Consider the following 56,631-nt stretch of genomic DNA (forward strand, 5'->3'; position numbering starts at 1 on the left):
TCCATGTGCCAGCCGTCCTCGGGGATGCCCACGGGCACCAGGCGCGCTCCGCGCATCCGCGCGACGTCGAGGATGTGCGGGTAGGTGGGCGACTCAACCAGCACCGGGTCCCCCGCCCCGGACAGCAGCGTCATGAGCAGGTGGATGGCCTGCTGCGCGCCCGTGGTGACGATGATCTGGTCGGGCCGCGTGGCGAGCCCCCGCCGGCAGTATCTGTCGGCGATGGCCTCCCTCAATGTGGCGAGGCCGACCGGGTCGTAGCCGATCCCGAGGGCGTAGCGATGGTAGGCCTGTCCCGCCTCGGCGACCGCCTCACCGAGGAAACCGGTCGCCGACGGCGCCGCGCTGTGCAGCGGGAGCAGGCCGTCGTCGTCCGGCGCGATCCACGGGTTGTCGAGCCCGAGCGCGCCCGGTCCCGGAAGGGTGGTCCAGGTGCCCGATCCCTGGCGGCTGTCCAGATAGCCGTCCTCGCGCAGCCGGTCGTACGCGGTCGTCACGGTGGTCCGGCTGACTCCGAGGGCCTCGGCGAGGTGCCGCTCGGCGGGGACGCGCACCTTCACCGGCAGCCGCCCGTCCAGGATCAGGCCGCGTACGGCTCCCGCCAGAGCCTTGTAGTACGGGCGGGCGTCGGCCGGGACCTCCACGAGTCTCGCCAGCTGGGACGCACTAAGATACCGGTCCATAAGGCCACTTTTCCTGATTGGCTCTTTATTTGCAACCAATTGGCCCGAAAGATGGAAACCACTATGACTGAGATCTCGCTACCCCGGTTTGGTTCCCTCTCGTCCAGGCTCGTCCGCCTGTACGGCGGGCTCGTCGTCTACGGCGCCGGCATCGGACTGCTCGTTCAGTCCGGGCTCGGCCTCGACCCCTGGGAGGTCTTCCACCAGGGCCTGTCGTTCAGGACCGGCTGGTCGATGGGGTTCTGCATCAACCTGGTCGGCGCCCTCGTGCTGCTCCTGTGGATCCCGCTGCGGCAGCGGCCCGGCCTGGGCACGATCAGCAACGTCCTGATCGTGGGAAGCTGCGCCGACCTCGTGATGTGGCGGGTGGCCCCGCCCTCCCACCTCGTCGCCGAATGGGCCTTCCTGCTGGGCGGCATCGTCCTGGTCGCCGCGGCGGGCGGCCTCTACATCAACGCGGGCTTCGGCCCGGGGCCGCGCGACGGCCTGATGACGGGGCTCGCCCGGCTCGGCCTGTCGGTCCGGGTGGGCCGCACCCTGGTCGAGCTCACGGTGCTCGCGGCGGGCTGGATCCTCGGCGGGACGGTCGGCATCGGGACGATCGTCTTCGCCGTCACCATCGGGCCTCTCACCCAGGTGTTCATGAAGATGTGGCGGCCCGCCGGGTAGCCTGGCCCGCATGCTGATCGAGGACTACGCCCTCATCGGGGACATGCAGTCGGCCGCCCTCATCGGCCGCGACGGCTCGATCGACTGGCTCTGCCTCCCCCGGTTCGACTCCCCCGCCTGTTTCGCGAAACTCGTCGGCGACGAGTCCAACGGCTTCTGGCGGCTGGCCCCCACCGGGCAGGAGACGGCGACCCGGCGGGGGTACGTCAAGGACACGCTGATCCTCGAGACCGTGTGGGAGACCCCCACGGGGACCGTCAAGGTCATCGACTTCATGCCGCCCCGCCACGACAACCCCGATCTGGTCCGGATCGTGGAGGGCGTCTCGGGGACGGTGGAGATGACCGCCGAGATCCGCATCCGGTTCGACTACGGGCGGATCATCCCGTGGGTCCGCCGCTCCGACGGCGCCCTCCACGCCATCGGCGGGCCCGACTCGGTCTGGATCCACGCCCCCGTCCAGCTGAAGGGCAGCGGCTACCGGCACACCGGGACCTTCACGGTCTCCGCCGGAGAGCGCCAGGCCTTCGTGTTCACCTGGCATCCGTCCCACCAGCCGCAGCCCGACCGCATCGACGCCGTCGAGGAGCTCGCGGAGACCAAGCTGATCTGGGCGGAATGGGTCTCCCAGTGCGGCTACACCGGCCCCTGGCGCGACGAGGTCGTGCGTTCGCTCATCACCCTCAAGGCGCTCACCTACCGCCCGACGGGCGGCATCGTCGCCGCGCCCACCACCTCGCTGCCCGAGCACATCGGCGGGGTCCGCAACTGGGACTACCGCTTCTGCTGGCTTCGCGACGCCGCGATGACGCTCGACGCGCTGACCGACTCCGGCTACATCGACGAGGCCGGCGCCTGGCGTGACTGGCTGCTGCGCGCCGTCGCGGGCCGCCCGGAGGACCTCCAGGTCATGTACGGCGTGGCCGGCGAGAGGCGGCTTCCCGAGCTCACGCTCGACTGGCTTTCCGGATACGAGGACTCCGCGCCCGTGCGGATCGGCAACGGCGCGGCCGACCAGCTCCAGCTCGACGTCTACGGCGAGGTCGTCAACTGCCTCTACCAGGCCCGCAAGAAGGGGCTGCCCCCGGACGACCACGCCTGGTCCATCGTCCGCAGGCTCATGGACTTCCTGGAGCGCAGCTGGGACCAGCCCGATGAGGGGCTGTGGGAGGTCCGCGGCCCGCGGCGGCACTTCGTCCACTCCAAGGTCATGGCGTGGGTGGCGGCCGACCGCATGGTGCGCATCGTCGAGGAGCTCGGCCGTACGGGTCCGGTCGAGCGCTGGCGGGCCATGCGCGACCGGATCCACGCCGAGGTCTGCGACAAGGGCTTCGACGCCGAGCGCGGCACCTTCACCCAGTCGTACGGCTCACGCGAGCTGGACGCGGCACTCCTCCTGATCCCGATCGTCGGCTTCCTCCCGCCGGAGGACCCGCGGGTCGTCGGCACGATCGACGCGATCGAGCGCGAGCTGATGACGGACGGCTTCGTGTTGCGCTACCCGATCGCCGAAAGCAACGACGTCGACGGCCTCCCCGGAGCCGAGGGCGCCTTCCTCGCCTGCAGCTTCTGGCTGGCCGAGGCCCTCGCCCTGGTCGGCCGCAAAGACGAGGCCCTGGAGCTGTTCGAGCGGCTGCTGGCCCTGTGCAACGACGTGGGCCTGCTCGCCGAGGAGTACGACCCGGTCGAGGGACGCCAGCTCGGCAACTTCCCGCAGGCCTTCACCCACATCCACCTGATCCGCACGGCCTATGCGCTCAGCTAGCCGATCCCAAGAAGAGAAAACGGCGTCCTGATACTTCTTTTGCGTTTGATCGATCCGCGACGGCGACCGCCAAGTGTGCGTCACGACATGTGAATGAACGCGTAATCCCGGTCGGCCTTCGTCGAATCATCCGGCCGGATTCACCACCGCTCCGTCAGAGTCTCAGCGTCATCTTTACCATTGCCGCGCGGCCGGCCGGAAAGGCCGGCACCTGTCCGGCCACAGCGTTTTCCGGGAACCTCTTCCCCGGACGATCTCCCAACCTCACCAGCCACTCCGTCCGGGGACATCGGCAATCGTAAACAGAGATGTACCTCGTACGGGAGGTGCTTCGCACCCAGGCAGAAGGCTTTCCGGTGAACGAATTCGCTCACTAATCTGCTCTCTCAGGGCCCACGTAGCCCGCGTGGCCGCAGCACGACGTCGCCTGGATCCGAAAGGAGAGGGCACCCATGAACGTGGCCGAGCTTGAACATTGGAAGACGCTGTTGGTCGCCCTGTGCGGAGTCCTTCTCTGGATCGCGGTGTCCGCGGCGGCACTCCTGAGGTACTGGCTGGCCGGTTCACATCACAGATCTCGGGACTCCGACGATCCGCTCAGGACGTCGGGCAGCGGGAAGCGCCGGTGACGCCGGAGCTGAGCCGGCGGCCGGTCGACGCACCTGAGGGCGCCGGCCACGACAGGATCGCGAAGCGCCTGCCCGATGTGGCCGGAGTCGCCACCCGGCGAGCCTCCCGCACCGGCGTCCTTCGCCGGAGACCACGATCGATCCGCAGGCACTACACCATCATGTTCGCCACCGTCTCCTTCCTGTTCCTGACCACCCTCGGCGCGACTCTCGACATGCTCATAGAGAAGAACATGGAAGTCGAGGCCATCGGTACGACCGAGCAGGTCGCCACCGAGTGGAGCGCCCGGGTCCGAGCCGGGCACATTCCACGGATCATCCCGTCCACAGATCACGTCAGTCTCATCCAGGTGCTCGATCCTCGCGGCCGTGTCGTCGACGCGAGCCGAGCGGCCATCACACGGCCGCTCAGCGGATTCCATCCCTCTTCCAGTGATCGGGTCCAGAGCTTCACGCAACAGTCGCAAGGCGGTGAACCACTCGTTCTCACCGCCGTCCGCGTCACACCGGCCCGGAACTCCTCGTACGTGTATGCCGGGTTGCTCGAGTCCTATCTGCTGGCCGACCACCGGCTGGAAATCGACACCGCGGCGTGCGGCGCCTTCCTGCTGCTCCTCGAGACATGGCTGGCATGGAGTCTGGGAGGTCAGATCCTGCGCCCGGTGGACTCCATGCGCGCGTCGCTGTCGAAGATCACCTCTCCCCGCCCCGGCCTTCGGGTTCCCGTGCCTCCCGGTCAGGACGAGATAGCCCTGCTCGCCCGCACCGTGAACGAGACGCTGGCGCGGTTGGGGACGGCGGCCGAACGGCAACGCCGCTTCGCGTCGGACGTCTCCCACGAACTGCGGACACCCCTCACCGGCCTGCGGGCGCGTCTGGAGGAGGCGGTGCTCTATCCGGGAGACACCGATCCGCACAAGGCCATCAGGGGGGCGCTGTCCACCGCGGACCATCTCCAAGAGGTCATGGAGGACCTGCTGGTCCTCGGCCGCCTGCACGCGGCCGGTCCATCACCAGGCGCGCCGATCGATCTCGGGGCCCTCGTGGCGGAGATGGCGGCGATCCGTACCGGGACGATCCCGGTACGGGTCCAGATCGTGCCCGGCGTCCGCGTCCGGAGCTCGCGTGTCCAGCTGGTCAGAATCATGGAGAACCTGCTGGCCAACGCGCGAAGGCATGCCGATTCCCGCATCGACGTCACGGTCGCCGCCACGGGGAGGTGGGCGGTGATGACCCTGGCCGACGACGGGGCCGGCATCGCGCCGCACGACCGCGAGCGCGTATTCGAGCGCTTCACCCGTCTGGACGAGGCCCGTTCCCGCGATCCGGAAGGCAGCGGCCTCGGCCTCGCCATCTCACGGGAGATCGCCGAAGCGCACGGCGGAACGCTGCGCCTGGAGGACTCCCCCGGAGGGGCCCGTTTCGTGCTCAGACTGCCTCTGCTGCAGGACCGCGATCCCGACTGACCCTGGTCCCCGGGCGGAGAACGGGGCTCAGCGGGACGTTCCGGCGATGCGGGCGAGCAGACGGGCGAACTCCGGCGGCGGCGCCACGACCAGGCGGGTCTGCCCGTCATGGGTGATCAGATCGGCCTGGATTCGGGTCAGCCTGCCGCGGTGCCACCAGTAGACGTGGGGGCTGATCCCGTCGTCCCTGGTGTCGAACTCCCGCTGGGCGAACAGCCGGAGCCGCTCGATGGCCCGCACCACGCCGATGCCGGCGACGGGGTGGACGGCCACCGCCCCCCGGTGCGGGAGCACGGTGAGCGCACCGTCGGACGGCACGAGCACGTGGTCGGCCAGGCGGCGCAGGTGCGCGGCGGCGCTCGGCGCGGTCAGGAGCGACACGCGCGTGCCACCGAGGTCGAGCCACTCGGTCATCGGCCGCTCGTCCGCCAGCGCGTTGTCCAGCGCGAGGTCGAGGGCCTCGCCCGGGGGGATCGGCCAGCAGAACGCCTCCTCGGGGCGGACCGGCCGCGCACCGATGGTGAGCACCTCGATCAGGTCGGCGCTCAGGTGGCGGCCGATGATCCGGGAGGGGTCGGGAATGGCCGGGTCGTCCGCGGCGTGAACCCTCGTGCGCAGCAACGGCCGGATGGGCGCGAGGTTGCAGGCGTCGAACGGCTCACCCGACACGGCGTGGGCGAGGTGCTCGGAGACCAGCATCGGCCAGTCCTCGCGGGCACGTCGCGCGGCCTCCCTGCGCAGTCCCACGAGGTTGACCACGCGCCCGCTCTCCGGGGTCTCGTCGGCCGAACCGAGCGTGAGCGAGGTCCCGTCCTCAGCGAAGCCGCAGGTGAACCCCATCGTCTCGGCGACCAGCGCGAGCAGGGAGTCGAGGTCGGCATCCTCCGCCGATCTCGATGGAGGGAGATCAGGTTGCGTCCGGCCGAGCAGTCGCCGCAAGAGTCGCAATGCACCATCCCTCCACCGCTGCCCGGATAATTCCAGGCGGCTTTCAGGGTGCCCTGTCCGGATAGCGGAACATGCCAGTCAGAGAGCACGATTTGGTATCAATAACCCCATCTGTCTCCAGCCACACACCGAACTGTGGTGATCCATGTCCGATGGGAAGGCCCGCGATGATGGGCACACCAAGGGATGCGAGCCGTTCGGTCAGCACCGGCAGCGGATCTCCGCAGTCCACCCACGACCCGAGCACGAAGCCCAGCGCACCGTCGAGGCAACCCGCCTGGAGCAACTGCGTCAGCATGCGGTCGATCCGGTACGGCTCCTCGCTCACGTCCTCGAGCAGGACGATGCGGCCCTGCGCGCGCATGGCGTACGGCGTGCCCGCCAGAGCGGCGAGCAAGGTGAGGTTGCCCCCGGTGACGGGGGCCGTCACCGAGCCCTCGGCACCGATCGACGCGGTACCGGTCACCGGCCCGGCCGTCCCTCCTTCGAACAGGGTGCCCTTGAGGTGGGCGAGGGTCATCGGCTCGGGGCCCGCCTCGTCCGCCATGGTCGCGGAGGCCGGCATCGGGCCGAAGAGCGTCGAGACGCCGAGTCTGCGGGCGAAGGCCCGATGCAACGCGGTGATGTCACTGGAGCCGAGGAGGATCTTGGGTTCCGCCTCCCCCATCGCGTCCCAGTCGAGCAGGTCGAGCAGCCGGGTCGCGCCGTAGCCGCCTCGTGCGCAGATCACCGCCGCCACCCGCGGGTCGCACCACGCCTCCTGGAGTTCGGCCGCCCGCGCGGAGTCTGATCCGGCCAGGTACCCCTGCCTGTCCAGCAGGCGGTGCGACGTCCCCACCTCGAGGCCGAGATCCAGGAGGACCTGCTCGCCCCGGGCCAGCCGTACGGGGTCGACGGGGCCGGAGGGCGCCACCAGGGCGACGCGGTCCCCCCGCCGCAGCCGCCGGGGCGGGCTAACCACGGGCACGCCCGTCACCCGAAGGGGGGACGACCGAAGATCGGTACGTTCGCGCAGGCGGGGGCGGGTGCCGGACCGTTATCGAGGCGTCATCGTCCGCCCTGGCCGGGATGCGTCCTTTCACCCCCCAAAGGGTGTCAGACTTAGCCGTACCTATGCGACCTCCGACGCACATTCTCGTGGTCAACGGCGTGAAGGTCCGCCAGCCGGTGTTCGTGGTCGCCGCCCCGCACTCCGGAGCGGGCCTCTTGGGCCGTGCCCTGAAACGATCACCTGGCTTCCACCTGACGATGGGCCGCGGACCTGTCGCGCGGGTGGTCTACGCCTTCGCGCGGAGGCCGTCGATCGCGCGCAGCGGCGGGGCGCCGACCGTGATCCGCGACGTGCTGGCCGAGGCCTGGCAGGTCGTGCCCGGAGCCTGCACGGAGTGCACCGCGACCTGCCGGGAGGCGGGCGGCGTCATCGGCGCCGGGCCCTGCGTGGGAACGGCGAACATCACCAGGTTCGGGGACGCCAGCCCCGATCTCCTCTACAGCTCGCCCGTGCTGCTCCAGGCCTTCACCGACGCCCGGATCATCCAGATCATCAGGGACGGCCGCGACGTCGTCACCGACATGCTCGACGACCCCGCCTCCATGACCTGGTTCAAACCCCACATGCTCAGCGAGGACGCGGAGTTCCCCAACCCGTTCCTGGGCGTCAAGTCCGCCGAACACCGCGACCGGTGGAACGCCATGCCCCCCGCGGGCAAGTGCGCCCTGCGCTGGCGCAGCGCCGTACGGCTCAGCGCGACCCTGCGCAGGGAGGTGCCCAGGGAACAGCTGCTCACCCTGCGCTATGAGGAGATGCTCGACTCCCCCGCCGAGACGAGCAAGGCCGTGTCGGAGTTCCTGGAGACCAGGGTCTCCACCATCGCCCTGTACGGCACGGCCGCCCCCAAGCCGGGCAGATGGCGCAAGGCCCTGGCGCCCTCGGACGCCGAACTCGTCGAGAAGGTGGCCCGCGAGGAGCTCACCCGCCTGGGCTACCTGTGAGGTCCGGGCTGCCGGTGAACTGGGTTCGGTACAGCTCCGCGTAGACGCCGTCGCGCTCGAGCAGCGAGTCGTGGTCTCCGCGCTCCACGACCGTCCCGTCCTCGATCACCAGGATGGTGTCGGCCTCGCGGATCGTGGACAGCCGGTGGGCGATCACCAGGGAGGTCCGCCCGTGGAGGGCCGACTTCAGCGCCTTCTGCACCGCGGCCTCGGACTCGGAGTCGAGATGGGCGGTGGCCTCGTCGAGGACCACGACCCTGGGCGCCTTCAGCAGGAGCCGGGCCAGGGCGATCCGCTGCTTCTCCCCGCCCGACAACCGGTAGCCCCGGTCGCCCACGACCGTGTCGAGCCCCTCGGGCAGGCCGCCGACCAGGTCGGAGATCTGCGCCGCGCGCAGCGCCTCCCAGATCTCCTCGTCGGTCGCCTCCGGCCGGGCATAGCGGAGGTTGCTGCCGATCGTGTCGTGGAACAGGTGGGCGTCCTGCATGACGACGCCCACGGTGTCCCGGATGCTCGCCAGCGTGGCGTCGCGGACGTCCGTGCCGTTGATCCGGACGGCGCCCTCGTCGACGTCGTAGAGCCGGGACACGAGCGAGGTGAGCGTGGTCTTGCCCGCCCCCGAGTGCCCCACGAGGGCCACGAGCTCACCTGGCCGCGCCGTGAACGTCACGCCCTTGAGCACTTCCTGCGACGGCCCCGTGTCAGGCCGGGCCACCGACTCCAGGGACGCCAGCGACACCTCCGAGGCCGCCGGATAGCGGAACCGGACGTCGTCGAACTCGATCGTCACCGGACCGTCCGGGATCGGCGCGGCGCCGGGACGCTCGGCGACCATCGGCTTGAGGTCGAGGACCTCGAAGACCCGGTCGAAGCTCACCAGCGCGGTCATCACGTCCACGTGGACGTTGGACAGGCTCGTCAGCGGGCCGTAGAGCCGCATGAGCAGGGACGACATGGCGACCAGCGTGCCGAGCGCGAAGAAGCCCGAGACGGCCAGCTGGCCGCCGAGACCGTAGACGAGCGCGGTGGCGAGCGCGGCGACCAGGCCGAGCGCGATCCGGAACACCGCGCCGTACATCGCGACGATGATGCCCACGTCACGGACCCGTCCGGCCCGCTGGCCGAAGTGGAGCGCCTCGTCCTCCGGCCTGCCGTACAGCTTGGCGACCATGGCGCCGGCGACGTTGAAGCGCTCGGTCATCACCGAGCTCATCTCCGCGTCGAGCTGCATCTGCTCACGGGTGAGCTTCGACATCCGGCGGCCGACCCACTTCGCGGGGAAGATGAAGATCGGCAGCAGGATCAGCGCGACCACCGTGATCTGCCACGAGAGCACGAGCATGGCGCCGAGCACCATGACCAGGCTCACCACGTTGGAGACCACGGACGACAGCGTCGTGGTGAGCGCCCGCTGGGCGCCGATGACGTCGCTGTTCAGCCGGGAGACCAGAGCGCCGGTCTGGGCGCGCATGAAGAACGCCACCGGCATGCGCTGCACGTGGTCGAAGACCTCGGTGCGCAGGTTGTAGATCAGGCCCTCGCCGATCCGCGCGGAGAACCACCGCTGGACCAGGCCGAGCCCGGCGTCGAGGACGGCGAGCACGCCGATCGCGCCGGCCAGCCAGAGCACCACGTCGGCCCGCTTGGGGACGATGCCGTCGTCGATGATCGCCTTCATCAGGAGCGGGTTGGCGATCACGATCACGGCGTCGACCACGACGAGCGCCAGGAAGCCGACGATCTGCCTCTTGAACGGGCTGGCGTAGCGCGCGATCCGGCGAACCGTCCCAGGCGCGATCCGCTCCTTGACGACCGAACTGTCACGCCGGAGAGATCGCATCACCTGTGGGCCGTAGCCACCACTCATCGCCATATATGTTGTTCCTCCCGCTGCTGAAGCACGCGGAGGATACCCCCGATTCCCGCGTCAGCTGGAGGCGAACAGTGCCCTGATGCGCGCCGCCTGTTCGGTGCGCTCGGCCGCCGACTGCTCCTCCAGCGTGCGCCCGGGCGCCCCCTGCAGGAGCCGCTTGGTCGCCGTCGCGGCCGCCCGGTCGGTGGCCAGCAACGCCGTCGCCAGATCCTGTACGGCCTGTGCCAGTTCGTCCGGCGGGACGGCCATCTCCGCCAGGCCGAGCTGCAGGGCCTCGGCCGCGCCGACGGTGCGCGCGGTCAGGCAGATCTCGATCGCCCGCGGAACGCCGACGAGCTCCACGAGCGGCTTGGTGCCCGTCAGGTCGGGAACCAGCCCGAGAGCGGGTTCCTTCATGCAGAACTTCACGTCGTCGGCGACGATCCGGAGATCGCACGACAGGGCCAGCTGGAACCCCGCACCGATGGCGTGGCCCTGAACCGCGGCGATGGACACGATGTCGGGACGGCGCAACCAGAGAAAGCCGCGCTGATATTCCGCGACCTGCCGCTGGAACGCGTCGTCGTCGAGTGTGGCGACGGTCGCGAGCGAGTCCTGCCCGGGAGTTCCCCCGGGCGTGAACATGCTCAGGTCGAGCCCCGCCGAGAAGGACGGCCCCTCACCTCGGACCACGACGACTCTCACCTGTCCCGGCAGGTTCTCCCCGATCCGGGCCAGTGCCGACCATGTCGCGGACGTCTGAGCGTTCCGCTTGCCAGGCCGGTCCAGAATGATCGTCGCGATCTCGCCGTCCACCTCGAAGCGCAGCCCGATCTCAGCCAGCTCAGCCGCCGAGATCGCCTCCGTGCCAGGCGAGTCGCTCCCCCCGACGATGTCACCGGCATCGAGGACCGTGTCCCTGTCGCCGTCCACCGTCTGGGCAGACTCCCTGTTCCCCCCAAGATCCGCTTCCGCCATCGCCTGCCCCTGCTCCCCTCGAGTGGGCCTCGCCTCGCACGGTCGGTCCGGTGCGGCGTCCCGTCCGTGCGTGGCTCGCCCTCTTCTCCCACGGTCGCGTCGAGCCTACCGAACATCATTCGGTCAGCGGACGCGACCGCTTCGGCTGCGGGAACGAGCGGCTGCGGTCGCGCGTTGTGAGGCGGATCTCTAGCGCTTGGACTTGCCTCGGGTGGCCCCGCCGCGTCCGCGCAGAGTCACGCCGGACTCGCTGAGGATGCGGTGGATGAACCCGTACGACCGGCCGGTCGAAGCGGCCAGGGCGCGGATGCTCTCACCCGCGGAATAGCGCTTCTTGAGATCACCGGCCAGCTTTTCGCGGTCGGCTCCGGTCACCCGGGTGCCTTTCTTCAGAGTCTCAGCCACGAGTACCTCCTGTAGTGCCAGACTTCCGCAGCGTTACTTAGGCCATGATCAGTCATTTCGGCGCGATCGGCTACCTACTCCATGGGAAAAGATCCCTACCCGCTCAAATTAAGATCAGGCAAGTGCCACAAGATCGGAAAATTCGTCGCTCCACGCGTCTTCCACGCCGTCGGGGAGCAGGATCACCCGATCCGGGCGCAACGCCTCCACCGCACCCTCGTCGTGCGTGACCAGCACGATCGCGCCCACGAAGGAGCTGAGCGCCGACAGCACCTGCTCCCGGGAGGCCGGGTCGAGGTTGTTGGTGGGCTCGTCGAGGAGCAGCACGTTGGCGCTCGACAACACCAGCGTCGCCAGCGCCAGACGGGTCTTCTCGCCTCCGGACAGGACTCCGGCGGGCTTGTCCACGTCGTCACCGGTGAACAGGAACGAGCCGAGCACCTTGCGCAGGTCGACGTCGGCCAGATCCGGGCCCGCCGACCGCATGTTCTCCAGGACCGTCCGTTCCCCGTCGAGCGTCTCGTGCTCCTGGGCGTAGTAGCCGACTCTGAGGCCGTGGCCAGGCCGCACCTCGCCCGTGTCCGGCTTCTCAATGCCCCCCAGGATGCGCAGCAGCGTGGTCTTCCCGGCTCCGTTGAGGCCCAGGATGACGACCCGCGATCCCCGGTCCACCGCGGCGTCGACGTCGGTGAACACCTCGAGCGAGCCGTACGACTTGGACAGGCCCAGCGCGGTCAGCGGGGTCTTGCCGCAGGGAGCGGGCTCGGGGAAGCGCAGCTTGGCCACCCGATCGGTGCGCCGCACGGTCTCGACGCCCGCCAGCATGCGCCTGGCCCTGCGCTCCATGTCCTGCGCCGCCTTGGCCTTGGTGGCCTTGGCCCGCATGCGGTCGGCCTGCGAGAGCAGCACGGACGCCTGCTTCTCCGCGTTGGCGCGCTCCCGCTTGCGGCGCTTCTCGTCGGTCTCCCGCTGGGCCAGGTAGGCCTTCCAGCCGACGTTGTAGGTGTCGATGACGCAGCGGTTGGCGTCGAGGTGCAGGACGCGGTTTACCGTCGCTTCAAGAAGGTTGACATCGTGGCTGATGACGACCAAGCCGCCCTGGTGCGAACGCAAAAAATCACGAAGCCACGTGATCGAGTCCGCATCGAGGTGGTTTGTGGGCTCGTCCAGAAGGAGAGTCTCCGCCCCGCTGAAAAGAATGCGGGCCAGCTCGACCCGCCTGCGCTGCCCTCCGGACAGGGTCGCCAGGGGCTGTCCGAGCACCCGGTCGGGCAGGCCGAGACTCGACGCGATCGACGCCGCCTCCGCCTCCGCCGCGTAGCCGCCGAGGACGTGCAGGCGGTCCTCAAGACGCCCGTAGGCGCGCACCGCCTTGTCCCGGACGCGGGTGTCGTCGGCCGCCATCCCCTTCTCGGCCTCGCGGAGCTCGCGGAGCACCTCGTCGAGCCCCCGGGCGGACAGGATGCGGTCGCGGGCGAGCACCTGGATGTCACCGGCGCGGGGATCCTGCGGCAGGTAACCGACGTTGCCGGTGATCGTCACCGTGCCCTCGGCGGGCATGCCCTCGCCGGCGAGGACCTTGGTGAGGGTGGTCTTTCCCGCGCCGTTGCGCCCGACGAGGCCGATCTTGTCTCCGGGGTTCACCCGGAACGAGGCACTCTCGATGAGCAGCCGGGATCCGGCGCGCAGTTCAACATCAGTCGCGATAATCATGATTTGGGGAACACTCCCGGGAAGATGGGGTCAGGATCGGCGGGATGTCGATCAGTCGGGAGCGCGCATACACGTCATTGTAGGGGCAGCCGCACGCGAGGCACCTGTCCCGCCGTCCGCCTGCCCTCCCGCCCGGGTCGTGGAGATCTCAGCCCTCGGGGTCGAGCACCCGGATCCGCACGGCGCGGAACAACGCGGGAGTGCCCTCCAGGACGGCCAGTTTCGGGTCGGGAACCGGCAGGAAGGCGCCCGACTCGAGCGCGAAGACCGGTGCGAGGCGCCTGTCCCCGCGCAACTCGTCGATCGCCCGCCGGTCGCCGCCGAGCACGACGGCGTCGAGTCCCTGCGCGCGGGGGGCGAGCACCCGGGCCGCCACGTCGGCGGCCGCCGCCAGCGCCTCGGACGACTGCTTCTCCCTGCGCCTGGCGAAACGCTGCTGCGACCAGCCCCCGGCGGCGCTGCGCCCGTGGACGAGCCGCGATCCCACCTTCGAGGTCACCAGCCGCTCCCCCTCGAACACCCCGGCCGCGTGTCCCCCGAGGCGGACGAGCAGGACGCCGACCGTGCGCCTCCTCTGGGCGTGCGCGACGAGCGCGGCGGCCGGCCCCTCCCCCACGCCGGGGGAATCGTCGCGGCCGAGAGGCGGGAAGGGGACGTGGCACTCGGCCGCCGAGCCGTCGGCGGCGGCGAGCCGTACGAGGCCGGGACCGGCGGTCGCCTCGACGGCGCCGTGCCGCTCCGCGAAACCCCGGATCCACCCCGCGAGCCGCTCAGGCGCGACCGTCACCCATCGTCCGCCGCCCGCGGCCGGCCGTGCCGTCATGACAGCAGAGATTACCCGTCATCCGTGGGGTCTGTAGGCCCTGACCAGGCATGACGGCCGTCGGTCAAGCCCTTCAGGGACCATCTCAACATATGGGGAAATATGGGTGAATTCTACTTCCCGTGGCCGATGTGACCGATCAGTAAGGTTGACAATTCAATACGTGTCGGTCCCCTCACCTTCGGCGGCTCTGCCTGCCATGTCACAGGCCCAGACCGCCCCGGACGCCGCAACGTCCGGAAGTCACCGCGGCGCGCCCGGTCTGGACGCGTCGGCGCCCGGCCGTCCGTACGGCGCGACCACTCCCGCATCGGACCCGTCGGCGTCCCGCCCGTACGGCGCGGCCGTGCCGGGTAGGGACGTACCCCCGGCCGGTCGTCACTCCGGAGCGGTCCAGCCCGGGTTCGAGATGCCGGGATTCGACATTCCCGGCACCCCCGGCCGGCCGCAGTTCATACCGATCATCGACCTCGACACCGGGGGCGTCATCGCGGTCGAGGTGATCGCGTCCACCATCGGCGGTCCGGTCGCCGGCGTCTCCGGGACCGTCAACGGCGTGATGGCGGCCGCGCAGGAGGAGGCGCTTCTGCCCCTTCTGCTGCCCATCCCCGTCTCCGCCGTGCTCGGCGGGTCCGCGGGACTCGCCCCGCTCCACGAGGCACTGCGCGCGACCAACCGGCGGCCCCGCGAGGTGATCCTGGTCATCGAGGGAGACGTCTCCCCCGGCGATCGGCGGTATCTCCTGGCCGGGATCGAAGGCCTGCGGGCCGTCGGCTACCTGATCGCGTTCGGGGGCCTCGGTTCCTCCCACGTCCCGCTCGAACTGGTCGCCGACGCCTCGCCGTACGTGATCCTCATCTCCCAGGACGTGGTCGAGCGCGGGCCGCGCGACCCCCGCAGGAGCGGGCTGGCCGAGTCGCTGGTGACGCTCGCGAAGGGCATCGGGGCGCACGTCCTGGCACCCGGCGTCCGTGACGAGACCCAGCTGGGCGCGGTCCGGGGCTGGGGCATCAGGCTCGCGCAGGGCCCGCTGCTCGCCCCCGCCGACTGGCGGCCGTCCCTCGGCCACAGCCACGTCCACGTGCCGCTGCCACTCGCTGAGACGACTCCGGCCAACGCGATGCTGGGCCCGCGGGTCCAGGAGTTCCTGCTTCCGGCCGTGACCCTTCCCATCGAGGCCTCGGCCGAGGACGTGATGTCCGCGCTCAGCTCGGAACCGTCGATCACGAGCATCATCCTCGTGGACGAATACCAGCGGCCGCAGGGCAGCATCGACCGCAGCCGCTTCCTGCTGTTCATGGCCGGCGCGTACGGCCACGCCCTGCACGCCAGGAAGCCGGCCCACCGCCTCGCCGACACCGCCAAGGTGGTGCCGAAGACCACTCCCGCGATAGCCGCGATGCAGGTGGCCGGTCGTGACAACGCCCGGGTCTACGACGACCTCGTGGTCGTGGACGAGGTCGGCAGGTGCATGGGGATCGTCAGGGTCGGCGACCTGATCCGCCACGTCGCGGACATGCAGGGGAGCCACTGAGGTCTCTCGCCGAGGCGGGAGCGGAGGATCAGAGCCAGCCCTGGGCCTGAGCCTTCTGCACCGCCTCGATCCGGTTGCGGGCCCCCGTCTTCTGGATCGCCGACGACAGGTAGTTGCGGACGGTCCCCTCCGACAGGTGCAGCCGCGCGGAGATGTCGTTGATCGTCGAGCCGTCCACCGCGGCGCTCAGTACCTCGCGCTCCCGCGGGGACAGCGGATTGGGCCCGGCGCTGAGCGCGGCGGCGGCCAGACCGGGGTCGATGACGCGCTCACCGGCCAGGACCCGCCTGATGGCGGCGGCCAGCTCGCGCGCGGGGCTGTCCTTGACGAGGAACGCCGACGCTCCGGCCTCCATGGCCCGGCGCAGGTAGCCGGGCCGCGCGAACGTCGTGAGGATCATCACGTGGCACCCGGGGACCTCGCGACGGATCTCCTCCGCCGCGGTGATGCCGTCGCCGCCGGGCATCTCGATGTCCAGGAGCGCCACGTCGGGCCTCGTCGCCGTGGCCACGGCCACGGCCTCGTCGCCGGTCGCGGCCTCTCCCACCACTTCGATGTCGGGCTCGAGGCTCAGCAGGGAGGCGAGGGCTCCCCGGATCATGCTCTGGTCCTCCGCCAGTATCACGCGGATCACGGGCCCCAACCTATCGCTCAGACGGGGACGGGCTGCCCGGCCTCCGGCATGGCGGGCTGGCGTGGGACGACGATCCGCAGGCGGAACCCGGCGGCCGCCGGTTCGGCCTCGACGGAGCCGCCGGCCGCGCCCACCCGCTCCATCAGGCCTGTCAGGCCGCTGCCCGGCTGGTACGGCCCGGAGACGCCGTTGTCGGCGACCTCCAGCAACGCGCCGGCCTTGCCGTACGTCAGGGTGATCTCGCAGCGCGTCGCCCGGGCGTGCCGTACGACATTGGTCACCGCCTCGCGGACGGCCCACCCGAGCAGCCCGTCGAGCACGTCGGGCAGCGGGGTGCCCGACGTGCGCACGGTCAGCTCGACCCCCGCGGCGGCCAGCGCCGACCTGGCGCCGTCGATCTCCTCGGAGAGACTGCGCTGGCGGTATCCGGTGACGGCCTCGCGTACCTCGACCAGGGCCTGCCTGGCCACGGACTCGATGTCGGCCACCTCCTGGACCGCGCGCTCGTCGCCCTGCTCGGCCAGCCTGCGGGCGAGCTCGCTTTTCAGCACGATGAGGGAAAGGCTGTGACCGAGCAGGTCGTGCAGGTCACGGGAGATCCGCAGGCGTTCCTCGTTGGCCGCCAGCCGGGCGACCTCCTTCTGCGCCTGCCGCACCTGGAAGACGAGCAGCCGGGTGTTGCGCACGCCCATGAACAGCAGGCCGAGGGTCAGGACCTCCATCACGAGCAGGGACAACGTGCCCTTGTCCGCCCCCTTGACGAGGCCCACGACGACCACGATCAGCGCCATGCCCCCGACGGCGGGCAGCGCGGCGCGCGGGGGCAGGCCCATCGAGAAGATGACGGTCACGTAGATGGGCAGCGCCAGCCAGCCGGCACCGAAGACCAGCGGATATCCCGCCGCCATGGCCGTGAGGACGCCGAGCAGGGGCACGGTCAGCGGGTTGCGCTCGTCCTCGTCGTCGGAGGCGGTCAGCACGGTCGTCACATACGTGACCACGAAGGCGGCCAGCGCCACGACCTGCCAGGCGGCCTCGGCGAACGGCATCTTCCCGTTGACGATGCCGATCACCGGATAGAACAGGTAGACGAGGCCGAACATGACGCCGATCAGCCGTCGCCACCGGGACGATCTGGCGTCCATCGCACCGAACGTGAAGGTGCGGCTGAACCAGCTCATCCTTCCGCCTCCTGTCTGTGGCCTCGCCGGGCGTGCCGCCTATCGCCGTCCATGGTCTCCGCCTCGGCCGGCTTCGCCGTACGGGCGTCGTGCGCGCCGGCCGCGCCGCCGTCAGGCGCGGATCGTCGCCCGGCGATAGGCGAGGACGGCGAGGGCGCCGAGCGCGACCGCCCAGCCGGCGATTCCGAGGACGGCGGAGGTCTCCGGGGCGTCGCCCGCCACGATGTTCCATCCGATGCTCGCGTAATCGTAGGACGGCAGAACGTGGGCGATCGACTTCATGGCGGACGGCATGATGTCAACAGGGAACCACAGCCCCCCGAGCAGGGCCAGCCCGAACATCCCGATCATGGCGACGGGCTGCGCGGTGTCCGGAGGCAGGAGCGAGCCGATCGTCAGGCCGAGGGCCACGAAGGGGATCGTGCCGATCCACAGGGAGCCGATGAGCCCGAACCACTCGCCCACGGGAAGTGACACGTGCTGTGTCAGCACCGCCGCCAGCCCCACGAGCAGCAGGGACGGCAACACCAGCAACATGGACGCGATGAGCTTGGTGGTGATGATCGCCCAGCCCGGCAGCGGGGTGATCTGGAGCTGGCGCAGCCAGCCGCTCTGCCGCTCCTGGGCCCACGGCACCGCGCTGGACATGATCGACGCGGCGAGCGCGCCGTACGCGGCCATGGAGACCATGAGGATCACGCTGGCCTTGACGCCCGTCGCCTGGTCGACCTCCGACCCCCACAGGTTCGAGTAGAGGAGGTAGAAGACGACGGGGAAGACGACCACGAAGATGACGTACCGCTTGTTGCGGAACATGCGCAGCAGTTCGATCTTCAGGTAGTGCGGCATGGTCAGGACTCCTTGGTGAGAGCGAGGAAGGCGTCTTCCAGATCGGCCCCGTGGATCTGGAGGTCGCGGACGTCGAGGGTGGTCTTGCGGTAGAGGGCCTCGACGGTGGCGTCCGGGTCGTTCGTCCTGACCGTGACGCGGTCCGCCTGGATCTCCACGGCGGAGACTCCGGGGAGCGCGTCGAGCCCGGCTGCCGGCTGACTGCCGAGACGGAAGCTCACCGCGTGCCCGGCGACGCCCGACTTGATCTCCGCGGCGGTGCCGTCCGCGACGACCTGGCCGCGGGCGATGACCACGACCCGGTCGGAGTTCTCGTCCGCCTCCTCCAGATAGTGGGTCGCGAACACGATCGTCCTGCCCTGGGCCGCGTAGGCCCGCATGTTGTCCCAGAAGGACCGGCGCGACTCGACGTCCATCGCGGCCGTCGGCTCGTCCAGCAGGAGGAGCTTGGGACCGCCGGCGATGGCCAGGGCGAACCGCACCCGCTGCGTCTGGCCGCCGGACAGCTTGTCCGCCCTCCGCCCCGCGAGATCGGTCAGGTCGGCCATCCGCAGCACCTCGTCGAGGGGCAGCGGGTCGGGATAGAGCCGGCGGATGAAGTCGACGGACTCCCTGACGGTCAACTCGGGGATCAGCGATCCCTCCTGGAGCATCGCCCCGATGTCCCCGCGGGTGACCGCCTCGTCCGGGCCGTTCCCGAAGACCTTGATGTCACCGGTGGTCGGGCGGAGCAGCCCCAGCAACATGTTGATGGAGGTCGACTTGCCCGCGCCGTTCGGCCCGAGAAGGGCGACGGTGCTTCCCACCGGGATGTCCAGCGTCAGGCCGTCCACGGCGACGACGTCGCCGTATTTCTTGGTGACGCCGTTGAAGGCGATGGCGTTCATGACGTCCACGCTAGGCATCGGCCCGGTAGATCGTCAGTGCCACGCCTCCGGGCTTGGCGGTGACATTTGTCAGGCGCCCGGTTCGCGCACGAACGGGAAGGTGCCGGTGCCGGACCGGGTGCCGGAGGTGGTGTGGCGTGCCGGAGTCGACCTCAACCCCCTCGACGTGCGCGACGCGGAGGCGATGCGCTGGCTGGAGTGCCTGGTGTGGCCCGGCCAGGACGAGCGGGTGGCACGGCTCCGCCAGGCCGTCCGGATGGCCGCGGAGGATCCGCCGCGCCTGGTCGGGGGCGACCTCAACGAGGTGCTCCCCGGCCTGGTCGCCCAGGCTCCGCGGGACGCCACCGTGGTCGTCTTCCACAGCGCCGTCCCCGCGAACCGGCTGACGTTCCTCACCGCACTGGACGGCGAACCCGTCGCCATGAGTGGCTCGCACGGCGAATGGATGGACTGGCTGCCCGCCTGAACTCCCTGAGCGGACGGACTGCCCCGGTGTGGACGTCCGGGGCGATGAACGCCGAGGAGTTCCGTGGGGTAGGGATCCGGACGTCACCCATCGATCCGAGGGTGCCCTGGAGGTCACGGACGACATGGGCGCCGCGTTGCGAGGGCTTCGGCGGCTGGCGGAGCAGACACCGCCGTCGCGGGAGCGGTTCGCCGACCTGCTGCGAGGGCTGTCGATCCTGGCCGTGGTCCTGGGCCACTGGCTGGTGACGGTGGTCGGCTACGACCGGCACCGGGAGCTGGTCGGCCGGTCGGCGCTGCCCGACCTGGCGTGGGCTCATCCGCTCACCTGGGTCTTCCAGGTCTTGCCGGTGTTCTACTTCGTCGGCGGGTACGCCAACGCGGTCTCGCTGAGTAGGCACCGCGGCCGAGGCGGGCACACGACCGAATGGCTGCTCAACCGGAGCGGCCGGCTGATCCGGCCGACCACCGCCCTGGTCCTGGTGATGGCCGGGGGTGCGCTCGCCGCCCACCTGACCGGCGCCGATCCCGCCCGGGTGCGCCTGGTGGTGTGGTTCGCCTCGATCCCGTTGTGGTTCCTGGTGGTCTACCTGATCGTCATCGTGCTCACCCCGCCGATGTACGCCCTGCACCGCCGCTACGGATTGCGGGTCCCGCTGGTGCTGGTCTGCCTCGTCGCCGCCGGCGACGTCGCCCGTCTCCTCGGTGCGGAGTCCTGGGGCGTCGGCAACTACCTGTTCGGCTGGCTGGCCGTCCACCAGATGGGGTTCGCGTGGCGGGACGGGCTGCTGCCCGCCCGTCCCCGCGCGGCGGTGCCGATGCTGCTCGGCGGAATCAGCGCGCTGCTGCTGCTCACCCTGGCCGGTCCCTACCCGATCAGCATGATCAATGTGCCGGGCGAGCGGCTGCACAACATGTCGCCTCCGAGCCTGGCCCTGCTCGCCGTCGCCGCCTCCCAGTTCGGGGCGATCCTGCTGCTGCGGGACCGGGCGGAGCGGTGGCTGCGGGGCCCGCGACCGTGGATGACGGTGGTCGCCGTCAACGCGGTGATCCTGACGATCTTCCTCTGGCATGTCACCGCCGCGATCCTGGTCACCTTCTTGCTGAACCTCGCCGGCGCCCTGCCCACGCCCGCGGCCGGCTCGGCCGGCTGGCTGGCCTGGCGGATCCCCCTGCTGATCCTGTGCGTCTGCGGTCTCCTGCCGCTGGTCGCGATCTTCGGGCCGATCGAGGTCCGCAGCGCGCGCCGCCCCGCCACGCGCCGGCCCTGGATTCCGGCCGGCCCGGCCCGGGCCGCTAACCACCCGGCGGCCCGCCTGGTGCTCGCCCTGGCGGGGTTCGCCGGGGTCGTCTCCGCCCTTCTCGGCAACAGCCTGCTGCCCAGCACCAGTCCTACCGTGTTCGGCCTGCCGACGGCCGCCCTCATCGCGTACCTCGCCGGCGCGGCGGTGCTGCGCTTTCTGCGGTCGACACCACCCGCCGACGTGCCGCACCGGTGAACCGGCTCAGGCCTCCCGGCCCCACGCCGGCTGGAGTCAGGCGTGGCCGGCGATGAGCCCGGTCGATTCCGTGAGCCACGATCGCGCCGATGGCGTATTCCGCCACCCGGCCAGGACGAACGGGTCCTCGGCGGCGATCCGCTCCACCGAGGCCCGGTCGATCCCGTCAGCCACGATCGCGCTCAGGAGCAGCAGATGTGACACTCGTGCCTCGGCTTGCGGGCTAGAGCCGCGCGGCGAAGATGGCGGTGATCAGGATGGCCTTGGCTCCGATCTCCCAGAGCTGGTCCATCACCTGCTGGTGGCCCTTGCGCGGGATCATGGCGCGGACGGCGACCCAGCCCTCACGGTGGAGCGGGGAGACCGTCGGGCCCTCCATGCCGGGCGTGATCGCGATGGCCTCGTCGATCCGCTCGGCCCGGATGTCATAGTCGATCATTACGTAGTCGCGGGCCACGAGCACGCCCTGCAGACGCCGGATCAGCTGCTGGAAGCCGTTCGTCTCCGCCGCGCCGGACTGCTTGATCACGATGGCCTCGGAGTGGGCGATCGGCTCGCCGAAGACCTCCAGACCGACGTTGCGCAGCGTGGTGCCCGTCTCCACCACATCGGCGACCGCGTCGGCGACGCCCAGCCGGATCGCGGTCTCCACGGCGCCGTCCAGCTTGATCACCCGGGCGTCGATGCCCTGGTCGGCGAGGTACTTGCCCAGCAGGCCGGCGTACGACGTGGCGATCCGCAGCCCGGACAGGTCGTTGACGCTGGTGTAGGTCGCGGGAGTCGAGGCGAAACGGAACGTCGACCGGCCGAAGCCCAGTGGCACGACCTCCTCGGCCGGGGCACCGGAATCGAACAACATGTCACGGCCGGTGATGCCGGCGTCGAGGGTGCCCTCGCCGACGTAGACGGCGATGTCACGAGGACGCAGGAAGAACAGCTCGATGGAGTTCTCGGGGTCGACGACCACGAGTTCCTTGGAGTCTCTGCGCGGCCGGTATCCGGCCTCTTTCAGCATGGTCTGGGCGGCATCGGTGAGCGCGCCCTTGTTCGGTACGGCTAGACGCAGCATGGCGTGAGGCCTTTCGGAATCGGGATGGACCAGGTCAGGAGCAGGCGGCCGCGATCACGCGGCTACAGATGCTTGTAGACCTGGTCGAGCCCGATCCCACGCGCCAGCATGAGGACCTGGACGTGATAGAGCAGCTGCGAGATCTCCTCGGCAGCCCGGTCGGCCGACTCGTGCTCGGCCGCCATCCAGCTCTCGGCGGCCTCCTCCACGATCTTCTTGCCGATGGCATGGACACCGGCGTCCAGGGCGGCGACGGTCCCCGACCCCGGGGGCCGGGTTCGCGCCTTCTCTGCCAGCTCGGCGTACAGCTCTTCGAACGTCTTCATGATCTCTCTCGGATCGTCGGGCGTGCCTGTCCAGGGTATCCGCCGCATGGACGCATCGAGGTCAGTCACGCCCGAGGCGCGCCGCACCCCCCCACCCCCCCGCCGTGATCATGCACACTTTCGGAATCTTGCCCCCCGACCTGCCCCAACCCCGCCCGTGATCATGCACACGTTCGTGAGAATGCCGTCCAGCCAGGGAAAACTCGAACCGTGATCATGCACACCTTCGGCCATCTGCCGTACGACCAGCGGAAATGCAAAACGTGATCATGTACGCGCGCTGCGCGTGCATGATCACGTTAGGCAAAACCGCAGATCAGAACCCAGTCACAAGAATCCGTGCATGATCACGAATCAAGAACGGGCAGCTCAGGCCTTCGTCTTCCGAACCTGTGCATGATCACGATCGGAATCGGGCCAGCTCAGCGACCCGATTTCCGAACTTGTGCATGATCACGCCGAAGCGAGGGGGGTTAGCGGGGGGCCTGGGCGTGGTCACGGCGAGGAGGACGGCGGTCGGAACGGGGGGCGGGGCCCTCCGTCGACCTGGGCCGCTCGCCCTGGTAACGGGCGCGGGAGTCACCACGGGCGTCACCGGTGGCCGGGCCACGGCGCCTGTCTCCCTGGAACCCGCGGTTGTCACCCTGACGGTCCCCGCGGAACCCGCCACGCTCGCCCCGGGAATCGTCACGACGCTCGGCGGGCCGGTCGTCGCGCCGCTCGGTGGCGGGCCGCTCTCCGCGACCCTCCGACGGCCTGTCCCGGAACCGGCCGCGGGCCTCGCCCACGCCGCCGGCCGACTCGTCGCGCCGTCGGGCCGGCCTGGCCTCGCCGGGACGGCCGTCCCGGTCGCGGCGGTCGCCGAATCGACCACGCCGACGCTCGCCGCCGGCGTGGTCGCCCTTGGGCCGCAGGGGCTTGCGCACGTCCGGCTCCCACACGGGGATCGACTCGCCACTGGGCCGGCGGGCGCCGGCGATGTCGGCGAGCACGGGGTCGCCGGGCGTGACCCGGTGCCGGGACGCGTTGATGCCCGCCCGGCGGGCCATCTGCTCGGTCGAACGGCGCTCGTTCGGCATGACCAGCGTCAGGACGCTGCCCCGCTCGCCCGCCCGGGCCGTACGGCCGCCGCGGTGCAGGTAGCTCTTGTGGTCGGCCGGCGGGTCGACGTGGAGGACGAGGCTGACGTCGTCCACGTGGATGCCGCGGGCGGCGACGTCGGTGCAGACCAGCACCTTGATGTTGCCCTCGCGGAACTCGCCGAGGATCCGGGTGCGCTGGTTCTGCCGCTTGCCGCCGTGCAGGCCGCCGGCCCGGACGCCGACGCGCGCCAGTTGCTTCACGACCCGGTCGACGCCGTGCTGGGTGCGGACGAACAGGATGGTCCGGCCGTCGCGGTTGGCGATCTCGGCCGTCACGTCGACCTTGTCGTCACGGTGGACCTGGACGAGGTGGTGCTCCATGGTCTCGACCGACGAGGTCGCCGGGTCGAGGGAGTGCGTGATCGGGTCGGTGAGGAACGCCCGCACGAGCTTGTCGACGTCGCCGTCCAGCGTGGCGGAGAACAGCAGTCGCTGGCCGTTGGCGGGCGTCTTGGCGAGGATCGAGCTCACCACGGGGTAGAAGCCGAGGTCGCACATGTGGTCGGCCTCGTCGAGGACGCTGATCTCGATGTCCTCCAGGGAGCACTCTCCCTGCTCCATGAGGTCGGTCAGCCGTCCGGGCGTGGCGACGACGATCTCGACGCCGCGGCGCAGCGCCTCGATCTGCCTGCCCATGGACATCCCGCCCACGACCGTCTTGACGCGCAGCGACAGGCCGCGGCCGAGCGGTTCGAGCGCGTCAGCCACCTGGAGGGCCAGCTCGCGGGTGGGGACCAGGACGATGGCGCGGGGGCGCCTCGGGAGCGCCCGCTCACCGGCGATCCTGGCCATGGTGGGAAGGCCGAAGGCCAGCGTCTTGCCGGAGCCGGTCTGGCCGCGGCCGAGGACGTCGCGCCCGTCGAGGATGTCGGGGATGGCCGCGCTCTGAATGGGGAAGGGCGCGGTGATGCCCTGACGGGCCAGCCCCGCCACGAGCGGCTTGGGCAACCCGAGCTGAGCGAAGTCGGCTCGGGTGACCTCCGCCTCCGCGGCGTCGGTGATCTCGGGCAGGCCGGGGTCGAGCATGGTCACGAAATCGTGCCTTTCATCGAAGGTGACGTGTCGGAACACGGGGGCGCGTCACTTCTGCGAAAGGACGAGCCAGGGCTAGTACGGCGGTGCCGTACCTCGTTCAGGACGTGAGGGAGCGACTCCCACTCGGCGGAACTCCGGGAGTTTCTCCCGGGCGGACTTGACGTCCGGCTCTTCCGGTCATCAGTCCTTGGCACGTAGGGTCTCGTGCCGTTCAGCAGCGTCACGCGGTCGTCGCGTCTGGTGATCCAACGCTGATCTTTCCGCGAGTCTACCCGAACACGGCCGACTCGCGATCATCAGTGATGCCGGTGTCCCCGCAGATGTATCGGTCCTCACGAAAGGACTTCACGGACACCGGGTTCCGCCACATCGGGCAAGCAGCCCAGGAAAGTAACGAAACCATCAGAAAAGCATCAACTGCTCACTAGCTTACATCATTCCCGGAAGCCTCTGGGGACACGCGGATTTCCGGGATCCCGCCGGGCCGTCCGGCGTGCACCGGACGGCCGGACGGACGTCAGACGTTGAACCCCAGCATGCGCAGCTGGTCACGGCCATCGTCGGTGATCTTGTCGGGGCCCCACGGCGGCAGCCACACCCAGTTGATCACGACGCCGGAGACCAGGTCGGCCAGGGCCGAGTTCGCCTGGTCCTCGATGACGTCGGTCAGCGGGCAGGCCGCGCTCGTCAACGTCATGTCGATCGTCGCGACCGGACGCTGACCTTCACCCGCGGCGTCGAGGTTCAGCCCGTAGATCAGGCCGAGGTCGACGACGTTGATCCCGAGTTCGGGGTCGACGACGTCCCTCAGCGCCTCCATGACGTCGTCAGGGGAGGTCTCCCCGTCGTACGCCGGAGCCGGGCTCGTCGGCGTCTCTGTCGGCTTGCTCACGTCGTCTCCTCACCTCGCGGCTCCCCCGCACCCCGTGCCGGGCCACCGCCTTCACTACCTTGGGGAACACCTCGGGGAACGCACGCGCCCACGTGCCACCCGGATCGGGTGACGCCGCCGGCGGCGGTACGGCAGGTCATGCCTGGCTCCTCACCAGGGCGTCCTTGTAGGCCATCCAGGCCAGCAGGGCGCACTTGACGCGGGCGGGGAACTTCGCCACGCCGGCGAAGGCCACCGCGTCGCCGAGCACGTCCTCGTCGGCCTCGACCTGGCCCCGGCCCTGCATCAGCCGGGTGAACTCGTCGACCACCGACAGGGACTCGTGCACGGTCGACCCCGTGGCCAGCTCGTGCAGCACCGACGCCGCGGCCTGGCTGATCGAACAGCCCTGACCGTCGTAGGACACGTCGAGCACCTTGCCGCCGTCGCCCAGCTTGACCCGCATGGTGACCTCGTCACCACAGGTCGGGTTCACGTGGTGGACTTCCGCGTCGTACGGCTCACGCAGCCCCCTGCCCTGAGGGTGCTTATAGTGCTCCAGGATCAGCTCCTGGTACATGGATTCAGCGATCATGGTTCTAGCCGAACACCTTCTGCACGTGGTGGAGGCCGCGGACCAGTGCGTCGATCTCGGCCGTCGTGTTGTACAGGTAGAAAGACGCCCGCGTGGTCGCTGGAATTCCGAACCGGAGATGCAGCGGGCGGGCGCAGTGATGGCCTACCCGGACCGCGATGCCGTACACGTCGTCGAGGATCTGCCCGACATCGTGCGGGTGGATCCCCTCCATCGTGAACGAGACCGTGCCGCCGCGGGCGACCACGGTGCGAGGACCGATGATCCTGAGCCCGTTGACCTCCTGCAACGCGTCGAGCGCGTAGCCGGTGAGCTCCTTCTCGTGCTGCTTGATCTCCTCCATGCCGACAGAGGTGAGGTAGTCCACCGCCGCGCCGAGGCCGACGGCCTCCACGATCGGCGGCGTCCCGGCCTCGAACTTGTGCGGCACAGGCGCGTAGGTCGAGTGGTCCATCCAGACCGCCTCGATCATCTCGCCCCCGCCCAGGAACGGCGGCATGGCGTCGAGCAGTTCCCTGCGTCCCCACAGGACGCCGATCCCGGAGGGGCCGACCATCTTGTGCCCGGTGAAGGCCACGAAGTCGACACCGAGCTCGGCCACGTCGACCGCCTGATGCGGCACCGACTGCGAGGCGTCGAGCATCATCAGCGCGCCGACCTCGCGGACCCTGGCCAGGATGGGCGACTCCGAGTTGACCGTGCCCAGCACGTTCGACTGGTGCACGATCGAGACGATCTTCGTCCGCTCGTTGACCAGCTCGTTGAGACCCTCGATGTCGAGACGGCCCTCGTCGGTGACGGGGAACCAGCGCAGCGTCGCGCCGGTGCGCTGCGCGAGCAGCTGCCACGGCACGATGTTGGAGTGGTGCTCCATCTCGCTGATGACGATCTCGTCGCCGGGACCGACCTTGAACCGTTCGTCGGTGTTGATCGGGTTGCCGAAGGCGTACGCCACGAGGTTGATGCTCTCGGAGGCGTTCTTGGTGAAGATCACCTCGTCGCGCGACGGCGCTCCGATGAAAGCGGCGATCTTGTCCCGGGCGCCTTCGTACGCCTCGGTGGACTCGCTGCCCAGGGCGTGCAGGGCGCGGCCGACGTTGCCGTAGTGCTGTGCCAGGTGCTCACGCATGGTCTCGATCACCAGCGTGGGCTTCTGCGAGGAGTTGCCGGAGTCGAGATAGACCAGCGGGCGGCCGCCGGGCAGCTCGCGGGACAGGATCGGGAAGTCCTTCCTGATCCTCTCCACGTCGAAAGGCGCCGCGCTGGTCATCAGGCCGACGCCTTCGTGTACGCCTCGTAGCCCTCGTTCTCCAGCTTCTCGGCCAGCTCGGGACCACCCTCCTCGACGATCCGGCCGGCGGCGAAGACGTGGACGAAGTCCGGCTTCACGTAGCGCAGGATGCGGGTGTAGTGGGTGATCAGCAGCACGCCGGTGTCGACGCCGGAGCCGGTGTCCGCACCGGACGCGTCGAGACCGCGGAACCGGTTGATGCCCTCGGAGACGACGCGCAGGGCGTCGACGTCGAGGCCGGAGTCGGTCTCGTCGAGGATGGCGATCTTCGGCTTGAGCAGCTCGAGCTGGAGGATCTCGTGGCGCTTCTTCTCACCGCCGGAGAAACCCTCGTTGGTGTTGCGCTGGGCGAACGCGGGGTCGATGGACAGCGCGTCCATGCCCGCCTTCAGGTCCTTGGCGAACTCGCGCAGCTTGGGCGCCTCGCCGCGGACCGCGGTGATCGCGGAGCGCAGGAAGTTCGACACGCTGACGCCCGGCACCTCGACGGGGTACTGCATGGCCAGGAACAGCCCGGCCCGGGCACGCTCGTCGACCTTCATCTCGAGCAGGTCCTCACCGTCGAGCAGGACCGTTCCGGACGTGATGGTGTATTTCGGATGACCGGCGAGCGCGTAGGCGAGGGTCGACTTGCCGGAGCCGTTGGGCCCCATGATGGCGTGGGTCTCTCCCGAGCGGACGGTCAGGTCGACGCCGCGCAGGATCTCCTTGTCGCCGACGGCGACATGCAGGTCACGAATCTCAAGGGTGGGCACTTGATTACTCCTTCGAGAGCGAGACGTACACGTCGTCGCCTTCGATCTTGACTCGGTAGACGTTCACGGGCTTGGTGGCCGGAGGGCCGGTGGGCTTTCCGGTCCGCAGGTCGAAGCAGGAGCCGTGCAGCCAGCATTCGAGGGTGTGGTCGTAGACCTCTCCCTCGCTGAGCTTGACCTCGGCGTGCGAGCAGACGTCGTGCAGGGCGAAGACCTCGTCACCGGTGCGCGCGAGCGCGACCGGGACCCCGTCGACCTCCACGCCGATGGCACCCTCGTCGGGGATGTCGCCGGCCTGGCAGACCTTCTCCCAGCGCTCGCCGTAAACGGCGTCGGCGTCTGCTCGTGCGCCGGTCATCGCGCCAGCTCCGCCTCGACGGCGGCGAGGACGCGCTCGCGGATCTCCTCGACCTCGATCTTCTCGAGAAGCTGGGCGAAGAATCCGTGGATGACCAGGCGGCGCGCCTCATCGAACGGGATGCCCCGCGCCTGCAGGTAGAAGACCTGCTCGTCGTCGAGGCGGCCGGAGGCCGACGCGTGGCCGGCGCCGGCGACCTCGCCGGTGAGGATCTCCAGGTTGGGCACCGAGTCGGCGCGGGCGCCGTCGGTGAGGATGAGGTTCCGGTTGAGCTCGTAGGTGTCGGTGCCCTCGGCCTCCGCCCGGATGATCACGTCGCCGATCCAGACCGCGTGGGCGTCCTCGCCCTGCAGCGCGCCCTTGTAGGTCACGTTGCTGCGGCAGTTCGGCACCGTGTGCTCCACGAGGAGGCGGTGCTCGAGGTGCTGCCCGGCGTCCACGAAGTAGAGACCGGTCAGGTCGGCGTCGCCGCCGGGAGCGGTGTACGACACCGAGGGCGACAGCCGTACGACGTCGCCTCCGAGGGTCACCACGAACGACCGGAACGTCGCGTCCTTGGCGAGCTGGGCGTGGTGGTGCGAGACGTGGACGGCGTCGTCGTCCCAGTCCTGCAGGCTGACGACCTTCAGCGTCGCGCCGTCGCCGACGACGAACTCGACGTTGTCGGCGTACACCGCGCTGCCACCGTGATCGAGGACCACGACGGCCTCCGCCATGGCCTCCACCTTCACCACGATGTGGCCGTACGCCGCGCCGTCGCCGGAGCCGCGGAGGGTGATCACCGACGGCCGCGAGGCCACGGCCTCGCGCGGGACGGTGAGGACCGTCGCCTTCTCGAACGACGCGTACGCCTGCGCGCTGATCCGGTCGGCGGGCACGTACGCCTTGCCGATCCGGGCGTCGTCGCGCCCCACGGTCTCGACGGTCACCTCGGGGGCGGCGTCGACGGTGACGTCGACGGTGCCCGAGGCGGCCGCCGTGCCGTTGTGCAGGCCCTTGAGGCGGGAGAGCGGGGTGAACCGCCACTCCTCCTCACGGCCGGTCGGCACGTCGAAGTCGGCCACGTTGTACGACGAACGCTCGTGCAGCGTCGACAGCGGCTTCGTTTCGAGACCCATCAGCCGACGGCTCCTTCCATCTGCAGCTCGATGAGGCGGTTCAGCTCGAGCGCGTACTCCATCGGGAGCTCGCGGGCGATCGGCTCGACGAACCCGCGGACGATCATCGCCATCGCCTCGTCCTCGTTCATGCCGCGGCTCATCAGGTAGAACAGCTGGTCCTCCGACACCTTCGAGACCGTGGCCTCGTGGCCCATCGACACGTCGTCCTCACGGACGTCGACGTACGGGTAGGTGTCGGACCGGCTGATCTGGTCGACGAGCAGGGCGTCGCACTTGACGGTCGACGCCGATCCGGCCGCGCCCTCCTCGATCTGCACGAGACCGCGGTAGGACGTCCGGCCGCCGCCGCGCGCGACGGACTTGGAGATGATCGTCGAGGAGGTCTTGGGCGCGAGGTGCACCATCTTGGCGCCCGCGTCCTGGTGCTGGCCCTCACCGGCGAAGGCGACCGACAAGGTCTCGCCCTTGGCGTGCTCGCCCATGAGGTAGACCGCCGGGTACTTCATCGTGACCTTGGAGCCGATGTTGCCGTCGATCCACTCCATGGTCGCGCCCTCGTACGCCACGGCGCGCTTGGTGACCAGGTTGTAGACGTTGTTCGACCAGTTCTGGATGGTCGTGTAACGGCAGCGGGCGCCCTTCTTCACGATGATCTCGACGACCGCCGAGTGCAGCGAGTCGGACGAGTAGATCGGCGCGGTGCAGCCCTCGACGTAGTGGACGTAGGAGTTCTCGTCCACGATGATCAGGGTCCGCTCGAACTGCCCCATGTTCTCGGTGTTGATCCGGAAGTAGGCCTGGAGCGGGATCTCGACGTTCACGTTCGGCGGCACGTAGATGAACGAGCCGCCCGACCAGGTCGCGGTGTTCAGCGAGGCGAACTTGTTGTCGCCCACCGGGATGACCGAGCCGAAGTACTCCTTGAAGAGCTCCTCGTGCTCCTTGAGGCCCGTGTCGGTGTCGACGAAGATGACACCCTTCTCCTCGAGGTCCTCACGGATCTTGTGATAGACGACCTCGGACTCGTACTGCGCGGCGACTCCGGCGATCAGGCGCTGCTTCTCCGCCTCCGGGATGCCGAGCTTGTCGTAGGTGCTCTTGATGTCGGCGGGCAGCTCGTCCCAGGAAGCGGCCTGCTTCTCGGTCGAGCGCACGAAGTACTTGATGTTGTCGAAGTCGATGCCCGTGAGGTCAGAGCCCCACGTGGGCATGGGCTTCTTCCTGAACAGCCGAAGGCCCTTGAGGCGCAGGTCGAGCATCCACTCCGGCTCGTTCTTGAGCGCGGAGATGTCTCGGACGACCTCTTCAGACAGGCCACGCCGGGCCGCGGCGCCTGCCGCGTCCGAGTCGGCCCAGCCGAACTTGTAATTCCCGAGGCCTTCCAGCTCCGGGCGGTCGGTGACAGTCACCTGCCGGACTCCTTGCTCGTCGATGTGCTCGATATCTGGGTCGGCGCCTGCCGTGCGGCCAGCGCGTGGGAACTCACATGGGTGGTGCAGACCCCGTCGCCGTTCGCGATGGTGGCCAGTCGTTGCACCGGCGTGCCGAGCAGTTGCCCGAAGGCCTCCGTCTCGGCCTCGCACAGCTGGGGGAACGCGGCGGCGACGTGCGCCACCGGGCAGTGGTGCTGGCAGAGCTGTTCCCCGCCCTGCCCCGTCTTCGTGGACGACGCGGCGTAGCCCTCGGCGGACAGCGCCTCGGCCAGCACGCGGACCCGCTGGTCGGCGGGGACCTCACGCATGAGCTGCTCGAGCCTGCTGACCAGACCGGAGACCTGCGCCTGCGCGAACTCCGACACCGCCTCGTCGCCCAGCCGCTCGGCCAGGAAGCGCAGGGCGCTCCCGGCCAGGTCGTCGTAGGCGTGCACGAAGGCGCTGCGGCCGGCGTCGGTGATCGCGAACAGCTTGGCCGGCCTGCCGCGGCCCCGCTGGCCGCGCGGCCGTGCCGTACGGGAGTCGATCATGCCGTCGCCGAGCAGCGCGTCGAGGTGGCGGCGGACCGCCGCGGGCGTGAGGCCGAGCCTCTCGCCCAGGGCCGCCGCGGACACCGGACCGTGCTCCAGGATCAGCCTCGCGACCCGGGCGCGCGTGCCACGCTCGGCCGTGATCTGGGCGGACACACCGGGCCCGAGATGGACGGGGTTTCCCTGCCCCACGTCGGCCTGGGGCGCGTCGGGGGTGGAAGTATGGGGCTGCGTACGCGCTGAGGGCACCACGGAAGGCCGCGGCATGGCGGTCTCCTCGGTGTTCGTCCTCGCAGGCACGTATTTCACAACATCAGTGTGCCGTAATTCCTTCCCGGACGACAAACCAAGGGGAAGACAAGAAGAATGCAATTTCTCACGCAGGTAAGGCTTACCTAACCTGCGAAGACGTACTGTGGAGCCGTGCCGGAAAGCCCGCCCGCAGATCATCTGGCGGGGCGGTACGCGATGACGATGGGGCGGATGTTCACCGGTGGCACCTCAGCCTTCGGCCGGGTTTCGGCCGCGGGACGGCCATCCCCCGGCCGGACCGACCGTCTTGCTCCCTAGACTCGATGGGAATCGGCAGGCCGGTTCGAATCGACGACCAGTGAGGGCGGACCGGTTCCCGGACGGCCCCGATGGTTCATCTCGCTGAGGGGAGGCCCGTGACGTGCGGGCGGGTGGCAGCGCCTCGGGCGCCGGAGCAGCCGTCGAGATCAGTGGGCTGATCAAGCGGTACGGGCGGACGACCGCCGTGGACGGCCTGACCATGACCTGCGGACGCGGCGAGGTGACGGCGATCCTGGGCCCCAACGGGGCGGGGAAGACCTCCACCATTGAGATCTGCGAGGGCTACCGCCGTCTCGACGCGGGAACCGTTCGGGTCCTGGGACTCGATCCGGCCGACGCCTCTCTCCGGCCACGTCTCGGCGTGATGCCGCAGGCGGGGGGCGTCCCCCCTGCCGCGCGTGCCGGCGAATGGCTTCGCGTGGTGTCCCGTTTCTACGCCCATCCTCTCGATCCCGGGGCGCTCCTCGATCTTCTGGGCCTCACCGAGCACGCGCGCACGCCGTACCGGCGGCTCTCAGGCGGGCAACAACAGCGGCTCTCGCTCGCGGCGGCCGTCATCGGGCGGCCGGAGCTGGTCTTCCTCGACGAGCCGACGGCCGGACTCGACCCTCAGGCGCGGCACGCCTGCTGGGACGTGGTGACGGGGCTTCGCGACGCGGGCGTCTCCGTGGTGCTGACCACCCATCACATGGACGAGGCGGAGAAGCTCTCCGACCACGTGGTGGTCATCGACCACGGGCGGGTCGTCGCCGAGGGGAGCCCTGAGACGCTGACCGGCGCCGAGCGCCAGCTCCGCTTCCGCGCGCGTCCCGGCCTCAACCTCGACGAGCTGCTCAGCGCGCTGCCGCCCGGCAGCGCGGCCAAGGAGTCGCCCGCGGGCCACTACATCATCGAGGGCCAGGTCGGCCCGCAGCTGCTGGCGACGGTCACCGCCTGGTGCGCCACAGAGGGCGTCACCGCCGAGGACCTGAGCATCGAACGCCGCACGCTGGAGGACGTCTTCCTCGAGCTGACCGGCAGGGAGCTGCGATGACCGGTCCCGGCCTCTCCCGCCGCGTACGCCTTCGGCTGACGGAGCGGCCGCATGAGCCGGCGGCGCGGACTGACGAGCCGCCGGTACGGCCGGATGACCCGCGGAGCCGGCGGATGAGCCGGCGGTACGGCCAGACGACTGGCGGAGGCCCCGAGGACCTGCGGAGGGGCCGGATGCGCCGAGTACGGCCGGACGACCGGCGGAGTGGCCCGATGAGCCGGCGGAGTGACCTGATGACTGGTGGGACGACCTGATGACGACGCTCGACTTCAGCCCACGGCCCGGAGCGGCGCCGCTGCCCCGGATGGTCCTCGCTCAGGCGGGCGCCGAGGCCCGGGCCATGCTCCGCAACGGCGAGCAGCTGCTGCTCACGATGATCATCCCCATCCTGCTTCTGGTGGGGTTCTCCCAGGCGGCGCTGATCGACGTCAGCGGGTCGCGGATCGGCTTCGTCACCCCCGGGATCCTGGCGCTCGCCGTGATGTCCACCGCGTTCACCGGGCAGGCCATCGCGACCGGCTTCGAGCGGCGGTACGGCGTGCTGAAGCGGCTCGGAGCGACTCCCCTGTCCAGGACGGGGCTGCTGCTGGCCAAGACCTGCGCGGTCATCGCGGTCGAGATCGTGCAGGTCGTGGTGATCGGGGCCGTCGCCCTGGCTCTGGGATGGTCGCCTCAGGGTGACCCGCTGTGGGTGGTGCTGCTGGTCCTGCTCGGGACGGCGGCCTTCAGCGGGCTCGGCCTGCTCATGGCGGGGACGCTGCGGGCCGAGGCCACGCTGGCGGGGGCGAACCTGGTGTACCTCCTGCTGCTCGGGCTCGGGGGCGTCGTGTTCCCGCTGACCAAGTTCCCTGACAGCGTCCGGCCGGTGCTGGAACTGCTCCCGATCACGGCTCTCACGGACGGCATGCGCTCGGTGCTGGAGAACGGCGCGGGTTTCCCCACGGGACCTGTGATCGTGCTTGCCTGCTGGACCGTGGCCGGCCTGGGGCTGGCGGCCCGTACGTTCCGCTGGGAATAACCACTCCCGCGCATGATCACGCCGGGTTTCCGCCCAGGTCGGGGCACGTTTCCCCGAACCCGTGCATGATCACGCATGCCGTACGCGCAGGTCGGGCCTGCTGCGACCGAACGTGTGCATGATCACGCTGGGGATGCGTGCAGGTCAGGGCGCGTCTTTCCGAACCTGTGCATGATCACGCCCAGGGCTGGTGCATGATCACGCCCGGGGGTGGTGGATGATCATGGCTGGGTGGGGCGGGGTGCCGGATCGGTGGTCTGGCATAGTGCTGGTTGTCCAGTTTTGGGCGGTAGATCGTTCCTGGCTCCGGGAGTTGCCCGCATGACCGCTGATTCCCTGTCCGGGGGCGCTGAGCCGTACAGGATGCGGGCGGGCAACGCGCTGCGAGCGGCGTCCGACGCGATCCCGCCGCCCGGGCTCGTCCTCCTGGCGATCCTTTCCGTCCAGGTCGGGGCCGGACTGGCCAAGAACCTGTTCGCCCAGCTTCCCCCCTCCGCGGTGGTGTTCCTCCGGATCGCCACCGGCGCGATCATCCTCGTCGCCGTGGTCCGGCCCAAGGTGCGCGGGCTGACACGACGCGACCTCACGGTCGGCATCGGCTTCGGCATCAGCCTCGGTCTGATGAACCTCTCGTTCTACGAGGCGCTGGCGCGCCTGCCCATCGGGATCGCGGTGGCCATCGAGTTCATCGGGCCCCTCACCCTCGCCGTGGTCTCCTCCCGCCGCCGGCTCGACCTGATCTGGGTGGTCCTGGCCGCCGCGGGTGTGATCCTGCTCGCCCCCTGGAGCCAGGGAGACGGGGCGAACTGGGCCGGAATCGGCTTCGGCGCGCTCGCGGGCGTGTTCTGGGCCGCCTACATCGTGCTGTCCGCCGCGACCGGCGCCCGGTTCCCCGGCGCCAGCGGGCTCTCCTTCGCCATGATCGTGTCCACGATCCTCGTCACGCCCGTCGGCGTCGTCTCGGGCGGCAGCGGCCTGCTCGATCCCGAGATCCTTCTCATCGGCGCGGGCGTCGGACTGCTGTCGTCGGTCATCCCCTACTCGCTGGAACTCGAGGCGCTCCGGCGGATGCCCAAGCAGGTCTTCGGGATCCTGATGAGCCTGGAGCCCGCCGTCGCCGCACTGGTCGGGCTCTTCGTCCTCGGCGAGGTGCTCCAGTTGCACGAGTGGGCCGCCATCGGCTGCGTCGTCGTGGCGTCCATCGGCGCCACCCGGATCCGGTCCTGACTCGCTGGCGTAACACGAAAGCGATTCAGATCACCTTGCTATAGGAGGATCAGGGTCGAAGGGGACACCACCCCTGCCTCCGCCTACGATGATTGCCGTGACCCGCCTAGTTGACCGGCTTCGCCCCCATGCGATCGCCTTCTATCGCTCGTTCTGGTTCTCCACCCCCGCCACGATGCGGTTGTGGGCCCTGGCGGCGGTCGTGGTCAACGCGGGCATCACCGTCACGGGCGCCGCCGTACGGCTGACCGGATCCGGCCTCGGCTGCCCCACCTGGCCGCGGTGCACCCCGGACAGCTTCGTCCCGGCTCCGCATGACTCGCACTCCCCGGTCAACATGGCCATCGAGTTCGGCAACCGCCTGCTCACCTTCCTGGTCCTGGCCGTCGCGGTCGCCTGCCTGATCGCCGCCGTACGGCTCGCGCGGGCCGGCCACGGGGAGGGCCGCCGCGTCCTGGTACGGCTGGCCGCGCTCCAGCCGATCGGGGTCGTCGCGCAGGCGCTGTGGGGCGGCCTGGTGGTCCGCACCCTGCTCAACCCGGTGACGGTCAGCGTGCACTTCCTCCTGTCGGTCGGCATGATCGCCGCGGCCTTCACCTTGTACGCGCGGTCCGGGGAGGGCGACGCCCCGCCCCATCGGCTGGTCCACCGGGACATCAGGACGCTGGGCTTCTTCCTCACCGCCGCGGTCTTCGTCCTGATCATCGTGGGCGTCGTGGTCACGGGCACCGGACCGCACTCCGGCGACCAGGCGGCCTCGCGGTTCGGCTTCGACATCGAGAGCGTGGTGCGGCTGCACACCGACGTCGTCTGGATCGTGGTCGGGCTGACCTTCGCGCTGCTGTTCGCGCTCCACGTGACCGACTCGCCCGGCCGGGCGAGACGCGGGGCGCTGGTGCTGCTCGGCGTGGAACTGGCCCAGGGCGTGATCGGCTACGTGCAGTACTTCCTCGCCGTCCCCGCCTTCATCGTGGGCCTGCACGTTCTCGGCGCGACCCTGGTGTGGATCGCGACCCTGCGGGTGGTGTTCCTGATGCGATCACGCGGTGCGCTGGGCGCGCCCGCACCCGACCGGGCCCTCCCCCACACCGCCAACGCCTGATCCGCCGCGCATGATCCGCCTGCCGCGCCCCCCGTGGTCACGCGCGACACAGCGAACGGCCTTCCAGATCCTCGTCCTGCTGAGCGTGCTCCCCCTGGTGCCGATCACCTGGGCCTGGCTGGAGAGCGCGCCCCATCGGGTGGTCGCGCGGCCTGACACGGACTGGATCGACTCGGTGCCCGTGATGCCCGCGGCGCTCGTGCTCGGCGCGGGCATCGGCGGCGACCGGCCCACGCCGATGCTCCGGACCCGGCTGGATCTGGCGGCCCGGCTCTACCAGGCCGGCAAGATCAGGGCGATCCTCGTGTCAGGCGACAACAGCCGGGCCGGGTACGACGAGCCGACCGTGATGCGCGATTACCTCATCGGCCATGGAATACCGGTCACGAAGATCGCCCTCGACTATGCCGGTTTCGACACCTGGGACTCCTGCGTCCGGGCCAACAAGATCTTCGGTGCGACCCGCCTCATCGTGGTGACACAGGAGTTCCATCTCCCCCGGGCCGTGGCGCTGTGCCGTACGGCGGGGCTGGAGACGTTCGGCGTGGGCGACGACTCGAGCCACGACTGGCCGGTGGAGACGGCCGTGTACGCCGCCAGGGAGATCCCCGCGGCGGCCAAGGCGCTGCTGAACAGCGTGGTCCTGAACTCCTCCCCGCAGTTCCTCGGTCCCCGCGAGACCACCCTGGACGACGCGCTCGCGGGCTGACCGCGTCAAGGGATCCACGGAGGCTATCCGGCGCCGGCGGAGGAGCCCGGCGGGTAGCCGCCGGGGTCGTATCCGGGCGGACCCGAGGGGTGACCGCCCGGCCCGTAACCGGGAGGGCCGTATCCCTGCCCGGGACCACCGGGCGGGAAGCCGCCTGGTCCGTAGCCGGGGATCCGCGGCGGGTGGCCTGAATTGGGGGCCCCGGGCGCGTACCCGGGCGGCGGCACCCCCTTCGCCGCGCGGGCCTGGTGCCGTTCGGGCATCGGGAAGGACAGGCGGGCGTAGGCCATCAGGTCGGCGAGCGAGCGCTGGGTGCCCCGGAAGGACTCCTCGCCGACGCCGCCGCGGGCGGCGCGCTCGTGGAGCAGGCCGAGCTCGGTGGCGGCGAGCTGGTAGTCGCTCATGGCCCGGGCGCCGGCCTTGCCGCCGAGTGCCTTGGCCCAGGTGCGGGCGTGCCTGCGGCGCCGCAGCGACGACAACATGTAGATGTCGGCCTGGTTGACCAGGCCGTTGCGCTCGTACGGCGGCAGGTAGTGGTGGATCAGGCCGACGATGCGCTTCCTGTCCCTGACGATCACCGTGATCTCGATCACCAGGATGACCATGAGGATCAGGTACGCGATCGCGAGCCCGCCGAAACCGCCGAAGGAGGCGAAGCCGTTCCAGATGCCGTGCAGGGCCATGGCCCCGATCCAGCCCGCGATGATCATGATGGTCGCGGGCGCTCCCCTGCGGTTGGCCGCGTACGCCACCGAGATGCCGATCAGGGACGTGAACAGGGGATGCGCGAACGGGGAGAGCACCCCGCGCAGCACCACGGTGGCGGCGAGCCCCTCGGGGCCGTTCTGGTCCAGCGCGGCGAGGTAGTAGCTGACGTTCTCCGACATCGCGAAGCCGAGGCCGACCATGCTCGCGTAGATGATGCCGTCGGTCGGCCCGTCCAGTTCCTGCCGCCGGAACCGCAGCAGCCCCAGCAGCACCAGGCCTTTCAGCGTCTCCTCGACCGGCGGCGCGCCGAACGTGGCGACCAGGTTCCGCGCGCTGGTCGGGTCCCCGAGCGTCCGCTCTAAAGCGAGCAGGTTGAGCGAGTTGAGGATGCCGGCGAGCAGGACGGCGATCCCCGCCCCCCACGCGAACGCGAAGATCAGAGTGGTGCGCGGTTCCGGCTCCATCCGGTCGAGGGCGAGCACGCCCGCGAGCAGCAGCGGGACGGGCGCGACGGCCAGCCCGAGCGCGAGGGTGAACTGGACCGGATCGCCGTTCAGGATGTCGAAGGAGAACGACACCAGGGCACAGATCCCCGCGATGACCAGGCCGATGATCAGGCCTGCCGACGGGCGGTCCTTCAGCACCGCGCGGGGATCAAGGCTCGCCATTCCGCGACTGTAACCGAACACGCACGTCCTGTCCCCTCCGGCCCCCGGCAGACCGCCGCACCGGCCGAGCCCGCGGGCCTTCGGACCGGAAAGCCAGGCCTTTCCACGAAACAGGCGGGCACCAGACCTCACGCACGGCCTCCATCGCGGGGGCCCGCGATATTTTCGCCAGCGCGATGTCGGCTTCGAGCAGGTGAGGATGATGGACGAGCCATCTCAGGACGGCCTGGGCCGGCGCCGTTTCCTTCGCGTGGCCGGCGCCGCGGCCGTCGCGGGATCCATCGGCGGGTGCGCGGGATCGCGGGAGCCCGCCGCCCTCACGCCGCCCCCGGCCGGCCCGCCTCCGCTTCTCTCGCCGCCTCCTGTGCCTCTCTCGCCGCCGCCCCTGCCCGAGCGGCTCCTTCCCGGGGACCCCGGCTGGCGCCTGACCTCGTACGGCCTCGCGGGCGCCGTCGACGGCTATTGCGACAAGGTCAGCGTGCTCCCCGGCGAGCCGGTCGGCCTGCATGTGTCGACCGTCACCGACGGCTTCCGCGTCACGGCCTACCGCATGGGCTGGTACGGCGGCGCCCTCGCACGGAAGATCTGGAGTTCCGGATGGGTTCGCGGGCGGGCCCACACTCCCGCCGGGCTGGACCCGGCCACCCGGACCGTCACCACCGGATGGCCGCGGTCGGCCACGGTGCCCACGGACGGCTGGCCCGAGGGCGCCTACCTGCTCCGCCTCGACGCCGCCGGAGGGTCCCAGCGATACGTCCCGCTGGTCGTCCGATCGGCGAGCACCGCCGGGAAGACCGTGCTGGTCCATGCCGCCGCCACCTGGCAGGCCTACAACGCCTGGGGCGGCTACAGCCTCTATCTCGGTGCGGGCGGCGGATACGACACCCGTTCGCTGGCCGTCAGCTTCGACCGGCCGTACGACGTCACGGGCATGGAGAAGTTCCTCATCCACGAACGCGCGGTCGTGGCACTGGCCGAGCGGCTCGGCGTGGACCTCGCGTACACCACCGGGCTCGATCTCGGCCGTGACCGGGCCCTCGACGGCGCCAGGGCGGTCTTCTTCCTGGGCCACGACGAGTACTGGACGCCTGAGGCGCGCCGTCGCGTCACCGCCGCCAGGGACGCCGGCACGAACCTCGCGTTCCTCGGGGCCAACACCTGCTACCGCCGCGTCCGCCTGGAGGGGAACGGCCGCCGGGTGGTCTGCTACAAGACCGACGCGGGCCTCGATCCCGTGTACGGCACCCGGCCTGACCTGGTGACGGCGGACTTCCGGGCCGAGCCGATGCCCGATCCCGAGTCGTCACTCGTCGGCGTCTACTACGACGGCTTCCCGGCCGACGCGCCCTATGTGGTCACCGCGCCCCATCACTGGGTCTTCGCGGGTACGGGAGTCGCGTACGGCGACTCCTTCCCCCACCTGGTGGGGGTGGAGTACGACCGGGTGAACCCGAGCGTGCCGACCCCGCGGCCGCTGGAGATCCTCGCCCACTCGCCCCTGATGTGCGGCAGGAGGCCGAGTCACGCCGACTCGGCCTATTACACGGCGCCGAGCGGGGCCGGGGTGTTCGCCTCGGGGACGATGCGGTGGGCCGAGGCGCTGATGGCCGGAACGCGCGACAGCCCGGTGGCCCACGGAATCGACGGGCGCACCCGGTGTTTCGTCACGACGGTGACGGAGAACCTGCTGCGGTCCTTCGCTCGCGGCCCCGCCGGAGAGCTCGAACCGGCCCCGAGGGACAACGTCACCGACGTGTACGGCTGAGCCGTACCGAGCGGACGGTCAGACGAAGAGCGCGTCGACCGCGACCGCGAGGAAGAGCAGTGCCAGGTAGATGTTCGACCAGTGGAAGAACCGCATCGGCCGCAGGTCGACGCCCGTCTTGCCGGCGTTGAGCCGGCCGAGCAGGCGGTAGACCTCCCACAGGCACCCGGCGCCGAGGACGAGGGCCACCGCCGGATAGATCAGGGTGGTCTTCGCCACAGGCCACAGCAGCAGCGAGCACAGCACGGTCGCCCAGGTGTAGGCGATGGTCTGCCGCACGACCTGGCGTTCGGTGGCCACGACGGGCAACATCGGGACATGGGCCGCGGCGTAGTCCTCGCGGTAACGCATGGCGAGGGTCCACGTGTGCGGGGGCGTCCAGAAGAAGACGACGCCGAACAGCACCAGGGGCGCCCAGGACAGGCCGCCGGTGATCCCGGCCCAGCCGATCAGCACCGGCATGCAGCCCGCGATGCCGCCCCACACGATGTTCTGCGACGTCCGCCGCTTGAGGATCATCGAGTAGACGAAGACGTAGAACAGGATCGCGGCCAGCGAGAGCCCCGCGGCCACCCAGTTCACCGTGAGGCCGAGGCCGAGGGTGGACAGGACGCCGAGGACGATGCCGAAGACGAGCGCCCCCTGCGGGGTGACGTCGGCCTTGGCCAGCGGCCTGCGGCGCGTGCGCCGCATGGTCTTGTCGATGTCCCTGTCGATGTAGCAGTTCAGGACGTTCGCGCTGCCCGCGGAGAGGGTGCCGAAGACCATCGTCGCCGTGGCCGTCCACAGCGGAGGAAGACCCCGCGCCGCGAGGAACATCACCGGCAGGGTCGTGATCAGGAGCAGCTCGATGATCCGGGGCTTGGTGAGCGCCACGTACGCCTTGATGACCGTCCCGAGGGTACGGGTGGTCGTGGCGGCGGCGGCCGTCTCGGCGGTTCCCGGCGGGGCCATCGTTTGCTTGTTCGTCAGCAGCGTCAAGGCGCTTCCAACACATGCGGGGTCAACGCGTAACCTCTGATTAGAGCGGATCTCCGGGCAGCACCCGGCAGTTGAGCAATCACTGTAGTCGGGGAGACCGGTGGTCCAGGAACTGGGGCCGAAAGCCCTCCCTGTCCCGCCACCCGGAGGCCTCGCTGCTCAGGTGCCTCGCGGCCGACCGAGGGGCTGCCGAACGGCAGTACAGCGGACCCACTAGGGTCCCCGTGTGGGCGGGAATGCCACAACCCAGCGCGAATAAACAAGAGGGGATCGAGCAGTTGAGCAGCGAAAGCCTTGAGTGGAGCGACCTCGATCGGCAGGCTGTCGACGTGGTGCGCGCCCTGGCCATGGACGCGGTGGAGAAGGCGGGCTCGGGCCACCCCGGCACCGCCATGAGCCTCGCTCCCGCCGCCTATCTTCTTTTCCAGCGGGTCATGCGACACGATCCGTCCGACCCCCAGTGGGCGGGCCGCGACAGGTTCGTTCTTTCCGCCGGCCACAGCAGCCTGACGCTGTACATCCAGCTTTACCTGTCGGGCTACGGCCTGACCCTGGACGACCTCAAGGGTCTGCGCCAGTGGGGCAGCCTGACCCCGGGTCACCCGGAGCACGGGCACACCGCCGGCGTGGAGACGACCACCGGCCCTCTCGGCCAGGGCTTCGGCAACGCCGTGGGCATGGCGATGGCCGCCCGCCGCGAGCGCGGTCTGTTCGACCCCGACGCGCCCGCGACCGAGTCCCCCTTCGACCACGCCATCTGGTGCATCGCCTCCGAGGGTGACATCGAGGAGGGCATCAACCACGAGGTCGCCTCGATCGCCGGCCACCAGCGGCTCGGCAACCTCGCGGTGATCTTCGACGCCAACCAGATCTCGATCGAGGACGACACCGACATCGCCCTGTCCGAGGACGTCCTCAAGCGCTACGAGGCGTACGGCTGGCACGTCCAGAACGTCGACTGGCTGAAGACCGGCGACTACAAGGAGGACGTCCCCGCGCTGTACGCGGCTCTCGAGGCCGCCCGGGCGGAGACGGGCAAGCCGTCCATCATCAGGCTGCGCACGATCATCGGCTGGCCCGCACCGAACAAGCAGAACACCGGCAAGATCCACGGTTCCGCGCTCGGCGCGGCCGAGGTCGCCGCCACCAAGCAGGTCATGGGCATGGACCCGGACAAGCACTTCGACGTGCCCGCCGAGGTGCTCGAGCACGCCCGCGCGGTCGTCGCACGGGGCCGCGACCTGCACGCCGAATGGAACAAGGGCTACGCGACCTGGCGTGAGACCAGCCCCGAGCGCGCCGAGCTGTTCGACCGGATCTCCCACCGCAAGCTGCCCGCCGGCTGGGACAAGGCGCTGCCGTCCTTCGAGGTGGGCTCCTCCGTCGCCACGCGCAAGGCGTCCGGCGAGGTCCTTAACGCGCTGGCGCCGGTCCTCCCCGAGCTCTGGGGCGGTTCCGCCGACCTGGCCGAGTCCAACAACACCACGATGAAGGGCGAGCCCTCCTTCATCCCCTCGGACCGGCAGACCAAGGAGTTCCCCGGCAACCCCTACGGCCGCACCCTGCACTTCGGCATCCGCGAGCACGGGATGGGCTCCATCCTCAACGGCATCGCGCTGCACAACGGCACGCGCCCCTACGGCGGCACGTTCCTGGTCTTCAGCGACTACATGCGCCCGGCCGTACGGCTGGCCGCGCTGATGAAGCTGCCGGTGACCTACGTCTGGACGCACGACTCGATCGGTCTCGGCGAGGACGGCCCGACCCACCAGCCCATCGAGCACCTGTGGGCGCTGCGCGCGATCCCCGGCCTCGACGTGGTGCGCCCGGCGGACGCCAACGAGACCGCCGCGGCGTGGAAGGTGATCCTGGAGCACGACGACCGCCCCGCGGCCCTCGCGCTCACCCGGCAGAACCTCCCGGTCTACGAGGGCACCAGCGACCCGGAGAAGGTCGCCCGCGGCGGGTACGTCCTCCAGGACGCCTCCAACGGGCAGCCGGAGGTCGTGCTCATCGGCACCGGCAGCGAGGTCGAGATCGCCGTCGACGCCCGCGGGATCCTCGAATCCCAGGGCATCGCGACGCGCGTGGTCTCGATGCCGTGCGTGGAGTGGTTCCAGGCGCAGGACGACGCCTACAAGCAGACCGTCCTGCCTCCGGCGGTCCGGGCAAGGGCCGCCGTGGAAGCGGGAATCTCACTGGGCTGGCGCGAGTTCGTCGGTGATGCGGGGGAAGTGCTCAGTCTGGAGCACTTCGGCGCCTCGGCGCCGTACAAGACGATCTACGAGCAGTTCGGCCTGACCGCCGAACGACTGGTGGCCGCCGCCAAGGCCAGCCTGGCCAAGACCGGGGCTGACAAGGGCGAGACGACCGGAAACTGAGGAACAGACCATGACCGAGAACCTGAAGCGGCTCGTCGACGCCGGCGTCTCCATCTGGCTTGACGACATCAGCCGGGAGCGGCTGCGCAGCGGCAACCTCGCCGCCCTGATCCGCGACAAGGCCGTGACGGGCGTCACGTCCAACCCCACGATCTTCGCCGGCGCGCTGAGCAAGGGCGACGCCTACAACGTCCAGCTCCGCGACCTCGCCCTGCGCGGCGTGTCCGTCGACGAAGCCGTGCGTGCGATCACCACCTTCGACATCCGCTGGGCCGCCGACGTGCTGAAGCCGGTCTACGACGCCACCAACGGCGTGGACGGCCGCGTCTCCATCGAGGTCGACCCGCGCCTGGCGCGCAAGACCGAGCCGACGATCGCCGAGGCCCGGGCCCTGTGGTGGATGGTCGACCGCCCCAACGTCCACATCAAGATCCCCGCGACGGTCGAGGGACTGCCCGCCATCACGCAGGCCCTGTCGGAGGGCATCAGCGTCAACGTCACGCTGATCTTCTCCCTCGAGCGGTACCGCGGAGTCATGGACGCCTGGCTGACCGGCCTGGAGAAGGCCAAGGCCAACGGGCACAACCTCGCCGGCATCGAGTCGGTGGCGTCGTTCTTCGTCAGCCGTGTCGACACCGAGATCGACGCCCGGCTGGACAAGCTCGGCACGCCGGAGGCGCTCGCGCTGAAGGGCCAGGCGGGCGTCGCCAACGCCCGGCTCGCGTTCGCCGCCTTCGAGGAGGTCATGAGCTCGCCGCGCTGGCAGGCCCTGCGCGCCGCCGGCGCCCGTCCGCAGCGTCCGCTGTGGGCCTCGACCGGCGTCAAGAACCCGGACTACCCCGACACCCTCTACGTCGACCAGCTCGTGACCGCGGGGATCGTCAACACGATGCCCGAGAAGACGCTGGACTCGGCGGCCGACCACGGCAAGATCTCCGGCGACACCATCCGTCCGTTCTACCAGCAGGCCTGGAACGTGATGGCCGCGCTCAAGGACACCGGGATCGACTACGACGACGTCGTCCGCGTGCTCGAGGACGAGGGCGTCCAGAAGTTCGAGACCTCCTGGAACGAGCTCCTCGAGACGGTCGACTCCGAGCTCCGGAAGGCCTGAGCACGCATGTCCATCGATGTTGGCGTCGGCCACGAGGCCGACGCCGTACAGGCGGTCAGGGAGATCCTGGCCGCCGAGGGGGTGCCCGCGGCGCTCGCCGCGGGCGATCCCTCGCTGTGGGGGGCGCCCAGCCAGGCGGAGGCGAGGATCCGGCTCGGCTGGCTGAACCTCCCCCTGACCAGCAGGGAACTGCTCCCTGAGATCGTGAATCTGGTCGAGCGTGCCCAGGCGCAGGGTCTCGACCACGTGGTCCTCGCGGGCATGGGCGGTTCCTCGCTGGCCCCCGAGGTCATCTGCGCGACCGACGACGTGCCGCTGACGGTCCTCGACACGACCGACCCGCACCAGGTCCGGCGGGCGCTGGACGACCGGCTCGAGCGGACGCTCCTGGTGGTCTCCAGCAAGAGCGGCGGCACGATCGAGACCGACAGTCACCGGAGGATCTACGAGAAGGCCTTCAGAGACGCCGGGATCGACCCCGCGGACCGGATCATCGTCGTCACCGACCCCGGCTCACCGCTGGAGCAGACGGCCATCGAGTCCGGGTACCAGGTCATCCTGGCCGACCCGAACGTCGGAGGCCGCTACAGCGCTCTGAGCGCGTTCGGGCTGGTGCCCAGCGCGCTGGCGGGGGCCGACGTGCGGAAACTGCTCGACGACGCCGCTGGGGTGCGTGGCCTGCTCTCGCAGCCGGAGGGCAACCCGGGCCTCGACCTCGGCGCCCTGCTCGGCGCGCAGTATCAGGCGGGCCGCGACAAGCTGATCCTGCTCGACACCCTTTCCGAGATCAACGGGTTGCCCGACTGGATCGAGCAGCTGATCGCCGAGTCGACCGGCAAGCAGGGCAAGGGCATCCTCCCCGTGGCCGGCGCCGAGGCGGCCGAGGACCACGACCAGTACACCCTGAACATCGGCCGCGACGGGGAGCGGACCGTCGACGGGCCGCTGGGCGCGCAGTTCCTCGTGTGGGAGTACGCCACGGCCGTCGCCGGCCGCGTTCTGGGCATCGACCCCTTCGACCAGCCCAACGTGGCCGAGTCGAAGGAGAACACCACCGCGATCCTCTCCGAGGCGGGGGACGGGCCGCTGCAGACCGGAACGCCGATCCTCACGGACGGCCCGGTCGAGGTCTACGGAGACCTGCCGGGGCACCCGAAGGACCTGGCCGACGTGCTGAGGTGGGCGCTGAAGGCCGTGCCCGATCGCGGATATCTCGCGATCATGGCGTACCTGGACCGGGAGGCGGCGTTCGACGCGGCCACGGTCGGGGACGCCTCGTTCGAGGAGATGACCGAGCAGTGGGCGAGTGCCGACATCGCCACGCTCCGCGCGCTGCTCGATTACCGTACGGATCGTCCGGTCACGTTCGGCTGGGGACCGCGTTTCCTCCACTCGACCGGCCAGTTCCACAAGGGCGGGCCCGCCGTGGGCGCGTTCCTTCAGATCACGGGGGCGATCACGGACGACATCGAGGTCCCGGACAAGCCGTACACCCTGGGCAGGCTGCAGCTCGCCCAGGCGCTCGGCGACCTCCGCGCGCTGACCTCCCGGGGCCGGCCCGCCGTACGTCTCCACCTGACCGACCGGGTCGCCGGCGTCAGGCACCTTCTCTCGGTGGCAGAGGAGCTCTGACCATGCGATGCGTAATTGGCGAAGGAATCGCCAGGGAGGTGGCTCCATGACCGAGCCGACAGGGCCGGCGGAGACCGCCGAGCCGGAGGTATCCGTGACACCGCAGGCCCCCACGACCATTCCCGCCGCGCCGGTCGAGCCTTCGACCGCGATCGCGGCGCAGGTGGCGACGGTCGCCACGACCGAGGAGACGATCGCCGTCAATCCCCTGCGCGACCCCCGCGACAAGCGGCTCCCCCGCGTGGCCGGCCCGCACGTGCTCGTGCTGTTCGGCGTGACCGGCGACCTCGCGAAGCGCAAGCTGCTCCCCGCGATCTACGACCTGGGCAACCGGGGGCTGCTGCCGCCCGGGTTCTCCCTGGTGGGCTTCGCCCGCCGTGACTGGGCGCACGAGGACTTCGCGCAGGTCACCTACGAGGCGGTCAAGGAGCACGCGCGGACGCCGTTCCGCGAGGAGGTCTGGAAGCAGATCCGCGAGGGCATCCACTTCTGCCCGGGCGAGTTCGACGACGACGGCGCCTTCGACGTCTTGTCGATGATGCTCAAGGAGATCGACCAGACGCGGGGAACGGGCGGCAACTACGCCTTCTACCTCTCGGTGCCCCCGAAGTTCTTCCCCACGGTGATCGAGCAGCTCAAGCGGACCGACCTCGCCAAGGCCCCCGAGGGGTCGTGGCGGCGCGTGGTCATCGAGAAGCCGTTCGGCCACGACCTGCAGAGCGCCCGCGAGCTGAACGCGATCACCAACGCGGTCTTCCCCGAGGAGTCGGTCTTCCGGATCGACCACTACCTGGGCAAGGAGACCGTCCAGAACATCCTGGCGCTCCGGTTCGCCAACACGCTCTACGAGCCGATCTGGAACCGCGGTTACGTCGACCACATCCAGATCACGATGGCCGAGGACATCGGCATCGGCGGCCGCGCGGGCTACTACGACGGCATCGGCGCGGCCAGGGACGTGATCCAGAACCACCTGCTCCAGTTGCTCGCGCTGGTCGCGATGGAGGATCCGATCTCCTTCGACGCCGACGCGCTGCGCCGGGAGAAGGAGAAGGTGCTGCGCGCCGTCCAGCTTCCCGCCGACCTCGGCTCCGGCACCGCCCGCGGCCAGTACGCGGCGGGCTGGCAGGGCGGCGAGCCCGTCGTCGGCTACCTCGAGGAAGACGGCATCCCGCCGGAGTCGATCACCGAGACCTACGCGGCGATGCGGCTGGAGGTGGCCAACCGCCGCTGGGCGGGCGTGCCGTTCTATCTGCGCACGGGCAAGCGGCTCAGCCGCCGCATGACCGAGGTCGCCATCGTGTTCGAGCGTGCGCCGCACCTGCCGTTCAGCAAGGACGACACCGAGATCCTCGGGCAGAACGCCCTGGTCATCCGGGTCCAGCCGGACGAGGGCATCACCGTGCGGTTCGGGTCCAAGGTGCCGGGCACCGCGATGGAGGTCAGGGACGTCAGCATGGACTTCGCCTACGGCGAGTCCTTCATGGAGTCCTCCCCCGAGGCGTACGAACGCCTGCTCCTCGACGTCATGATCGGCGACCCGCCGCTCTTCCCGCACCAGCGGGAGGTCGAGCTCTCTTGGATGATCATGGATCCGGTCGAGAAGTACTGGGCGGAGCACGGCCAGCCCGAGGGGTACGCCTCCGGCGGCTGGGGCCCCGCCTCGGCCGACGCCATGCTGGCCAGGGACGGCCGCGCCTGGAGGCGGATGTGACCCGGACGACGGCCGGCCATCCGGCAGGAACGCTGAACGAGCGGAGCGCACGGTGACGACCTTCAACCTGACAGAGACGACGGCGTCGAAGATCTCCTCGACGCTGACCCGGCTGCGGCACCAGATGGGCGCGCCCGCGGTCGGCATGGTGCTGACGCTGGTGATGGTGGTCGACGAGGCCGGGCAGTACGACGCGGTCCGGGCGGCGACCGACGCGGCGCGCGAGCATCCCTCGCGCATACTCGTGGTAATCAACCGCGACCCGGCCGAGGGCAACCGGCTCGACGCCGAGATCAGGGTGGGCGAGTCCTCCCCCGGCGAGATCGTGCTGCTACGCCTCTACGGCAAGCTGACCGGTCACGCCGACTCGGTCATCACGCCGCTGCTGCTCACCGACACGCCGGTCGTCGTCTGGTGGCCGGCCGGCTCCCCCGCGGTTCCCGCGGAGGATTCCGTCGGGAAGCTCGCCAGCCGGCGCATCACCGACTCCCGCGCGGCGCGGGACTCGGTCAAGGCCATCACCACGCGGCTGGACGGCTACGTCCCCGGGGACACCGACCTGGCCTGGACCCGGCTGACGCCGTGGCGGAGCCTGCTTGCCGCGGCCTTCGACCAGCCGGTGGGCGCTATCGAGTCGGGGGTCGTGGAGGCCGCCGCCGGCAACCCCAGCGCGCTGCTGCTCGCGGCGTGGTTGTCGCAGCGGCTGGGCGCCGCCGTCGAGGTCGCCGAGTCCCCGGGACCGGGCCTCACCGCGGTGCGGCTCGCCCTCGCGAGCGGCGGTGAGCTCAAGGTGAGCAGGTCCGACGCCCGCCTGGCGACGTTGTCGAAGCCCGGCCAGCCCGACCGGCGGGTCGCCCTGACCCGCCGGCCGACCTCGGAACTGCTCGCCGAGGAACTCCGGCGGCTGGACCCCGACGAGACCTACTTCTCGGCGATCCAGCAGCTGGCGAAGGTGTCCGCCCACTGACCCGCGGCCGGGGAGTCCGCACGGGCTCCCCGGCCACCACGCACGTGAAAGAGAAATCGTCATGAGCGTTCCCACCGTCATCGTCCACCGCGACGCCGAGGTGCTCGCCCAGGCGGCGGCCGCCCGCCTGATCACCCGGCTGGTCGACACCCAGGCCGCCCGCGGGTCGGCCCACGTCGTGCTGACCGGCGGCACCGTCGGCATCGCGACGCTCGCCGCCGTGGCCGCCACCGCGGCCCGCGACGCGATCGACTGGCGGGCGCTCGACATCTGGTGGGGAGACGAACGCTTCCTCCCCGACGGTCACCCCGAGCGCAACGAGACGGGTGCCCGTCAGGCCCTGCTCGACCATGTCGACCTCGACCCGGCCCGCGTCCACCCGATGCCGGGCCCCGACTCGGGCCTGTCCCCCGAGGAGGCGGCCGAGTCGTACGCCATCGAGCTCGCGAAGGCGGCCAGGCCGGAGGACCACGGCCCGGTGCCGCAGTTCGACCTCCTGCTCCTCGGCATGGGGCCGGACGGCCACGTCGCCTCGCTGTTCCCGGGACAGCCGGCGCTCTACGAGAAGGACCGCTCGGTCGTCGCGGTGCACGGCTCGCCCAAGCCGCCGCCGACCCGGATCTCGCTCACCTTCCCGGCCATCAACGCCGCCCGTGAGGTGTGGGTCGTGGCGGGTGGCGGGGAAAAAGCGCAGGCCGTCCACCTGGCACTGTCGACCGCGGGCCCGATGCAGGTCCCCGCGGCGGGAGCGAGGGGACGGCACGGCACGCTCTTCCTGCTCGACCGGGCGTCCGCCGCCAAGATCCCGTCCACGCTGGGCCGCATCGCCTCCCCCTGACGTATCGCTCGCACACGGGGCGGGCGCCTTCGGGCGCGGCCTGAAGACGATCTCCGGCGCTCCCGGCCCCAGGGCCGGGTCCGTTCCATGGCGGGTGCTGGTCAGTGCGGGCGGCCGTGGCCGTGGCCGTCCGGGTGGTCGTGGCCGGTGGGGCGACTGGCCAGTGCCCGGGCCCGTGCGGTGACCTCGCCGGCGAACACGGTGCCGCCGTCGGCCAGCACGTCCTCCAGCGCGCCGAGCCAGTGCCGGTAGTAGCTCCAGCACTCGTCCTCTGCCGGTGCGGCCTCCCAGGCCGCGATGCGGGCGATCAGCGCCGCCTGGAAGCGCGGCCAGGTGAACACGCCTGTCTCGTACAGGGTGACGGCCATGCCGAACGCCCGGCTCTCCCACGGCTCGGCGAACACCAGTTCACCGTTGGATCGGGGCGGCGCGGCCGGGCCCTCGGCGTTCAGCGGGGCGCTCACGGCGCCTCGACCCTGGCCACGCCGACCATCGCGTCCCGGGTGACCAGTGGAACGAGTTGCTCCTCGGTCAGGCCCTCGGTGCCGGCCGGGCGTTCGGGGAGCACCAGCCAGCGCACCTCGCTGGTGGAGTCGCGGACGATGATCTCCACGTCACCGGGGAGCTCCAGGCCCATCTCGGACAGCACCGTGCGCGGCTCCCGGACCATCCGCGCGCGGTAGGCGGGATCCTTGTACCAGCTCGGCGGCAGGCCGAGCACCGGCCACGGATAGCACGAGCACAGCGTGCAGACCACCACGTTGTGGGTGGTCGCGGTGTTCTCCACCACGACGACGTACTCGCCCTGCGGTCCCCCGAAGCCCAGCTCCGCGATGGCCGCCGTCCCGTCGTCGAGCAGCCGCCGCCGATACGCCGGGTCGGTCCATGCCCTGGCGACCACCTTGGCGCCGTTCAGCGGACCCACGTTGGTCTCGTACTGGGTGATGAGCCTGTCCATCGCGTCCGGGTCGACCAGGCCCCGCTCGGTGAGCAGCTGTTCGAGAGCCTCGGTGCGCAGCGCCGGTGGAAGGCGTTCCGCGGATCCGTCGGAAGTCATGCGATCTTCTCCAGATAGCTCTCGAACAGGTCGACGGTGACGGCGAAGGGTTCGGTGCCGGCACCCCACAGCTCACGCGAGTCGAACCGCACCGAGTAGACGTGCTGCGGGTTCTCACCCAAGAAGTGGGCGTTCGTGTCCGGCAGCACCTCGGCCGGCTGGACGACGTCGACGACTCCGGTGTGCCCGCGCGCGTAGGCGGGAAGCCTGGTATGCCCGGGCGGCGACATGTCCCTGGCACGCACCCTCTCGCCCGCGGCGAAGGCCGGGGCCACGTCCACGGTTCGCAGCGAACCCTCGGCGGTCGGCGCGTAGTCGGGCCTGGCGGGTTCGGGGATCGGCGGCTCCTCGACGTGCTCGCCACGCAGGTTGCGGGCCCGGGCGTCGATCGCGGCCGGCGCCAGGATGGCGCTCTCGGTGAGCATCAGCTCCGCGCTGTTGAGCCAGCGGCCGTAGTAGCCGTCGTCCAGGTAGGCGGTTCGGTCCAGACGCTCCGTCGCATGCCGGAACGCGTCCACGTTCCACCCGGCCACCGGGATGGAGAAGATCCCCAGCGCGAACGCCCGGCCCTGCCATGGCTCCTCGAAGACCGGCTCGTCGATCCTCGGCGGATGAGTGGGGCCCCACCCCCGGGTGCCCCCCATGTCGGCGATCCCGTCCATGCCATCACCCCTCGATCCACGATGGCAGACAGACCTTCAACGCAACGTCTACGCGCGGGTGCCGAAAACTCATTCCCGCAGGTCACCATGGGTGATAGGGGTCTCCGTCCGGCATCTCCCCTATGATGGCCGCGCCGGTGCGACCCCCCGCCGGCATGGCTGTGGCGGCCCCTGCCGCGGGAGACGAGTGACCATGCCCGACGAGCCCTCGACCACCCGAGACCGGTCGCGACCTGAGCCGCGCACGGAAACCGCCGAGCGACCTGAGCCGCGCACGGAGGCCGCTGAGCGTCCTGACCCCGTGAAGCGGACGCGTCCGAGTGTCCCGGATCGCCGCGGGCGGCGAGACGTGCCCCCCTTTCCCCTCCTCGCTCCGGAGCAGTGGCGCGCTCCTGAGGAGGCTCTGCGCCAGATGTACGCCGGCGCCGAGGCCAGGGCGATCGCGAACGCGGATTGGTACCTCGCCGACCGGGTCCGCAAGCGTGTGGCCGCGCGGATCCTGCGCGGCCTCGCCATCGTGCTCGGAGCGGCGGGTGCCCTCCAACCCCTGGCGACGGCGGGAAGTTCCGACGGCAGCCTCGCCTGGGGCTATGTGCTGCTGGCCGCCGCCGCGGTGTGCATCGCCTTCGACCACTTCCTCGGCCTGTCGTCCGGGTGGATGCGCGACATGGTGACCACGCAGCGGATCCAGCACCGGCTGGTGGAGTTCCAGCTCGACTGGGCCGCGATGAACGCCCGCGACGCCATCGGCCCGGACCAGTCGTCGGTGCACGACTACCTTGCGCTGCTCCGGTCGTTCATGTCCGACATCTCGGTCATCACCGCTGAGGAGACCTCGGAGTGGGTGAGCGACTTCCAGACCGCGGTGGCGCAGCTCAACAACCCGACCGGCAATCGCTGAGGCCGCTCGAGCCGCTGTCGGCGCGGTTTCGGCCAGAATGACTCGGGTGAGGATCCGCGTGCTGGTCGGCCCGCTCGTCAGCGGCACGACGTACCGGCGCGGCGTCCATCTGCTGCTCGGGGCCGTCCTGCTGTTGCCGTACGTGCTGGTGGGCGCGGCCTTCGCGCAGCTGCTGACCGCTCCGCAGATGCCCCTGCAGCTGACCCTGCTCGTGCTCGCCGTCGCACTCGTGGTCGCTGCGGTGCCGCCGTTCCTGCGGGGCACGCGAGCCCTCGAGATCGTGGCGGCGCGCTCGCTGCTCGGCGTCTCCCTGCCTGACCCTCCCGCGACGGCCGAGCCGGTACGCGAGGCGGGGGACACCAGGCTGCGTGCTGCGCTGTGGTTCACGATGCACCTCACGATCGGCGGCCTGGTGGCGGCGCTGCTGCTCATCCCCCTGACGACGGCCGTGCTCTTCATCGGGCAGCTCCTCGGCATCGGCGGCGAGTCGCTCGCCGGTCTGCGGCTCGGGCCGCTGGACGAGCACGACTCCGGCTGGCTGGCGCTGCTCGGCGCTGTGATGATCGTCTGCGTCGGCTACGCCGTGGCCGGGCTGGGAGCGCTCGCCGCGATCATGGCCCCGGTGCTGCTCGGCCCGTCGCCCGCCGAGCGGATCGCCGCCCTGGAGGCCGGTGCCGTACGGCTCGCCGAGCGGAACCGCCTGGCCCGGGAGTTGCACGACTCCATCGGTCACGCGCTGACGGTGACCACGTTGCAGGCGGCGGCCGCACGGGAGGTGCTCGACGACGATCCGGCGTTCGCACGCCGCGCCCTCGCCGCGATCGAGGACACCGGGCGCGCGGCGGCCGATGACCTCGACCGCCTGCTCGGCATGCTCAGGGACGGCGAGGCCGCCGAGCGTGCGCCGCGTCACCGGCTCGCCGACCTCGACGGGCTGACGACCCACGCGCGCGGCACGGGCGTCGAGGTGCGTACCGAGATCGAGGGACCGGTGGACGGCCTGCCCGCCACCGTGTCGCGTGAGGGCTATCGCATCGTCCAGGAGAGCCTCACGAACGCGCTGCGCCACGCGGGCCGGGTGCCGGTGGCGGTGCGGATCACCGTCGACGGCCACCTGCTCCTCATCGACGTGGCCAATCCGGTCACGCGTCCGGAGCGGCCGAGGGAGGGCGGCCACGGCCTGGACGGGATGCGCGAACGGGTGCGCCTGCTCGGCGGCACCATGACGGCCGGGCCGGAAGACGGGCGGTGGCGGGTGACGGTGCGGTTGCCTACGGGAGGACGGTCATGACGATCAGGGTGGCGATCGCCGACGACGAGGAGCTGATCCGGGTCGGGCTCCGGGTCGTCATCGACGCGCAGCCAGACCTCGAGGTGGTGGGCGAGGCGGCCGACGGGGCGGAGGTGCCCGCGATGGTCGCCCGCACCAGGCCCGGCGTGCTGCTGATGGACGTGCGGATGCCCGCCATCGACGGCATCGAGGCCACCCGCCGGTTGCTGGCCTCGTCGGGCGAGCCGCCGAAGGTGCTGGTCATCACCACCTTCGAGAACGACGACTACGTGTACGAGGCGCTCCGCGCGGGCGCGAGCGGGTTCGTGCTCAAGCGCACCCGGCCGGCCGAGGTGGTCGAGGCGATCAGGGTGCTGGCGGGCGGGGAGTCGGTGGTCTTCCCCGCGGCCATCCGGCGCCTGGCCGCCGCTTACGGCTCCGGCGGGCCGGCCGGTGACCGGCTCCGCCGGGCCCGCCTGACCGAGCGCGAGACCGAGATCCTCCGGCTGATGGCGACCGGGCTGTCCAACGCCGAGATCGCCTCGGCCCTCGTGCTGGGGGCCGAGACGATCAAGACGCATGTGGGCAACGTGCTCGGTAAGCTCGGCGCCCGCGACCGGACGCAGGCGGTCATCGTCGCCTACGAGTCCGGGTTCATCAGCCCCGCGGGCTGAGCGCTCCCCTGCCCGCAGGTGGCACAGGCCCCGCGCCGCCGCAGGTGGTAGGCGTAGGCGGCGAGTGCCAGGGCGACTCCCCACAGAGGCCACAACATGTGCGTGACGACCAGCAGCTTGCTGTATCCGGGTGTGTGCCAGATCTTGGCCGAGGTCGCGATGCTCAGGCCCGCGGAGACGACGATGGGCGCGACATAGGCCGCCGGGATCACCGCGAGCTTGATCGGCACCCGCCGTCCGGCCAGGCCGACCATCCAGCGCGGGAACACCTCACCCCACCGCTGGATCAGCCCGAGGGTCAGGATCGCGCCGACGACGGCGAACGCCCCGAGTCCCGCACCGGCCCAGACGCCTCCGCTGTCACGCAACGAGCGCAACATCTCGTCGCTGATGCCGAGAGGGACGCCCGCCAGCCAGGACAGGCGGCTCGCGGCGTAGAACAGCGGCACCACGACGGCGACCAGTGTCGCCCGGCGGCCCCACGTGACGATCCGCGCGTGGTCGGCCGCGCCTCCGCGGCGGCCGCACCGGGCGCAGGCCCCGCGACTGCGGCGCTGCCAGGACAACACCGCGAACCCGAGCAGGTAGCCCCCGGCCATGCACCACAGTTCGTTGGCCAGCGTCCAGTCGAGGACGCGCGCGTAGTCGACGTCCGGCGGCCAGCCGAACGGGGCGCCGATGATCAGCATGGGCGCGTATCCGGTCAGGGCCAGCGCGTCTGCGCTCGGCACGACCGCCAGCAGGACGACGGCCACCGTGTACCCGAAACCCAGCAGGAGAGCCCGTGGCGCGCCACTCAGCCGTACGGCATGCCGCCCGGCCATGGCCAGGGCCGCGACGGCGGCGGCCAGCAGGACGGCGGCGAAGACGGGGGCGCCCACCTCCGGCCGGATGCCGTGGAGGAGGGCCATGGGATCGTCGCCCCCGAACGGGAATCCGCTGCCGGTCAACGTCCAGACGAGCGCGAGGATGCCGTACGTCGCCGTCCAGGCGACGGCCGCGTAGCCGGCCCAGCCGGTTCGCCGCGAATCCGGCGGCGCGGCGCCCCCGTCGAGTCTCCGGCGTCCTGCGCCGGATGCGCCGGCGGCGGCCGGCCGGCCGGTGACCGGATCGGATGGACTGATGGGATCGGATGGACTGATGGATGGAATCGCCATGGCGAGCCCCTTCGTGGGAGGTGCGGTGTGCACATCTCACGATCGCCGCGGGACGGTTTCCGCGACTCCCCTCACGATGGGAACCGCCTCCCCCACACGGGGGATCCCCGCAGGCCCAGGCCGGGACGGCTTTCCCGCGGGCGGGAGCTCGCACCGATCCGATCGCCCTGTCCCTCTCAGGAGCTCGCGTCAATCCGAGGCCCTTGTCCCTCTCGGGAGCCCGCGCCGATCCGATGCCGCTGTCCCCCTGAGGCGCTTCGCGTGGCTCAGTCCTCAGCGGGCGGAAGATCCCTGAGCGCCGCCTCGGCCCGGTCGGCGCGGAGGCGGGCGGACTCGGCCGCCCGCCGGGCGCGGTCCTCCTCGCGCCTGGCCACGTCGAGCCGGTGCCGCGCCGCGGCCTGCCGGTCCTTCGCCGCGGCGAGCTCGCCGGAAAGCTCGGCCACCCTGTCCGCCAGCCGGTCGTGCTCCCCTACGGCTTCCGACAGCTCGGCCTCCCAGGACGAGTGGCCCTCCCCTGCCTCGGCCGCGGCGTTCCGGGCGTCGGACGCGGCCTTCTCCCGCTCCTTGCGCTCACGCTCGGCCTTCTCCCTCGCGGCCCTCTCCTTCGCGGTAGAGCCGTCACCTTTGCGCCGTTCGCTCGAGGGCACACCGGCACGCCGTCCACTCGGGAGCGCTCCGGCGCCGGCTCCGGTCTCCGCAGGGTGCGCCCGCACCGGCCTGACCACCGGCGCCGGGGCGAAGCCGCTGTAGCTCAGCCCCCGGATCAGCCGTCCCTGCCGCACCTGCGCCGAGGCGGTCTCGTCGACGACCGCGGCGTCCAGTGTCTGCTCGACCTCGGTGCCGGCCGTTCCCGAGAGCGGCTGCCCGTCCGCCTCCGCGTCCTGCCGGATCAGACGGGCGACCCGGGCCGTCGCCGCCGACCGCTCCTGGGTGAGGGCGGCCAGGGCCTCGGCGTCCTGCCTCCGCCAGGCCTCGCGGAGGC

At 70.5% G+C, this 56,631-nt stretch carries 53 protein-coding genes (2 of these 53 running past the window's edge); 22 read left to right on the plus strand and 31 right to left on the minus strand.

Translation table 11 applies throughout. The features are described from left to right. A protein-coding gene (gene yczR / locus Psi02_RS22030; protein ID WP_203977061.1) for a MocR-like transcription factor YczR crosses the window boundary here: on the minus strand, positions 1-683 show its 5' end (the start). 745 nt of this gene lie to the left of the window's left edge; only the first 683 of its 1,428 coding nucleotides appear in the window; its start codon is at positions 681-683; the stop codon falls past the left edge of the window. 63 nt (positions 684-746) lie between these two features. Between yczR and yczE the strand changes: the two genes are divergently transcribed. From yczE to Psi02_RS22045, 3 genes are all read left to right on the plus strand, one after another. Continuing rightward, positions 747-1,352, plus strand: coding sequence for a membrane protein YczE (yczE, locus tag Psi02_RS22035; RefSeq protein WP_203977063.1), 606 nt, complete (start codon positions 747-749; stop codon positions 1,350-1,352). A 10-nt stretch (positions 1,353-1,362) separates the two neighbouring features. After that, the gene (locus Psi02_RS22040) at positions 1,363-3,117 is read left to right on the plus strand and encodes a glycoside hydrolase family 15 protein (RefSeq protein ID WP_203977065.1); all 1,755 of its coding nucleotides are present in this window, start codon (positions 1,363-1,365) and stop codon (positions 3,115-3,117) included. 625 nt (positions 3,118-3,742) lie between these two features. Then, positions 3,743-5,212 (plus strand): sensor histidine kinase, encoded by a 1,470-nt coding sequence (locus Psi02_RS22045; RefSeq protein ID WP_203977067.1) that lies wholly within the window; start codon positions 3,743-3,745, stop codon positions 5,210-5,212. Positions 5,213-5,239: 27 nt separating this feature from the next. On the opposite strand, the gene Psi02_RS22050 is transcribed toward Psi02_RS22045, so the two are convergent. Continuing rightward, positions 5,240-6,160: a hypothetical protein gene (locus tag Psi02_RS22050; protein ID WP_239095059.1), complete on the minus strand. Its 921-nt coding sequence runs from the start codon at positions 6,158-6,160 to the stop codon at positions 5,240-5,242. A 43-nt stretch (positions 6,161-6,203) separates the two neighbouring features. Continuing rightward, positions 6,204-7,127, minus strand: coding sequence for a S66 peptidase family protein (locus Psi02_RS22055; RefSeq protein WP_239095060.1), 924 nt, complete (start codon positions 7,125-7,127; stop codon positions 6,204-6,206). A 146-nt stretch (positions 7,128-7,273) separates the two neighbouring features. Between Psi02_RS22055 and Psi02_RS22060 the strand changes: the two genes are divergently transcribed. Beyond that, positions 7,274-8,152, plus strand: coding sequence for a sulfotransferase family protein (locus Psi02_RS22060; RefSeq protein ID WP_203977068.1), 879 nt, complete (start codon positions 7,274-7,276; stop codon positions 8,150-8,152). Here the strand turns inward: Psi02_RS22060 and Psi02_RS22065 are convergent. The 5 genes from Psi02_RS22065 to Psi02_RS22085 form a co-directional block, all read right to left on the minus strand. Continuing rightward, entirely contained in the window at positions 8,130-10,025 is a 1,896-nt protein-coding gene (locus Psi02_RS22065; protein WP_203977070.1) for an ABC transporter ATP-binding protein, read from the minus strand. The genes Psi02_RS22060 and Psi02_RS22065 overlap by 23 nt on opposite strands. A 54-nt stretch (positions 10,026-10,079) precedes the next feature. Further along, entirely contained in the window at positions 10,080-10,937 is an 858-nt protein-coding gene (locus Psi02_RS22070) for an enoyl-CoA hydratase/isomerase family protein (RefSeq protein WP_373317652.1), read from the minus strand. 234 nt (positions 10,938-11,171) lie between these two features. Then, positions 11,172-11,387, minus strand: coding sequence for a helix-turn-helix domain-containing protein (locus Psi02_RS22075; protein WP_203886152.1), 216 nt, complete (start codon positions 11,385-11,387; stop codon positions 11,172-11,174). A 114-nt stretch (positions 11,388-11,501) separates the two neighbouring features. Beyond that, entirely contained in the window at positions 11,502-13,100 is a 1,599-nt protein-coding gene (locus Psi02_RS22080; protein WP_203977074.1) for an ABC-F family ATP-binding cassette domain-containing protein, read from the minus strand. A 148-nt stretch (positions 13,101-13,248) separates the two neighbouring features. Beyond that, the gene (locus Psi02_RS22085; RefSeq protein ID WP_203977075.1) at positions 13,249-13,923 is read right to left on the minus strand and encodes an acVLRF1 family peptidyl-tRNA hydrolase; all 675 of its coding nucleotides are present in this window, start codon (positions 13,921-13,923) and stop codon (positions 13,249-13,251) included. 199 nt (positions 13,924-14,122) lie between these two features. On the opposite strand from Psi02_RS22085, the gene Psi02_RS22090 reads away from it, so the two are divergent. Continuing rightward, positions 14,123-15,457, plus strand: coding sequence for an EAL domain-containing protein (locus tag Psi02_RS22090; protein ID WP_239095061.1), 1,335 nt, complete (start codon positions 14,123-14,125; stop codon positions 15,455-15,457). Positions 15,458-15,485: 28 nt separating this feature from the next. Here the strand turns inward: Psi02_RS22090 and Psi02_RS22095 are convergent, their stop codons facing one another. The 4 genes from Psi02_RS22095 to Psi02_RS22110 form a co-directional block, all read right to left on the minus strand. Beyond that, positions 15,486-16,091 carry a response regulator transcription factor gene (locus Psi02_RS22095; protein ID WP_203977077.1) on the minus strand — a complete coding sequence of 202 codons (606 nt, stop codon included), beginning with the start codon at positions 16,089-16,091 and terminating at the stop codon, positions 15,486-15,488. A 17-nt stretch (positions 16,092-16,108) separates the two neighbouring features. Further along, positions 16,109-17,272: a sensor histidine kinase gene (locus Psi02_RS22100; protein WP_203977079.1), complete on the minus strand. Its 1,164-nt coding sequence runs from the start codon at positions 17,270-17,272 to the stop codon at positions 16,109-16,111. 111 nt (positions 17,273-17,383) lie between these two features. Continuing rightward, the gene (locus Psi02_RS22105; RefSeq protein ID WP_203977081.1) at positions 17,384-18,121 is read right to left on the minus strand and encodes an ABC transporter permease; all 738 of its coding nucleotides are present in this window, start codon (positions 18,119-18,121) and stop codon (positions 17,384-17,386) included. A 2-nt stretch (positions 18,122-18,123) separates the two neighbouring features. Next, positions 18,124-19,008 (minus strand): ABC transporter ATP-binding protein, encoded by an 885-nt coding sequence (locus Psi02_RS22110; RefSeq protein ID WP_203977083.1) that lies wholly within the window; start codon positions 19,006-19,008, stop codon positions 18,124-18,126. Here Psi02_RS22110 and Psi02_RS22115 point away from each other — a divergent pair. Together Psi02_RS22115 and Psi02_RS22120 are read left to right on the plus strand one after the other, a co-directional pair. Continuing rightward, positions 19,007-19,474: a DUF2332 family protein gene (locus tag Psi02_RS22115; RefSeq protein ID WP_373317653.1), complete on the plus strand. Its 468-nt coding sequence runs from the start codon at positions 19,007-19,009 to the stop codon at positions 19,472-19,474. The two genes, Psi02_RS22110 and Psi02_RS22115, sit on opposite strands and share 2 nt — an antisense overlap. A gap of 124 nt (positions 19,475-19,598) precedes the next feature. Next, positions 19,599-20,972, plus strand: a complete 1,374-nt coding sequence (locus Psi02_RS22120) for an acyltransferase family protein (RefSeq protein ID WP_203977087.1) — start codon at positions 19,599-19,601, stop codon at positions 20,970-20,972. Positions 20,973-21,008: 36 nt separating this feature from the next. Here Psi02_RS22120 and Psi02_RS22125 read toward each other — a convergent pair whose 3' ends face one another. The 12 genes from Psi02_RS22125 to Psi02_RS22180 all read right to left on the minus strand — a co-directional run bounded on the left by Psi02_RS22125 (position 21,009) and on the right by Psi02_RS22180 (position 31,765). Next, a complete protein-coding gene (locus Psi02_RS22125) occupies positions 21,009-21,176 on the minus strand; it encodes a YciI family protein (protein ID WP_203977089.1) in 168 nt (55 codons plus the stop codon). Between the two features lie 19 nt (positions 21,177-21,195). Further along, the gene (gene hisG, locus Psi02_RS22130; protein WP_203977091.1) at positions 21,196-22,041 is read right to left on the minus strand and encodes an ATP phosphoribosyltransferase; all 846 of its coding nucleotides are present in this window, start codon (positions 22,039-22,041) and stop codon (positions 21,196-21,198) included. Between the two features lie 62 nt (positions 22,042-22,103). Further along, the gene (locus Psi02_RS22135; protein WP_203886168.1) at positions 22,104-22,367 is read right to left on the minus strand and encodes a phosphoribosyl-ATP diphosphatase; all 264 of its coding nucleotides are present in this window, start codon (positions 22,365-22,367) and stop codon (positions 22,104-22,106) included. Between the two features lie 473 nt (positions 22,368-22,840). After that, the gene (locus Psi02_RS22140; RefSeq protein WP_203977164.1) at positions 22,841-24,535 is read right to left on the minus strand and encodes a DEAD/DEAH box helicase; all 1,695 of its coding nucleotides are present in this window, start codon (positions 24,533-24,535) and stop codon (positions 22,841-22,843) included. A gap of 526 nt (positions 24,536-25,061) precedes the next feature. After that, positions 25,062-25,436 (minus strand): metal-sulfur cluster assembly factor, encoded by a 375-nt coding sequence (locus Psi02_RS22145; RefSeq protein ID WP_239095063.1) that lies wholly within the window; start codon positions 25,434-25,436, stop codon positions 25,062-25,064. A 136-nt stretch (positions 25,437-25,572) separates the two neighbouring features. Then, positions 25,573-26,010 carry a Fe-S cluster assembly sulfur transfer protein SufU gene (gene sufU, locus Psi02_RS22150; protein ID WP_203955981.1) on the minus strand — a complete coding sequence of 146 codons (438 nt, stop codon included), beginning with the start codon at positions 26,008-26,010 and terminating at the stop codon, positions 25,573-25,575. 4 nt (positions 26,011-26,014) lie between these two features. Continuing rightward, entirely contained in the window at positions 26,015-27,280 is a 1,266-nt protein-coding gene (locus Psi02_RS22155; RefSeq protein ID WP_203977093.1) for a cysteine desulfurase, read from the minus strand. Next, positions 27,280-28,056, minus strand: a complete 777-nt coding sequence (gene sufC, locus Psi02_RS22160; protein WP_203955979.1) for a Fe-S cluster assembly ATPase SufC — start codon at positions 28,054-28,056, stop codon at positions 27,280-27,282. Before sufC ends, Psi02_RS22155 begins: the two co-directional genes overlap by 1 nt. Positions 28,057-28,060: 4 nt before the next feature. Beyond that, positions 28,061-28,414, minus strand: coding sequence for a non-heme iron oxygenase ferredoxin subunit (locus Psi02_RS22165; protein ID WP_203977094.1), 354 nt, complete (start codon positions 28,412-28,414; stop codon positions 28,061-28,063). Then, the gene (gene sufD / locus Psi02_RS22170) at positions 28,411-29,532 is read right to left on the minus strand and encodes a Fe-S cluster assembly protein SufD (protein WP_203977096.1); all 1,122 of its coding nucleotides are present in this window, start codon (positions 29,530-29,532) and stop codon (positions 28,411-28,413) included. Before sufD ends, Psi02_RS22165 begins: the two co-directional genes overlap by 4 nt. Further along, positions 29,532-30,944 carry a Fe-S cluster assembly protein SufB gene (sufB, locus tag Psi02_RS22175; RefSeq protein WP_203955976.1) on the minus strand — a complete coding sequence of 471 codons (1,413 nt, stop codon included), beginning with the start codon at positions 30,942-30,944 and terminating at the stop codon, positions 29,532-29,534. Before sufB ends, sufD begins: the two co-directional genes overlap by 1 nt. Beyond that, the gene (locus Psi02_RS22180; RefSeq protein ID WP_203977098.1) at positions 30,941-31,765 is read right to left on the minus strand and encodes a helix-turn-helix transcriptional regulator; all 825 of its coding nucleotides are present in this window, start codon (positions 31,763-31,765) and stop codon (positions 30,941-30,943) included. Before Psi02_RS22180 ends, sufB begins: the two co-directional genes overlap by 4 nt. A 406-nt stretch (positions 31,766-32,171) precedes the next feature. Here Psi02_RS22180 and Psi02_RS22185 point away from each other — a divergent pair, with 406 nt between their 5' ends. The 5 genes from Psi02_RS22185 (at position 32,172) to Psi02_RS22205 (ending at position 37,160) form a co-directional block, all read left to right on the plus strand. Continuing rightward, a complete protein-coding gene (locus tag Psi02_RS22185; RefSeq protein ID WP_203977100.1) occupies positions 32,172-33,104 on the plus strand; it encodes an ABC transporter ATP-binding protein in 933 nt (310 codons plus the stop codon). 253 nt (positions 33,105-33,357) lie between these two features. Next, a complete protein-coding gene (locus Psi02_RS22190) occupies positions 33,358-34,122 on the plus strand; it encodes an ABC transporter permease (RefSeq protein ID WP_203977102.1) in 765 nt (254 codons plus the stop codon). A 321-nt stretch (positions 34,123-34,443) separates the two neighbouring features. Then, positions 34,444-35,349 (plus strand): EamA family transporter, encoded by a 906-nt coding sequence (locus Psi02_RS22195; protein ID WP_203977104.1) that lies wholly within the window; start codon positions 34,444-34,446, stop codon positions 35,347-35,349. A gap of 97 nt (positions 35,350-35,446) precedes the next feature. After that, positions 35,447-36,451: a COX15/CtaA family protein gene (locus Psi02_RS22200; protein WP_373317654.1), complete on the plus strand. Its 1,005-nt coding sequence runs from the start codon at positions 35,447-35,449 to the stop codon at positions 36,449-36,451. A gap of 10 nt (positions 36,452-36,461) precedes the next feature. Beyond that, entirely contained in the window at positions 36,462-37,160 is a 699-nt protein-coding gene (locus Psi02_RS22205) for a SanA/YdcF family protein (RefSeq protein ID WP_203977108.1), read from the plus strand. Positions 37,161-37,183: 23 nt separating this feature from the next. Here the strand turns inward: Psi02_RS22205 and Psi02_RS22210 are convergent, their stop codons facing one another. Further along, positions 37,184-38,536, minus strand: a complete 1,353-nt coding sequence (locus Psi02_RS22210) for a PrsW family intramembrane metalloprotease (protein WP_203977110.1) — start codon at positions 38,534-38,536, stop codon at positions 37,184-37,186. Positions 38,537-38,738: 202 nt separating this feature from the next. Between Psi02_RS22210 and Psi02_RS22215 the strand changes: the two genes are divergently transcribed. Then, entirely contained in the window at positions 38,739-40,301 is a 1,563-nt protein-coding gene (locus Psi02_RS22215; RefSeq protein ID WP_203977111.1) for a N,N-dimethylformamidase beta subunit family domain-containing protein, read from the plus strand. Positions 40,302-40,319: 18 nt separating this feature from the next. On the opposite strand, the gene Psi02_RS22220 is transcribed toward Psi02_RS22215, so the two are convergent. Then, a complete protein-coding gene (locus Psi02_RS22220; RefSeq protein WP_373317655.1) occupies positions 40,320-41,282 on the minus strand; it encodes a heme o synthase in 963 nt (320 codons plus the stop codon). Between the two features lie 236 nt (positions 41,283-41,518). Here Psi02_RS22220 and tkt point away from each other — a divergent pair, with 236 nt between their 5' ends. The 6 genes from tkt to pgl all read left to right on the plus strand — a co-directional run bounded on the left by tkt (position 41,519) and on the right by pgl (position 49,928). Further along, positions 41,519-43,663, plus strand: coding sequence for a transketolase (tkt, locus tag Psi02_RS22225; protein ID WP_203977113.1), 2,145 nt, complete (start codon positions 41,519-41,521; stop codon positions 43,661-43,663). A 10-nt stretch (positions 43,664-43,673) separates the two neighbouring features. After that, positions 43,674-44,777 (plus strand): transaldolase, encoded by a 1,104-nt coding sequence (gene tal / locus Psi02_RS22230; RefSeq protein WP_203977115.1) that lies wholly within the window; start codon positions 43,674-43,676, stop codon positions 44,775-44,777. Between the two features lie 6 nt (positions 44,778-44,783). Then, positions 44,784-46,409 carry a phosphoglucose isomerase-related protein gene (locus Psi02_RS22235; RefSeq protein ID WP_203977117.1) on the plus strand — a complete coding sequence of 542 codons (1,626 nt, stop codon included), beginning with the start codon at positions 44,784-44,786 and terminating at the stop codon, positions 46,407-46,409. Between the two features lie 46 nt (positions 46,410-46,455). Beyond that, positions 46,456-48,123 (plus strand): glucose-6-phosphate dehydrogenase, encoded by a 1,668-nt coding sequence (gene zwf, locus Psi02_RS22240; protein WP_203977119.1) that lies wholly within the window; start codon positions 46,456-46,458, stop codon positions 48,121-48,123. Between the two features lie 52 nt (positions 48,124-48,175). Further along, a complete protein-coding gene (locus Psi02_RS22245; RefSeq protein WP_239095064.1) occupies positions 48,176-49,090 on the plus strand; it encodes a glucose-6-phosphate dehydrogenase assembly protein OpcA in 915 nt (304 codons plus the stop codon). 61 nt (positions 49,091-49,151) lie between these two features. Further along, positions 49,152-49,928 carry a 6-phosphogluconolactonase gene (gene pgl, locus Psi02_RS22250; protein ID WP_203977122.1) on the plus strand — a complete coding sequence of 259 codons (777 nt, stop codon included), beginning with the start codon at positions 49,152-49,154 and terminating at the stop codon, positions 49,926-49,928. Positions 49,929-50,029: 101 nt separating this feature from the next. Here the strand turns inward: pgl and Psi02_RS22255 are convergent, their stop codons facing one another. The 3 genes from Psi02_RS22255 to nthB are packed head-to-tail and all read right to left on the minus strand — an operon-like array spanning position 50,030 to position 51,647. Continuing rightward, positions 50,030-50,392, minus strand: coding sequence for a nitrile hydratase accessory protein (locus tag Psi02_RS22255; RefSeq protein WP_203977124.1), 363 nt, complete (start codon positions 50,390-50,392; stop codon positions 50,030-50,032). Further along, positions 50,389-50,985 (minus strand): nitrile hydratase subunit alpha, encoded by a 597-nt coding sequence (gene nthA / locus Psi02_RS22260; protein ID WP_203977126.1) that lies wholly within the window; start codon positions 50,983-50,985, stop codon positions 50,389-50,391. Before nthA ends, Psi02_RS22255 begins: the two co-directional genes overlap by 4 nt. After that, positions 50,982-51,647: a nitrile hydratase subunit beta gene (gene nthB, locus Psi02_RS22265; RefSeq protein ID WP_203977128.1), complete on the minus strand. Its 666-nt coding sequence runs from the start codon at positions 51,645-51,647 to the stop codon at positions 50,982-50,984. The genes nthA and nthB overlap by 4 nt, the downstream gene beginning before the upstream one ends. Before the next feature lie 349 nt (positions 51,648-51,996). Between nthB and Psi02_RS22270 the strand changes: the two genes are divergently transcribed. Genes Psi02_RS22270 through Psi02_RS22280 form a run of 3 tightly spaced genes read left to right on the plus strand, consistent with a single transcriptional unit; the run spans position 51,997 to position 54,492 of the window. After that, positions 51,997-52,548 carry an SLATT domain-containing protein gene (locus tag Psi02_RS22270; RefSeq protein ID WP_203977130.1) on the plus strand — a complete coding sequence of 184 codons (552 nt, stop codon included), beginning with the start codon at positions 51,997-51,999 and terminating at the stop codon, positions 52,546-52,548. Between the two features lie 46 nt (positions 52,549-52,594). Next, complete coding sequence (locus tag Psi02_RS22275) at positions 52,595-53,839, plus strand: sensor histidine kinase (RefSeq protein ID WP_203977132.1); 1,245 nt, start codon at positions 52,595-52,597, stop codon at positions 53,837-53,839. After that, positions 53,836-54,492 carry a response regulator transcription factor gene (locus Psi02_RS22280; protein WP_203977134.1) on the plus strand — a complete coding sequence of 219 codons (657 nt, stop codon included), beginning with the start codon at positions 53,836-53,838 and terminating at the stop codon, positions 54,490-54,492. The genes Psi02_RS22275 and Psi02_RS22280 overlap by 4 nt, the downstream gene beginning before the upstream one ends. Here Psi02_RS22280 and Psi02_RS22285 read toward each other — a convergent pair. Together Psi02_RS22285 and Psi02_RS22290 are read right to left on the minus strand one after the other, a co-directional pair. Next, entirely contained in the window at positions 54,459-55,649 is a 1,191-nt protein-coding gene (locus tag Psi02_RS22285; protein WP_203977136.1) for a hypothetical protein, read from the minus strand. The two genes, Psi02_RS22280 and Psi02_RS22285, sit on opposite strands and share 34 nt — an antisense overlap. A 266-nt stretch (positions 55,650-55,915) precedes the next feature. Continuing rightward, positions 55,916-56,631 carry the 3' portion of a hypothetical protein gene (locus Psi02_RS22290; RefSeq protein WP_203977138.1) on the minus strand. 220 nt of this gene lie beyond the right edge of the window, so the window shows 716 of its 936 coding nt (coding positions 221-936); its start codon lies beyond the right edge, outside the window; its stop codon occupies positions 55,916-55,918.

The sequence above is a fragment of the Planotetraspora silvatica genome, assembly GCF_016863315.1.
Taxonomy (GTDB): domain Bacteria; phylum Actinomycetota; class Actinomycetes; order Streptosporangiales; family Streptosporangiaceae; genus Planotetraspora; species Planotetraspora silvatica.

What these genes read in the sequence shown, in the direction of transcription:
- yczE (WP_203977063.1), top strand. Translation starts at nt 747, where the DNA reads ATGACTGAGATCTCGCTACCCCGGTTTGGTTCCCTCTCGTCCAGGCTC.
- Psi02_RS22040 (WP_203977065.1), top strand. Translation starts at nt 1,363, where the DNA reads ATGCTGATCGAGGACTACGCCCTCATCGGGGACATGCAGTCGGCCGCC.
- Psi02_RS22060 (WP_203977068.1), top strand. Translation starts at nt 7,274, where the DNA reads ATGCGACCTCCGACGCACATTCTCGTGGTCAACGGCGTGAAGGTCCGC.
- Psi02_RS22065 (WP_203977070.1), bottom strand. Translation starts at nt 10,025, where the DNA reads ATGGCGATGAGTGGTGGCTACGGCCCACAGGTGATGCGATCTCTCCGG.
- Psi02_RS22080 (WP_203977074.1), bottom strand. Translation starts at nt 13,100, where the DNA reads ATGATTATCGCGACTGATGTTGAACTGCGCGCCGGATCCCGGCTGCTC.
- Psi02_RS22085 (WP_203977075.1), bottom strand. Translation starts at nt 13,923, where the DNA reads ATGACGGCACGGCCGGCCGCGGGCGGCGGACGATGGGTGACGGTCGCG.
- Psi02_RS22090 (WP_239095061.1), top strand. Translation starts at nt 14,123, where the DNA reads ATGTCACAGGCCCAGACCGCCCCGGACGCCGCAACGTCCGGAAGTCAC.
- Psi02_RS22100 (WP_203977079.1), bottom strand. Translation starts at nt 17,272, where the DNA reads ATGAGCTGGTTCAGCCGCACCTTCACGTTCGGTGCGATGGACGCCAGA.
- Psi02_RS22105 (WP_203977081.1), bottom strand. Translation starts at nt 18,121, where the DNA reads ATGCCGCACTACCTGAAGATCGAACTGCTGCGCATGTTCCGCAACAAG.
- Psi02_RS22115 (WP_373317653.1), top strand. Translation starts at nt 19,007, where the DNA reads ATGACGTCCACGCTAGGCATCGGCCCGGTAGATCGTCAGTGCCACGCC.
- Psi02_RS22110 (WP_203977083.1), bottom strand. Translation starts at nt 19,008, where the DNA reads ATGAACGCCATCGCCTTCAACGGCGTCACCAAGAAATACGGCGACGTC.
- Psi02_RS22120 (WP_203977087.1), top strand. Translation starts at nt 19,599, where the DNA reads ATGGGCGCCGCGTTGCGAGGGCTTCGGCGGCTGGCGGAGCAGACACCG.
- hisG (WP_203977091.1), bottom strand. Translation starts at nt 22,041, where the DNA reads ATGCTGCGTCTAGCCGTACCGAACAAGGGCGCGCTCACCGATGCCGCC.
- Psi02_RS22135 (WP_203886168.1), bottom strand. Translation starts at nt 22,367, where the DNA reads ATGAAGACGTTCGAAGAGCTGTACGCCGAGCTGGCAGAGAAGGCGCGA.
- Psi02_RS22140 (WP_203977164.1), bottom strand. Translation starts at nt 24,535, where the DNA reads ATGCTCGACCCCGGCCTGCCCGAGATCACCGACGCCGCGGAGGCGGAG.
- sufU (WP_203955981.1), bottom strand. Translation starts at nt 26,010, where the DNA reads ATGATCGCTGAATCCATGTACCAGGAGCTGATCCTGGAGCACTATAAG.
- Psi02_RS22155 (WP_203977093.1), bottom strand. Translation starts at nt 27,280, where the DNA reads ATGACCAGCGCGGCGCCTTTCGACGTGGAGAGGATCAGGAAGGACTTC.
- Psi02_RS22165 (WP_203977094.1), bottom strand. Translation starts at nt 28,414, where the DNA reads ATGACCGGCGCACGAGCAGACGCCGACGCCGTTTACGGCGAGCGCTGG.
- sufD (WP_203977096.1), bottom strand. Translation starts at nt 29,532, where the DNA reads ATGGGTCTCGAAACGAAGCCGCTGTCGACGCTGCACGAGCGTTCGTCG.
- Psi02_RS22180 (WP_203977098.1), bottom strand. Translation starts at nt 31,765, where the DNA reads ATGCCGCGGCCTTCCGTGGTGCCCTCAGCGCGTACGCAGCCCCATACT.
- Psi02_RS22190 (WP_203977102.1), top strand. Translation starts at nt 33,358, where the DNA reads ATGACGACGCTCGACTTCAGCCCACGGCCCGGAGCGGCGCCGCTGCCC.
- Psi02_RS22195 (WP_203977104.1), top strand. Translation starts at nt 34,444, where the DNA reads ATGACCGCTGATTCCCTGTCCGGGGGCGCTGAGCCGTACAGGATGCGG.
- Psi02_RS22205 (WP_203977108.1), top strand. Translation starts at nt 36,462, where the DNA reads ATGATCCGCCTGCCGCGCCCCCCGTGGTCACGCGCGACACAGCGAACG.
- Psi02_RS22210 (WP_203977110.1), bottom strand. Translation starts at nt 38,536, where the DNA reads ATGGCGAGCCTTGATCCCCGCGCGGTGCTGAAGGACCGCCCGTCGGCA.
- Psi02_RS22215 (WP_203977111.1), top strand. Translation starts at nt 38,739, where the DNA reads ATGGACGAGCCATCTCAGGACGGCCTGGGCCGGCGCCGTTTCCTTCGC.
- tkt (WP_203977113.1), top strand. Translation starts at nt 41,519, where the DNA reads ATGCCACAACCCAGCGCGAATAAACAAGAGGGGATCGAGCAGTTGAGC.
- tal (WP_203977115.1), top strand. Translation starts at nt 43,674, where the DNA reads ATGACCGAGAACCTGAAGCGGCTCGTCGACGCCGGCGTCTCCATCTGG.
- Psi02_RS22235 (WP_203977117.1), top strand. Translation starts at nt 44,784, where the DNA reads ATGTCCATCGATGTTGGCGTCGGCCACGAGGCCGACGCCGTACAGGCG.
- zwf (WP_203977119.1), top strand. Translation starts at nt 46,456, where the DNA reads ATGACCGAGCCGACAGGGCCGGCGGAGACCGCCGAGCCGGAGGTATCC.
- pgl (WP_203977122.1), top strand. Translation starts at nt 49,152, where the DNA reads ATGAGCGTTCCCACCGTCATCGTCCACCGCGACGCCGAGGTGCTCGCC.
- nthA (WP_203977126.1), bottom strand. Translation starts at nt 50,985, where the DNA reads ATGACTTCCGACGGATCCGCGGAACGCCTTCCACCGGCGCTGCGCACC.
- nthB (WP_203977128.1), bottom strand. Translation starts at nt 51,647, where the DNA reads ATGGACGGGATCGCCGACATGGGGGGCACCCGGGGGTGGGGCCCCACT.
- Psi02_RS22280 (WP_203977134.1), top strand. Translation starts at nt 53,836, where the DNA reads ATGACGATCAGGGTGGCGATCGCCGACGACGAGGAGCTGATCCGGGTC.
- Psi02_RS22285 (WP_203977136.1), bottom strand. Translation starts at nt 55,649, where the DNA reads ATGGCGATTCCATCCATCAGTCCATCCGATCCCATCAGTCCATCCGAT.